This window comes from Ruminococcus sp. AF17-12 (assembly GCF_003479245.1).
Taxonomy (GTDB): domain Bacteria; phylum Bacillota; class Clostridia; order Lachnospirales; family Lachnospiraceae; genus Blautia_A; species Blautia_A fusiformis.
In genome coordinates, this window is the sequence record NZ_QUGY01000014.1 from 57,672 (window position 1) to 101,641 (window position 43,970).

The 43,970-nt window shown below is 42.0% G+C and carries 39 protein-coding genes (1 of these 39 only partly in view); 36 read left to right on the forward strand and 3 right to left on the reverse strand.

The window, feature by feature from the left end:
* The 16 genes from DWW77_RS14235 to DWW77_RS14305 all read left to right on the forward strand — a co-directional run.
* Positions 1-95: the 3' portion of a CHC2 zinc finger domain-containing protein gene (locus DWW77_RS14235; protein ID WP_008707134.1), read on the forward strand. The gene continues 610 nt to the left of window position 1, outside the view; 95 of the gene's 705 nt are visible here — the last part of the coding sequence; its start codon lies beyond the left edge, outside the window; the stop codon is at positions 93-95.
* Complete coding sequence (locus DWW77_RS14240) at positions 4-1,353, forward strand: virulence-associated E family protein (RefSeq protein ID WP_008707132.1); 1,350 nt, start codon at positions 4-6, stop codon at positions 1,351-1,353. Before DWW77_RS14235 ends, DWW77_RS14240 begins: the two co-directional genes overlap by 92 nt.
* A gap of 307 nt (positions 1,354-1,660) precedes the next feature.
* Positions 1,661-1,837: a hypothetical protein gene (locus tag DWW77_RS18125; RefSeq protein ID WP_015541716.1), complete on the forward strand. Its 177-nt coding sequence runs from the start codon at positions 1,661-1,663 to the stop codon at positions 1,835-1,837.
* Between the two features lie 128 nt (positions 1,838-1,965).
* Positions 1,966-3,639: a DUF8451 domain-containing protein gene (locus tag DWW77_RS14245; protein WP_022388874.1), complete on the forward strand. Its 1,674-nt coding sequence runs from the start codon at positions 1,966-1,968 to the stop codon at positions 3,637-3,639.
* Between the two features lie 31 nt (positions 3,640-3,670).
* Positions 3,671-5,395, forward strand: coding sequence for a hypothetical protein (locus DWW77_RS14250; protein WP_015541718.1), 1,725 nt, complete (start codon positions 3,671-3,673; stop codon positions 5,393-5,395).
* A gap of 119 nt (positions 5,396-5,514) precedes the next feature.
* Positions 5,515-7,050, forward strand: a complete 1,536-nt coding sequence (locus DWW77_RS14255) for a recombinase family protein (RefSeq protein WP_118137600.1) — start codon at positions 5,515-5,517, stop codon at positions 7,048-7,050.
* Between the two features lie 22 nt (positions 7,051-7,072).
* A complete protein-coding gene (locus DWW77_RS14260; RefSeq protein ID WP_502696234.1) occupies positions 7,073-7,192 on the forward strand; it encodes a sporulation transcriptional regulator SpoIIID in 120 nt (39 codons plus the stop codon).
* Positions 7,193-7,375: 183 nt separating this feature from the next.
* Complete coding sequence (locus DWW77_RS14265; protein WP_015526362.1) at positions 7,376-7,780, forward strand: ACT domain-containing protein; 405 nt, start codon at positions 7,376-7,378, stop codon at positions 7,778-7,780.
* A 484-nt stretch (positions 7,781-8,264) separates the two neighbouring features.
* On the forward strand, positions 8,265-10,787 hold the full coding sequence (locus DWW77_RS14270; protein WP_118608962.1) for a YfhO family protein: 2,523 nt from the start codon (positions 8,265-8,267) through the stop codon (positions 10,785-10,787).
* Positions 10,788-10,990: 203 nt separating this feature from the next.
* Entirely contained in the window at positions 10,991-11,410 is a 420-nt protein-coding gene (rpsL, locus tag DWW77_RS14275; RefSeq protein ID WP_015526360.1) for a 30S ribosomal protein S12, read from the forward strand.
* A 229-nt stretch (positions 11,411-11,639) separates the two neighbouring features.
* Positions 11,640-12,110 carry a 30S ribosomal protein S7 gene (gene rpsG, locus DWW77_RS14280; RefSeq protein ID WP_207664959.1) on the forward strand — a complete coding sequence of 157 codons (471 nt, stop codon included), beginning with the start codon at positions 11,640-11,642 and terminating at the stop codon, positions 12,108-12,110.
* Between the two features lie 18 nt (positions 12,111-12,128).
* Positions 12,129-14,252: an elongation factor G gene (fusA, locus tag DWW77_RS14285; RefSeq protein ID WP_256442543.1), complete on the forward strand. Its 2,124-nt coding sequence runs from the start codon at positions 12,129-12,131 to the stop codon at positions 14,250-14,252.
* A gap of 126 nt (positions 14,253-14,378) precedes the next feature.
* Positions 14,379-15,572 (forward strand): elongation factor Tu, encoded by a 1,194-nt coding sequence (tuf, locus tag DWW77_RS14290; RefSeq protein WP_015526359.1) that lies wholly within the window; start codon positions 14,379-14,381, stop codon positions 15,570-15,572.
* Between the two features lie 334 nt (positions 15,573-15,906).
* Entirely contained in the window at positions 15,907-16,605 is a 699-nt protein-coding gene (locus DWW77_RS14295; RefSeq protein ID WP_118608964.1) for a hypothetical protein, read from the forward strand.
* A 201-nt stretch (positions 16,606-16,806) separates the two neighbouring features.
* Positions 16,807-18,273 (forward strand): HEPN domain-containing protein, encoded by a 1,467-nt coding sequence (locus tag DWW77_RS14300; RefSeq protein ID WP_118608965.1) that lies wholly within the window; start codon positions 16,807-16,809, stop codon positions 18,271-18,273.
* Between the two features lie 263 nt (positions 18,274-18,536).
* Positions 18,537-19,982 carry an ATP-binding protein gene (locus DWW77_RS14305; protein ID WP_118608966.1) on the forward strand — a complete coding sequence of 482 codons (1,446 nt, stop codon included), beginning with the start codon at positions 18,537-18,539 and terminating at the stop codon, positions 19,980-19,982.
* Between the two features lie 44 nt (positions 19,983-20,026).
* Here the strand turns inward: DWW77_RS14305 and DWW77_RS14310 are convergent, their stop codons facing one another.
* Positions 20,027-21,415, reverse strand: coding sequence for a sensor histidine kinase (locus DWW77_RS14310; protein ID WP_118608967.1), 1,389 nt, complete (start codon positions 21,413-21,415; stop codon positions 20,027-20,029).
* Between the two features lies 1 nt (position 21,416).
* Positions 21,417-22,130: a response regulator transcription factor gene (locus tag DWW77_RS14315; protein WP_118608968.1), complete on the reverse strand. Its 714-nt coding sequence runs from the start codon at positions 22,128-22,130 to the stop codon at positions 21,417-21,419.
* Between the two features lie 334 nt (positions 22,131-22,464).
* Between DWW77_RS14315 and DWW77_RS14320 the strand changes: the two genes are divergently transcribed.
* The 18 genes from DWW77_RS14320 to DWW77_RS14405 all read left to right on the forward strand — a co-directional run bounded on the left by DWW77_RS14320 (position 22,465) and on the right by DWW77_RS14405 (position 41,123).
* The gene (locus tag DWW77_RS14320) at positions 22,465-23,394 is read left to right on the forward strand and encodes an ABC transporter ATP-binding protein (protein WP_118608969.1); all 930 of its coding nucleotides are present in this window, start codon (positions 22,465-22,467) and stop codon (positions 23,392-23,394) included.
* A gap of 1 nt (position 23,395) precedes the next feature.
* Complete coding sequence (locus tag DWW77_RS14325) at positions 23,396-24,148, forward strand: ABC transporter permease (RefSeq protein ID WP_118608970.1); 753 nt, start codon at positions 23,396-23,398, stop codon at positions 24,146-24,148.
* Between the two features lie 3 nt (positions 24,149-24,151).
* Positions 24,152-24,886, forward strand: a complete 735-nt coding sequence (locus DWW77_RS14330) for an ABC transporter permease (RefSeq protein ID WP_118608971.1) — start codon at positions 24,152-24,154, stop codon at positions 24,884-24,886.
* A 337-nt stretch (positions 24,887-25,223) separates the two neighbouring features.
* Complete coding sequence (locus DWW77_RS18575) at positions 25,224-25,517, forward strand: hypothetical protein (protein WP_330603442.1); 294 nt, start codon at positions 25,224-25,226, stop codon at positions 25,515-25,517.
* Positions 25,504-26,046, forward strand: a complete 543-nt coding sequence (locus DWW77_RS14335) for a hypothetical protein (protein ID WP_330603441.1) — start codon at positions 25,504-25,506, stop codon at positions 26,044-26,046. The genes DWW77_RS18575 and DWW77_RS14335 overlap by 14 nt, the downstream gene beginning before the upstream one ends.
* Before the next feature lie 156 nt (positions 26,047-26,202).
* Positions 26,203-26,898, forward strand: coding sequence for a DUF6198 family protein (locus DWW77_RS14340; RefSeq protein ID WP_118608972.1), 696 nt, complete (start codon positions 26,203-26,205; stop codon positions 26,896-26,898).
* Positions 26,899-27,237: 339 nt separating this feature from the next.
* Positions 27,238-28,026, forward strand: a complete 789-nt coding sequence (locus DWW77_RS14350) for an electron transfer flavoprotein subunit beta/FixA family protein (RefSeq protein WP_021976223.1) — start codon at positions 27,238-27,240, stop codon at positions 28,024-28,026.
* Positions 28,027-28,039: 13 nt separating this feature from the next.
* Complete coding sequence (locus DWW77_RS14355; protein WP_118608974.1) at positions 28,040-29,230, forward strand: electron transfer flavoprotein subunit alpha; 1,191 nt, start codon at positions 28,040-28,042, stop codon at positions 29,228-29,230.
* Positions 29,231-29,233: 3 nt separating this feature from the next.
* On the forward strand, positions 29,234-30,652 hold the full coding sequence (locus tag DWW77_RS14360) for an FAD-binding oxidoreductase (protein WP_021976221.1): 1,419 nt from the start codon (positions 29,234-29,236) through the stop codon (positions 30,650-30,652).
* Positions 30,653-30,670: 18 nt separating this feature from the next.
* Positions 30,671-31,840, forward strand: a complete 1,170-nt coding sequence (locus tag DWW77_RS14365) for a YkvI family membrane protein (protein WP_092072300.1) — start codon at positions 30,671-30,673, stop codon at positions 31,838-31,840.
* A gap of 290 nt (positions 31,841-32,130) precedes the next feature.
* On the forward strand, positions 32,131-32,982 hold the full coding sequence (gene licT, locus DWW77_RS14370) for a BglG family transcription antiterminator LicT (protein ID WP_059086637.1): 852 nt from the start codon (positions 32,131-32,133) through the stop codon (positions 32,980-32,982).
* Positions 32,983-33,106: 124 nt separating this feature from the next.
* Positions 33,107-34,993 carry a beta-glucoside-specific PTS transporter subunit IIABC gene (locus DWW77_RS14375; RefSeq protein ID WP_118070853.1) on the forward strand — a complete coding sequence of 629 codons (1,887 nt, stop codon included), beginning with the start codon at positions 33,107-33,109 and terminating at the stop codon, positions 34,991-34,993.
* 70 nt (positions 34,994-35,063) lie between these two features.
* Positions 35,064-36,491 (forward strand): glycoside hydrolase family 1 protein, encoded by a 1,428-nt coding sequence (locus DWW77_RS14380; RefSeq protein WP_118608975.1) that lies wholly within the window; start codon positions 35,064-35,066, stop codon positions 36,489-36,491.
* Positions 36,492-36,672: 181 nt separating this feature from the next.
* Positions 36,673-38,343, forward strand: coding sequence for a diguanylate cyclase (locus DWW77_RS14385; RefSeq protein ID WP_118608976.1), 1,671 nt, complete (start codon positions 36,673-36,675; stop codon positions 38,341-38,343).
* A gap of 197 nt (positions 38,344-38,540) precedes the next feature.
* The gene (locus DWW77_RS14390; RefSeq protein ID WP_118608977.1) at positions 38,541-39,038 is read left to right on the forward strand and encodes an RNA polymerase sigma factor; all 498 of its coding nucleotides are present in this window, start codon (positions 38,541-38,543) and stop codon (positions 39,036-39,038) included.
* Positions 39,022-39,810 (forward strand): zf-HC2 domain-containing protein, encoded by a 789-nt coding sequence (locus DWW77_RS14395; RefSeq protein ID WP_118608978.1) that lies wholly within the window; start codon positions 39,022-39,024, stop codon positions 39,808-39,810. Before DWW77_RS14390 ends, DWW77_RS14395 begins: the two co-directional genes overlap by 17 nt.
* 108 nt (positions 39,811-39,918) lie before the next feature.
* A complete protein-coding gene (locus DWW77_RS14400) occupies positions 39,919-40,272 on the forward strand; it encodes an arsenate reductase family protein (protein WP_015526336.1) in 354 nt (117 codons plus the stop codon).
* A complete protein-coding gene (locus DWW77_RS14405) occupies positions 40,269-41,123 on the forward strand; it encodes a YitT family protein (RefSeq protein WP_015526335.1) in 855 nt (284 codons plus the stop codon). Before DWW77_RS14400 ends, DWW77_RS14405 begins: the two co-directional genes overlap by 4 nt.
* Before the next feature lie 63 nt (positions 41,124-41,186).
* Here the strand turns inward: DWW77_RS14405 and DWW77_RS14410 are convergent, their stop codons facing one another.
* Positions 41,187-42,569: an NCS2 family permease gene (locus DWW77_RS14410; protein WP_015526334.1), complete on the reverse strand. Its 1,383-nt coding sequence runs from the start codon at positions 42,567-42,569 to the stop codon at positions 41,187-41,189.
* Positions 42,570-42,782: 213 nt separating this feature from the next.
* On the opposite strand from DWW77_RS14410, the gene DWW77_RS14415 reads away from it, so the two are divergent.
* Both DWW77_RS14415 and DWW77_RS14420 read left to right on the forward strand, forming a co-directional pair.
* Positions 42,783-43,271 (forward strand): DUF1648 domain-containing protein, encoded by a 489-nt coding sequence (locus tag DWW77_RS14415; RefSeq protein ID WP_173740140.1) that lies wholly within the window; start codon positions 42,783-42,785, stop codon positions 43,269-43,271.
* A gap of 145 nt (positions 43,272-43,416) precedes the next feature.
* Complete coding sequence (locus DWW77_RS14420; protein ID WP_059086966.1) at positions 43,417-43,689, forward strand: hypothetical protein; 273 nt, start codon at positions 43,417-43,419, stop codon at positions 43,687-43,689.
* Positions 43,690-43,970: the final 281 nt, after the last annotated feature.

Sequence of the window (43,970 nt, forward strand, 5' to 3'; positions counted from 1 at the left end):
GTAATGGATATAATGGAAACGGAGTTGACAGTAGAGGAAATCAGAGAACAACTGGAAATGACACAGAAGGGTGCTGTGAAAAACAATCGGCATAACTGTAAGCTAATTTTAGAACATGATCCTCTGTTAAAAGATGTATTCCGGCACAATATTTTGACTGAGCAGACAGACATTGTAAAACCCGTGTGGTGGGAACGGATAAGCCCGGCATTCACAGATATGGATTTGAACTATATTATGCTTTATTTGGAAGAGACTTACGGTTTGACGATGGATAAGATTGTGCAGAAAAGTATTGTCCATCAGGCAGATCGGAACAAATATCACCCTGTCCGGGATTATTTGAACAGTCTGCAATGGGATGGGCAGGAACGTATCCGCTATGTGCTGCATCATTTTCTTGGTGCACCTGTGGATGAGTTGACCTATGAAAGTATGAAAATGTTTTTGCTGGGAGCTATTGCCCGTGCGTTCCGCCCCGGAATTAAGTTTGAATATATGCTCTGTCTGGTCGGGGGTCAGGGCGTGGGAAAATCTACATTTTTTCGTTTCATGGCAGTAAAGGATGACTGGTTCACTGATGACATCGGCAAACTGGATTCGGAAAAAGTTTATTGTCAGCTTCGTGGTCATTGGATGATTGAAATGTCTGAAATGGTCGCAACGGCACGCTCTAAGAGTATTGAGGAAACAAAGAGCTTTCTGAGCAGGCAGAAAGAGACTTATCGGGATTCTTATGCAGTATATGCTCTTGATCGTCCGAGGCAATGTGTATTTGGAGGAACATCCAATATTAAGCGATTCCTGCCGTTTGACCGTACCGGAAATCGAAGATTCGTTCCGGTTCAGACGAACCGGGCAGAGATGGAGGTTCATATCCTCGAAAATGAGAAGGAATCCAGACAGTATATTGATCAGGTGTGGGCGGAAGCAATGATGTTGTACCGTAATGGAAATTTTAAACTGGCGTTTTCAAAGGAAACAGAAACACAGCTTGATAAACTGCGGCAGGAGTTCATGGCGGATGATACGGAAGCCGGAATGATACAGGCATGGCTGGATGAACATGAAGACAGAAAAGTCTGTTCATTGATGCTTTTTAAAGAGGCACTGGACAATCCTTATGTAAAGCCGAAGAAGGCGGAGACAGACCGCATCTGTGAAATCATGAATACAAGCATTGTGGGTTGGAAACAGGGGACGATGACAAGATTCAAGGATTACGGTACACAGCGTTCGTGGGTATGTGTAAACGAAAACTGTAAACGAGACGCAAAAGACTTAAAAAATGAAAATGACTGGCATCCGATTACTGAGAAGGAAGCCCGGCAGGTGGAGTTACCTTTCCAGTAAAATGCCAGTCAGGTTTACGGTAGTTGGCGTGTTGTTTACACTTTTTTCTATGGATATTGCTTTGACTTGTAGAATTTGTAAACAGTAAACAGATATATAAGAGTAATTTGGTATTGAGGAAAGAAAACTGAAAAAACAAAAAGAATTAGATTTTTTGGAGTTTGTTTACAGCGGTGGTTTACAACAGGGATGCCCCTTTGACCGGCATCTATTTAAGTTGAACAGGAATGGCATTTGGCAGGACTATTTCAAAAAACATTTTCATAGTTATGGACAAAGACATACGGGAGGAGGTGGAAATTCCGCTATGAAAAAGAGAAAACTTAATTATCGATTCCATAATCCAAACACTGCGGAAGTAACCGCCGACTATCTGTTAAAGATATTGATTGAAGCAAATGCAAGTAAGGTGGAACAGGCAATACAAGAAGCAGCGAATGAGCTTCCCAATGAACCAAAACATGATGGAGGGTGTCCTGCGTAGCGCGTGGGATGCCTTTTATTTTTTTGCTATTGCTTGTGTTCTGTCTGAAAATCAGTTAAAATTAGTTCTAGAAAGTCATAGATTAGTCATAGAATTTAGTCATAGAAAATTTTGAAAGGCGGAAGAATATGATATATACGGATAGCCAATTAAAAGAAAAGATTGTTCGCATGATAGAATCCTTTGAAAATGAAGTTGTAGAATTTAAAGAAGCACGCACAAATTATTCGTTTAATGACATTGGTAAATATTTTTCTGCACTTAGCAATGAAGCAAATCTTCGGGGATTACAGGAGGCGTGGCTGATTTTCGGAATTTCGGATGATAAACGATATGTAGGAACGGAATTTCGGAAACAGGGAAGTCTGCAAAGTTTGAAAAAGGAAATCGTAAATGGAACCAATGAACGATTGACATTTCTGGAGATATACGAACTGACAATGGAAAAATGTCGAGTGATAGCATTTCAAATTCCTCCAGCTATTAGGGGGATTCCGACAACATGGCAAGGGGCAGCGTATGCCAGAGAGCATGAATCTGTATCGCCGCTTCCGATGAATAAAGTAGATCTACTTAGAAATCAGATAGGAATGGATTGGTCAAAAGAAATTGTAGAAGATGCTACCATAGAAGATTTGGATGAAGAAGCGATTAAAAGAGCAAGAGAACTTTTCTCAAAACGTCAGAGTGATCGAAAAAAAGCACAGGAAGTTTTAAAGAAACTGTCTGATATTGAGGTTTTAAATAAAGCTGGTATTACAATAAAAGGAAAAATAACCAGAACGGCGTTATTGTTATTAGGAAAAAGTGAGGCTAAATATTTCTTTGATGGCTTTATTCCTAGAATTACCTGGACACTTTATAATGCAGATAATTCGGTAAAAGCTTATGAACATTTTGATATACCGATGTTAATGGCAGTGGATAAGGTATATTCCAGGATCAGAAATGTAAAGTATCGCTATATTGCCGGACAGCAGACTTTGTTTCCGGATGAAGTAGATCAATATGAACCAGAGCTGATCAAAGAGATTATTAATAACTGTATTGCTCATCAGGACTATCGCTTGCGTGGAAAAATCAACGTAGAGGAATTTGAGGACAGACTGGTATTTATCAATGAGGGGGCTTTTATACCAGAAACTATTGAACAAGCACTGGAACCGGGATATAAACCACCGTATTATCGAAATGTGTTTTTGTGTAACGCAATGGTAAATCTGTATATGATTGATACAAATTCAATGGGAATACCAATGATGTATCAGATACAGCGTGATAAATGCTTCCCATTGCCGACATATGATTTGAACACAATTAATAGAGTTACAGTGACTGTGTACGGAAAGATATTGGATAAGAATTATACTCAGCTTTTATATTCCAATGAAGATTTAGATATGAGAACTGTATTTTTGTTGGATAAAGTTCAGAAACAGGAAGTAGTTTCTAAAGAAAGCTTTAAGGATTTGAAGAAAAAAGGTCTTGTGGAAGGACGTTATCCTAATGTTTTTGTATCTTTCAAGGTGGCAGATATTGTCGGACAGAAAGCTGCTTATGTTCGAAATAAAGGGTTAGATGATGATATTTGCAAGCAGTTAATTATAAAAGCACTTCAGTCAATGGGAGAAGCCAGCAAAAGAGATTTAATGGAAGTACTGGAAAAAGCATTGCCAGAAGTACTTAGCGATGAACAGAAATCGAAGAAGGTTTCTAATTTGTTACAGGCAATGAAAAAGGATGGAATTGTTGTTACAACAGGAACTAATAGGTATGCAAAGTGGTACTTGATAAAAAAATGATTGATTTACAAAAATGCGAGGGGGATGAAAAATGAAATATATTACACAAGATTGGACATCTACTAAGGATGGATATTTATTTTTTGTTCAAAGACTACAAGAAATGTTGTTTCATTATTCAGATGATATTGTTAAAGCGCCTGTTCATAATACACAAACATTATTAGAAGAATATGTTGATACTGAAAAAGATGTGGTGAAAGGGAGTATTAAGCAATATCAATTAGATATAATTGCAAAAGAGATTAAGTCGAGTTTAATGACAGACGTTATTGTTCGAGAGTTGTATAAATATGAAGTTATTGAAGAGATGGCAAAATTTTTAGATAAAGATCAAAGAACAGCGGTACATTATATATTCAATAAGATACCAAAGAAAAAGTACTATGAAATATGTTGTAAATACTTGAAAGAAAATTTGTCGGAATCAAACCGTAAAACAGAAATTGAAAAAGGACTTCGTGCTTGGCTTGCTTTTTTGCTATGGCATGGATATTCATCGGAATATATATATAGATTCCTGAGAAATATATTTGAGGAAAGTATAAATGATCCAGAAAAAAAAGCACAGATTTTTTTGAATAGGTTTGATTTTGAAATTGGTAAATACAAAGTGTACTTTGTTTTTTATGAAAAATTAAAGCCATATCAAAAGTTGTTAAATGAAAGATTGCATATTTCGTTTGAAGATGATGGTTGCTTTAAACAGATTAAAAGAAAGCAAAAGTCCTTTATAGGGGTTATGGAAACAAAGGCATATGATAATTATTCAGCAATGAAACGAGCGTATTCTGCATTAGAAATTTTTTTGAGATATTTAGAAGTTTTTTTGAATGATAATATCAGTGTAATAGGTAAAAACGGATTGGTAATTCGACAAGATACCCAAGAGGGAATAATTCTTCCCGTAAAAGCGTTTGGGTATAAAAGTATCAAGCCTGAGCCACGAGAAAATTTTAAAACTGAAATAGATACAATTGTTTTGGGATGCCAAGAAAAAGGAAAGGAAACTTATTCTCAGCTTAATAAGATTGTTGATTTGCATAATGCGGCATTAAATCAACAAGACTTAAATGATGCATTTCTTAATTTGTGGTCAGCGTTGGAGGTTGCAAGTGTTACAGATAGTTCAAAATCCAAAATTGAAAGCGTTACTGATAATATAGTTTCCATTCTACAAAATGACTATTTCGAATGCATATTTTCTAATATACTTGACGATTTGAAAAATAATTTAGGTAATCGAAAAGTAAGTTTGTTGCTTAAAGATATAACAGAATTCGATAAAGAGATTTGTAAAATCGCAGGCTTTATATTTCTTGAAAAATATGAGAAATATCGAGAAGATTATTTTGCGAATGAGCTTAAGTATTATCCCAATATACGTTATAAAATATATAACTTATATGAGCAAAGAGAAAATCGCGAAAAATTATGGCATCTTTCCGAAAAGTATTGTCAAAGAATTGAATGGCATCTTTATCGCTTATATAGGCTTAGAAATGCTATTGTTCATGCAGGGGAAAGCCATAAACGAATACAAATGTTAGGAGAACATTTGCATATCTATGTGGATCGTGTAATTCTTGAGTTGATGGTTAAATTAGCAAAAGATAAATGCCTTGGGACGATACAAGATGTTTTTACAGATACATATTTGTTATTGAATAAAAAGAAAAAAAATTTAAAAGAACCAGGTAATGTTGATGAACAATCCATTATGCTATTGTTAGAAAATTTTTTTATCGAAGAGTAATGCATATAAGGAATATTCTGAAGAAAGGGTATTCCTTATTTTGCTATTTACAATTATATTTTAGATGGTACAATAAAGTTGTAACAGAACGACTTAAATATAACAGAAAGGTATTAGATATGAATATAGCTGCTTATTGTCGTGTCTCCACTGATAAAGCTGATCAGCTCAACAGTCTGGAAGCTCAAAAGCAATTTTTCTCTGAGTACACCCAGCGTACTGGTGACAACTTAGTTAGATTATATGCAGATGAGGGTATTTCAGGCACGAAAATAAAAAATCGAAAAGAATTTTTACGCATGATGGCTGATGCTGAACATGGACTATTTGATATGGTAGTAGTAAAGGACATCTCTCGCTTTGCCAGAAATACTGTAGACCTTCTGCAGAATGTCCGCAAACTGAAAGCATTAGGAATCGAGACACAGTTTTTGACGGCCAACATGACCAGCATGGGAAACAGTGAATTTGTTCTGACAATCTTCGGTGCATTGGCGCAGGAAGAAAGTGCCAATACTTCAAAGCGTGTGAAATTCGGCAAGAAAATGAATGCTGAAAAAGGACGAGTTCCGAATATTGTGTACGGATATGATAAAACCATTGGAGATTACTTTAATTTGGCAATCAACGAGGAAGAAGCAGCTGTTATCAGGCAGATTTATAAATGGTATATCGAAGAAGGATATGGTGCCGCCAAGATTGCAAACATGCTGAATGCGAAAGGTATCCGAACAAAGCGTAATTGTCAGTGGAGCCAGAATGCGACGTGCCGGATTTTAACGAATGAACTTTATACCGGAAAAATTATCAACGGCAAGCAGGAAGTAGCTGACTTCCTGACTGGACAGAGAACGGAAAAAGACGAGACGGAGTGGATGGTAACAGAACGTCCGGAACTGCGGATTATTGAGCCGGAAATGTATGAAAAGGCACAGGAGATTTTGGAGTGCAGAAGCAAGACTTTTAAATTAACAAAGGAACGGCAGAGCAATAAGTATTTGTTTTCTACTCTGATTAAATGTAAGGAATGTGGCTGGTCATTTCGACGAACTGTTCGTACTTATAAGAATACTTATATTCGCTGGGTATGTTCCGGTCATAATGGACGTGGGGCGGATAGCTGCCCGAATGCTCAGACAGTGGACGAGGAAGAGTTGATTGAAGTTCTGTCCGAATACTTTTCCGAGCTGCTGAAAGCAAAGAAAAATGTAATTCGTCACGTAACAGGCGAATTCCAGAGGGTTTACAAAGCCAAGGATGAGAACCTGAATTACGAAAAGGAATTGAACGCACAGCTTCACAAGCTTCAAAAAATGCGTCAGAAATACATGGATATGTACACCGATGACCTCATTACACGTGAGGAACTGAATGAAAAAATCGGCGGCACAAAACAGGAAATCGAGCGTCTGGAGAATGAGTTGAAAATGGTTGCTTATCACCTGACAAAAGGTGAACAACTGGAAATAATCTTGAATCGCACGTTTAAAGAGATTGAAGATATTTCCGATGTTCACCAGATGACCAATGCACAGCTTAAACGGATTATCCAGAAAATTGAAGTAGACAAGGATGGTAACGTAGATATTTACTTACGAATCTTCGGTGATTTAGGCTTAGATGAAACCGTTCTAATTAGTGACAACCAAACATAAGGATTGCGTAGAACGCCTGAAAATGATCAATCCGGCTCTGGCCATAGAAGTTCGCAAGGTACTGGATGTAAACAAGCAGGAGCGACATATCCGGGGAGGTATCGCTACCCGGGAAAAATATCTCCATGCTCACATGCGGTGAACAGGCGGGCCGGGTTAAATGCTGATCATAAAATATCAGTGTTTATGGAGCCGGGTAAACTAAAATATGAATGTCTGTGTTATTATCCGGCTTGCTCTGGTTGACATACCTGATAAGATGTGCGAAGATTTATCATACGATAGAACAGCAAAATAAAGCACATAGGAAAGAGAGGATTTTATCATGCTGAAACAGTTATCCATCTATGCAGAAAATAAAAAGGGTGTTATGCAGAACATTACCGGTATCCTGAAGAACGAGGATATCAACATTCTGGGCTCTGTGACTAATGACAGCGCAGAGTACGGAATCGTACGAATGGTAGTTTCGGAGCCGGATAAGGCAATGGAGGCTCTGATCGCTGCAGGATATCTCTGCCACGTGATCGAGGTGATCGGAGTGGAGGTTGAGGATAAGACTGGAAATCTGAATGATCTGCTTCTTACACTGAAGGACAGTAATGTGAGCGTGGATTATCTGTACCTTTCCTTTAACCGTGATTCCGGCAAGCCGATCATGGTATTCCATACCGAGGATATCATGGAAGTGAGATCCTGCCTGAAATCCAGAGGCTATACTGTTTTATAAAAACAGGATTTTACCGTGTGGTAGAGGCTTTTATCCGTTTGATAAATATTAAAATATTCTATATTATAAACACGAAATATCAATTTTACAAATGTATATGGCCATGCTATCATATATCTATAATAGTTCTTAACCTGTAAACAGCCACCTCAGGATATGTGAATATCCGTATCATACAGGCCAGGAACTAAAAACTCATCACATAAAGTTAATAATTACACCCATGAAGAGATCTGTGGATCAGCGTACACAGATTCCTTCAGAAAGAAGCTGTTACGTCGGCGGAGTTTTCTGTGTCTCCAATGATGTGACAGCTTTTTTCTTTTGCTCTGAAAAAATTCGCAGTAATTTCACAAAAACATGATACAGTAGGAAAAAACGACGGAAAAGAAATAACAGTATTTCAGAAAATAACAGCCGATAGATAATTCAGCTGTCCAGAACATAACGGACTGGAATTGTTGCAGACAGACGAGGAAATGAAATGAGACCAATAAGAATACAGAAAGCGGAAAAAAACAAAAAACAGGGAAACAGAGGGTGGATCTATCTCCTGGCGTTTCTGTTTCCGGTGCTGATCTTTACGCTGGGTTTTGCACTGAAGGGTGTTTATCCTTTTGGAGAAAATTCGGCGCTGGTGGTAGATGGAGTCCATCAGTATACAGCCTTTTACAGGGAACTTTCAGAGCAGCTTGGAAAGGGAACGGACTGGACCTGGTCCGCACATGCCATGGGATATAATTTTTACGGATTGTTTTGCTATTATCTTTGCAGTCCGTTCAGCTTCCTAATACTGCAGTTTATGAAATTCATGTATGTAAACGAGGCTGTCACTGCGGTGATTCTGATCAAGGCAGGGCTTTGCAGCGTATCCATGGCATGGTATTCCGGGAAAAAATATCCGGGCAGAAAAAGTATGGCAGTTTCTCTTGGCTGTATGTACGCACTGTCTAATTTTCTTATAGGCTATTACAGCAATGTGATGTGGCTGGACTGTATCATGCTTCTTCCGGTGCTTGCATATCTTATTGAACAGCTGGTGCATACCGGAAAATGGCGAGGGTATTGTCTGGTGCTGGGGTACTGTATTTTAACCAGCTATTATATGGGATTTATGTTATGCACATTTGCTGCTTTTTATTATCTGGCAGAGCTGGCTGCGGCAGAATCCGGTCGACGGCCGGAGAAAATCCGTTTTTCATTATTGAAATTTGCCGGGGCGTCTGTTGCCGGAGCCGGACTTGCAGGAATCACACTGATCCCCGGAATTGCTGCGGTATCCAGAACTGCAGCGGCGGAAGAGGCAGGCACCGGACTTTCGGGAGTGTACGGAGATATCTGGAAACAGCTGGGCGCATTATTCGAGGATTCCCTGTCCTTTGTAAAATCCGGCGACCAGGGAGATGTGAACCTTTACTGTGGCTGTGCAGTGCTGCTTTTTGCCGGAATTTATTTTCTGAATAAAGAAATCCGCACAGCAGAAAAAATCGTAACAGGTATATTGATCGTTTTGTATTTTGCGGGGATCCATATCACAGCGCTGAATCTGCTTTTTCACGGATTGCATAAACCTGTGGGAATCCCCAATCGTTTTGTGTTCATCCTGATATTTCTGCTGTTGAAAATGTCCTGTGATGCATGGGGAAATGTGGAAAATGAAAGCACAGGAAGAATTTTTGCCGGACTGATCGCTGCAGAGGGCTTCTGTATCGTTGTGGGGATCAAAAGCGGAAATATCTGGGGACTTCTGCTTACAGCAGGGGTTCTTGCAGTATTCTTTCTGGTTATGTGGACGGAACGGTGTATCTGTGGAAAACTGTCCGGTCATGCCTTCTGCTGTGTGGAGATCCGAAAGCTGGGATGTCTGGTGCTGGCAGTGCTGATCCTTGCAGAGACAGGAATTCACGGAATCGTCAGTATTACAGATAATGGAACCGCAAACCGTGATATTTATGTGGAAAGTGAGCAGGAGGTTTGTGGATTACTGGAGTCTGCCGGTGTGGATCAGGTGGATTACCGTGCCGCTATTGTAAATCCTCTTGTGAGAAATGAAGAGATGCTGTATCAGCTGAACGGGATATCTATGTATTCCTCTACTAATACAGAGGTAATGTGGGATTTTGTAAAAAACATGGGCTTTGAAAATCTGGAAAATCGTTTTCAGTATGCGGGATCCACGGAAGTGACGGATATGCTTCTGGGAATACGATATCTGTTTTGCAGGAATACAAGAAAGCTTCATACTGTTTATAAAAAAATCGGAGAAAGCCAGTCCTTTGATCTCTATGAGAATCCGAGAGCACTGAAAGCCGGATATATGGTCAGTGATTCCGTACTGGACTATGCAATGGAAGGAACAAATCCACTTGAGGTTCAGAACCGGCTGCTCAGCGGTATTGCGGGAAAAAGACTGTACAAAATGCAGACGGTGTCTTCAGAAGCAGTATGGGCCGGGACTGTGGATTTTGATATTTCGCTGAAAGAAGGAGAGCATGGGTATCTTTATATCCCGGGAACAGAGCCGGAAACTGTAACGATCAACGGCCAGGATCAGAAATCCGATTACTGGAATAATAATTTCCTGGATCTTGGCACTTATGATACGGATACGGTTGTGCATGTAACTGCGGAAACCGGAATGCAGGAAGCGGTTCTGGGAACTTACCGGGAATCGGACCTGGATGAGATCTATGAAATGCTTTCTTCCCGGCAGATGGATCTGAAGAATGGAAAGGGTACCATAGCTGCAGCAAAGGATGGAATGCTCCTTCTCAGCATATTTTATGATCCTGATATGCAGATTTATGTAGATGGGAAAAAGGTCGATGGGAAAAGCATCCAGGGGCTTACCGGTGTAAAGCTTTCGGCCGGGACACATACGGTTACTATGAAATATCGGACTCCGGGGCTGCAGGCGGGAGCAGTTCTTTCTATATTAATAGCAGGAATACTGGGAATACTCTGGTATATCAGCAGAAGAAAAATGGGTATTTCCGGCAGGTTGTGACATCTATGAAGAAAACTGTGTTAAACCCCTGTAAAATCAGCAAAAATTCTTCATAAAACACCTTGACAAGCCCTGTATTTACGGTCTATAATGAGCAAGCGTGCGAATGAAACGTTATATTTTCGCATGCCGTAATTTGTAAATAGCAACCGCAAGGCCCCATGGGAAAGCCCATGGAGAAATAAATCGGGAGGTGAAATGGAATGCCAACATTCAACCAGTTAGTAAGAAAGGGCCGTCAGACAGCTGTTAAGAAATCTACAGCACCGGCTCTGCAGAAAACATACAACTCTTTAAGAAAGAAAGCAGTTGATCAGGCTGCTCCACAGAAACGTGGTGTTTGTACTGCTGTTAAAACAGCTACTCCTAAAAAGCCTAACTCAGCTCTTAGAAAGATCGCCAGAGTTCGTCTTTCCAACGGTATCGAGGTAACAAGTTATATTCCAGGAGAGGGTCACAACCTTCAGGAGCATAGCGTTGTTCTTATCCGTGGAGGAAGAGTTAAGGACTTACCTGGTACAAGATACCACATCATCAGAGGTACTCTTGATACCGCAGGTGTCGCTAACAGAAAACAGGCTCGTTCCAAATACGGAGCTAAGAGACCTAAAGTTAAAAAATAATTTAAGTAGATCAGAAATCTACGCCGCTTCCTGATTGCAGATAATCAGGAGGATTACAAAGATATTATTCATCTAATGTATTACAGCGGAAGACTATAAGGATTTGTACGGTATTCCATATACCCTGTCGGTTGCGGGTTAAATATAGGACCTTACCAGTGCGAACATGCAATAGTTTTACTGCGTGAGTACCGATGATATAATCAATATGATTAAGGAGGGAAGTAACGTGCCACGTAAAGGACATACTCAGAAAAGAGACGTTCTGGCTGACCCGATGTACAATAACAAAGTGGTTACCAAACTTATCAATAACATCATGTTAGACGGTAAGAAAGGTGTTGCTCAGAAAATTGTATACGGCGCATTTGCCAGAGTAGAGGAAAAAGCTGGTAAACCAGCAATTGAAGTATTTGAAGAGGCTATGAACAACATCATGCCAGTTCTCGAGGTAAAAGCAAGACGTATCGGTGGTGCTACTTATCAGGTTCCGATCGAGGTAAGAGCAGACAGACGTCAGGCACTTGCTCTTCGTTGGCTTACAATGTTCTCACGTAAGAGAGGCGAGAAGACAATGGAAGAAAAACTGGCTAATGAGCTTCTGGACGCAATGAACAACACAGGTGCATCCGTTAAGAGAAAAGAAGACATGCACAAGATGGCTGAGGCAAATAAAGCATTTGCTCACTATCGCTTCTAATTCGAGGAGGAAAATTCATTGGCTGGAAAAGAAGGAAGAGAATATCCATTAGAGAGAACCAGAAATATCGGTATCATGGCGCATATCGATGCTGGTAAAACAACTCTTACAGAGCGTATTCTTTATTATACAGGAGTTAACTACAAGATCGGTGATACTCATGAAGGTACAGCGACAATGGACTGGATGGAGCAGGAGCAGGAGCGTGGTATCACAATCACATCCGCTGCTACAACATGTCACTGGACTCTTGAGGAGAACTGCAAGCCAAAGCCAGGTGCTCTTGAGCATCGTATCAACATCATTGATACACCAGGACATGTAGACTTCACTGTTGAGGTTGAGCGTTCCCTTCGTGTGCTTGATGGTGCTGTCGGCGTTTTCTGTGCTAAGGGTGGTGTTGAGCCGCAGTCAGAGAACGTATGGCGTCAGGCTGATACCTACAATGTACCTCGTATGGCATTCATCAACAAGATGGATATCCTTGGTGCAAACTTCTACGGTGCAGTAGAGCAGATCAAGACTCGTCTTGGTAAAAACGCTATCTGCCTTCAGCTTCCGATCGGAAAAGAGGATGACTTCAAAGGAATCATCGATCTTTTCGAGATGAAAGCATACATCTACAATGATGAGAAGGGTGATGACATCTCTATTACTGATATCCCGGAGGATATGCAGGAAGATGCAGAGCTTTATCATACAGAGCTGATCGAGAAGATCTGCGAGCTGGATGATGACCTCATGATGGAGTATCTTGAGGGAGATGAGCCTTCTGTAGACAGACTGAAAGCTGTCCTCAGAAAAGCTACATGTGAGTGTACAGCAGTACCGGTTTGCTGCGGTTCCGCTTACAGAAACAAAGGTGTTCAGAAACTTCTGGACGCAATCCTTGAGTACATGCCGGCGCCTACAGATATCCCGGCTATCAAGGGTGTTGACCTTGACGGCAACGAAGTTGAGAGACATTCATCTGATGATGAGCCGTTCTCCGCTCTTGCATTCAAGATCATGACTGACCCATTCGTAGGAAAGCTTGCTTATTTCCGTGTTTATTCAGGAACAATGAACTCCGGTTCTTATGTACTGAATGCCACAAAAGATAAAAAAGAGCGTGTTGGACGTATCCTTCAGATGCACGCTAATAAACGTATGGAGCTGGATAAGGTTTACTCCGGTGATATCGCTGCAGCAATCGGATTCAAATTCACTACAACAGGTGATACAATCTGTGATGAGCAGCATCCGGTAATCCTTGAGTCCATGGAGTTCCCAGAGCCAGTTATCGAGCTCGCTATCGAGCCTAAGACAAAAGCTGGACAGGGCAAACTTGGTGAGGCACTTGCTAAGCTTGCTGAGGAGGACCCGACATTCCGTGCTCATACAGATCAGGAAACAGGACAGACCATCATCGCTGGTATGGGTGAGCTTCACCTTGATATCATCGTTGACCGTCTTCTTCGTGAGTTCAAGGTTGAGGCAAACGTTGGTGCACCTCAGGTTGCTTACAAAGAGACAATCACCAAACCTGTTGATGTAGACAGCAAGTATGCAAAACAGTCTGGTGGTCGTGGACAGTATGGTCACTGTAAAGTTAAATTCGAGCCTATGGATGCCAACGGAGAAGAGCTGTACAAGTTCGAGTCTACAGTTGTTGGTGGTGCTATTCCGAAGGAATACATCCCGGCAGTTGGCGAAGGTATCGAGGAAGCTATGAAAGCTGGTATCCTCGGAGGATTCCCGGTAGTTGGTGTACATGCGAATGTATACGATGGTTCTTACCATGAAGTCGATTCTTCTGAGATGGCATTCCACATTGCAGGTTCTCTTGCATTCAAGGATGCTATGCAGAAAGCAGCTCCGGTTCTTCTTGAGCCAATCATGAAGGTCGAAGTTACTACACCAGAGGATTACATGGGTGACGTTATCGGTGATATCAACTCCCGTCGTGGACGTATCGAAGGTATGGAAGATATCGGTGGCGGTAAGATGATCCGTGGATATGTTCCGCTTTCCGAGATGTTCGGATATGCTACAGACCTTCGTTCCAGAACACAGGGACGTGGTAACTACTCTATGTTCTTCGAGAAATATGAGCAGGTTCCGAAGTCTGTACAGGAGAAGATCCTTTCCAAAAAGGACTGATCTGATATAAAATAATAAAATGCTTGCAAATAACCTTGGTTTGCAATATAATCAAGGTTAGCAAGTTTAAATCTGAAAAAATGCTCTAATTTTGATAGAGCCAAGTTTTAAGGAGGACATTTTAAAATGGCAAAGGCTAAGTTTGAGAGAACAAAACCGCATTGTAACATTGGTACCATCGGACACGTTGACCATGGTAAAACAACATTAACAGCAGCTATCACTAAAGTTCTTGCAGAGAGAGTTCCAGGAAACGTAGTAGAGAACTTTGAGGATATCGATAAAGCTCCAGAGGAAAGAGAGCGTGGTATCACAATTTCTACAGCTCACGTTGAGTATCAGACAGAGCGTAGACATTACGCACACGTTGACTGCCCAGGACATGCTGACTACGTTAAGAACATGATCACAGGTGCAGCTCAGATGGATGGTGCTATCCTTGTTGTTGCTGCTACAGACGGTGTTATGGCTCAGACTAAAGAGCATATCCTTCTTTCCCGTCAGGTAGGTGTTCCTTACATCGTTGTATTCATGAACAAATGTGATATGGTAGACGATGAGGAGCTTCTTGAGCTCGTTGAGATGGAGATCCGTGATCTTCTTTCCGAGTATGACTTCCCAGGAGATGACATTCCGGTTATCCAGGGTTCTGCTCTTAAAGCTCTTGAGGATCCGGCTGGCCCATGGGGAGACAAGATCATGGAGCTTATGGATGCTGTTGATGAGTACATTCCGGACCCACAGCGTGACACAGATAAACCGTTCGTAATGCCTGTAGAGGACGTATTCTCCATCACAGGACGTGGTACAGTTGCAACTGGTAGAGTTGAGGCTGGTGTTCTTCACGTATCTGAGGAAGTTGAGATCGTTGGTATCAAAGAGGAGACTCGTAAAGTTGTTGTAACTGGTATCGAGATGTTCCGTAAACTTCTTGATGAGGCTCAGGCTGGTGATAACATCGGAGCACTTCTTCGTGGTGTTCAGAGAAACGAGATCGAGCGTGGACAGGTTCTTGCTAAACCAGGAACACTTACATGCCATACAAAATTCACAGCTCAGGTTTACGTTCTGACTAAAGACGAGGGTGGCCGTCATACACCATTCTTCAACAACTATCGTCCGCAGTTCTATTTCAGAACAACAGACGTAACAGGTGTTTGCAACCTTCCAGAGGGAACAGAGATGTGCATGCCTGGAGATAACATCGAGATGACAATCGAGCTGATTCATCCGATCGCTATGAGCCAGGGTCTTACATTCGCTATCCGTGAAGGTGGACGTACTGTAGGATCAGGACGTGTTGCTACAATCATCGAGTAATCGTTAATTAGTATAACATCCTTATTTAATATATATTGCGTACCGTTAGGTACATTGTGTCCAAGCGTAAGATGCCCGTAGAACTTCGGTTCTACGGGTTTTTCTGTTGGAAGGATAAATATTTTTCGCAAATCCAATAATAGAGAGAGTAGATTTACCTATGAAGCAGAAATGTGATTAAGGATTATGTCAGATTATACGTTTTAATGACATTATCTCAAGTTTCATGTCCTGCATTTGTCAAGGTATTTTGATTCCTATCATTTACATAAAATAAAGCTTTCTTTTACGAAAAGACAGATGATATAATGAAGATTGTTGAGGGAGAGAAAATATGAAAAAGCTAGAGTTTAGAGGTGGCGGAAGAGATGATTATATGGTGAAAAGACCACAGGAAAATATTCTGATATATTTTGGAAAAATGTATCGAAAGGTTTTTATTGTTGGAGTAGTAGCCATATTATATTGCGTGATATATTTAATATTCAAATGCAGCTCAATAATTAGTGCTTTCAATGTTGTAAATTGGTTGTGGGATGTGGGAGAATTTCTTTTTAATATAGCTATTTCTTTAATTGCTGCAGAAATATTTTTTATTTTTCAGGTTATCATACCAGAGTATAAAAAGGCTCCAGCAGTGAATGAGGCACTATGCCAGGAACTTTACCGATATGTTATAACACCATGTTTTAAACTAAGGGAAAATTATAATAATGATTTGGCTAAGGATTATGAGATAAGAGAAGAAATAATAAATTCTATTCAAAAAATTTTAGTTGTATATACAATTCAAGTTGACTTGTTTGATACATTAATGAATTTAAAAGGCTGTGGATATTTGGAAAGAGCAGCAATAGAAAATACAGAGGATTACATTATTGAATATCATAGAACAGGAAAGGAACTGTTAGAAGAATTTGATTCATATTGCATGATAATTTCTCAATATTGTAGAGAGCAGCAGGAATGGATACGTGTTAGTTCGATAGAGTATAAAAAATTGATCAGTAGAAGAGTTGGGCGTAAAAAATGAAGAATAAAAAGATGATTATTAAGAAGACCCTCGGAACCGTAAGATTTCCGGGGTTTTTCTGTTCTATAAAATATGCTAAAATAAAAAAGTATATTTAAAAATCTAGGTAAAGAAGAGAATATTTATAATATTTAATATTGTTTGGAGAGAATGCTGTTAAATATATTTGGTGCTAGAGAGTTTATATAACAGAGGGGTAATATGAGTATAAAATCAAAAACTGGCTTTTCAGGAAAGCTTCTTTATATAAATAAAGTAGAAATGGATAGTAGGGCAGAAATAAGTATTAATAAATTTTATCAAGGTATGATTACGCTTTACAGAGTTTCAAGAGATATTGTAAATTTGGTGAGAGAAGAAATAAACCAATATTTGGTAATTGAATTAGAAGAAGGAGAAATGATAACGGCAGTTGGATTGAATTTCAAATCAGCGTCAGGAGGAATGGATAATTATTTTAAACTTGAACTGCAGGCAGATATATTGTTTAAGGGTGAAAGGGCTTATACAAATACATCTAAATTTCAAGAGATTCGCTTTGAAATAACGGAGGGAAATGAGTTAATTGGTTTATGCCCGTATGACATGAATAAAAATTATATGGATATTTTATTTTATCATAAAATTGATATACCAATTAATATAGAAAATAAAGTTGTGCAGTTAGAAAACGGGGAATTAACATTTTGTGTTTATCCGAGATATCAATATAGAAAAGAATCTTTTTCCATTGGATTTGCACATTATATTATATGGAAGTTTAATTCAGCTATAGATATGGAGGAGATAAAAAGAAATTTATATATAATAGTGGACTTTTTTTCGGTATTGGCAGGAGAAAATGTTACTGTTAATTCTTTAAATTGTACTGAAAGTAATAAAATGGTAGAAGTTATAGGAATTTGTAATTTTCCGAAAGAAAAGCTAAATGTATTGAAAAATGATACGATGGATTCTATATCTTTTAAAAGGAGTAGTTTATATAAGATAACAGATTTTCAAAATTTAGAGCAAGCAATGAAGTATTGGTTCTCTAATTATAGAAAAATATATAATGCACAGCAAGCGTATGGAAGAATTCTACTTGATGAAGATGTGAAAATTGTAACAATAAACAAATTTTTAGCTGCAATGCAATTGATTGAAGGGTATACTCAGGCATATACAGATGAGGAAAAAGAAATTAAAGAATTTGAAGAAAAGAAGAAAGAATTAATGAGTAAACTTGAAAATGAAGACGAAAAAGAATTGGTTGAAAAGGGGCTTGGATATTCAGGTATATCATTTAGAAAAGCGGTGAAAGATTATTTATATAAAGGTTGCAATTGTTTTATAGAAATATCTAAAACTAAATTTGTAGGGGAAAAGGAAAAACTTATAAATGATATTGTGAATGATAGGAATTTTTATACTCATTCTTCTAATAGAGTACCGGTGACAATGAAATTTGATGATTTATTGAATGTTGCCAGTCTGTGTAAGGAATTGTATAGAATCATAAGCTTAAGGGATATGGGACTCGATACAGAGAAAATTAAACAAAGATCACAAACTAATAGGATGTGTTCTTGGTTGATGAAAAGTATAATGAAAGTTGAGATTGAAAAAGATACTTTACAATGCGGAGAGTTTGATAATGCGATGCGTCTTTTTTCAGAAAGTAAATAGCATGAGAACAGGAAAAGAACTATGTGCATACCATACAATACATTAGTCTGGTTTTGCAAGGCAGGGGAAGTAGTATTATGAAATCCTAGTAGATAAGAAAAATTTGGCATGGATATATTATGCAATTCGAAAATAAATGCAGATAAGTATATAATAGGAACCTAAATGATTTGAGTTCCTATTTTAGTTTCTTGAATAATATTTGAGTTCCTTGAATAAACTTAAATATAATGTTAGAATATGAAAAAAATGGAGGAACTAAAATGACAAACGAAGAATTAATTGAAAAATTAGAATTGATTCAGAAATTTAAGTGTGAAACTCCTACATTAGAGATAAAAAGTGCAGAACAAGGGTGCCCCAAACATTTGTATGATTCATTGTCTAGTTTTTCCAATCAGGATGATGGAGGAATTATTATTTTTGGTGTGGATGAAAAGCAAAATTTTAAAGAAGTGGGAGTATATGATCCGCAAGATATCCAGAAGAAAATAAATGAGCAATGTTTGCAGATGGAACCAGTTGTTAGACCACAGCTTACAGTTGCAGAAAAAAATGGAAAATATTTTGTTTCTGCTGAAATACCTGGTGCAGATATTTCAGATAGACCGGTTTTTTATCGTGGAAGGGGAAGAGTAAAGGGCTCGTTTATACGTGTAGGAGACAGTGACGAGCCTATGACAGAATATGAAGTATATAGTTATGAGGCTTATAGAAAAAAATATCAGGATGATATAAGGGTAATTGAGAGGGCTTCATTTGCTTCATTGGATCAGGTGCTATTAGCAGAATATATTGGATTATTGAAGAAAGGAAAAGCACGCTTGGCAGTTATACCAGACAATGAGATTTATGAGTTGATGAGTATAAAACGGAATGATGGGATTACATTAAGTTCTGTAATGAATTTTAGCCCATATCCCCAAGCTTATTTTCCTCAATTATGTATTATTGCAACAGTTATTCCAGGAAAAGAGATGGGAGAAATCGGTGAGCAAGGAGAGAGATTTTTAGATAATCAAAGAATAGAAGGAAATATATCGGACATGCTTGAGGGAGCAATGAAGTTTGTAAGTAGAAATATGCGAATGAAGACCATTATTAATCCTTTGACAGGAAAACGTGAGGATCGAACGGACTACCCAATTACAGCAATTAGAGAAGCAATATTAAATGCTTTAGTACACCGTGATTATAGTATTCATACAGAGGGCATGCCGATACAATTAATAATGTATGAGGATAGAATTGAAATCAAAAATCCAGGTGGATTGTATGGAAGAATACGAATTGATCAGTTGGGAAAAGTGCAACCAGATACCAGAAATCCAGTAATTGCCTCGGAATTAGAGGTGATGAAAATTACAGAAAATCGATATTCTGGAATTCCAACAATTCGCAGAACGATGCAGGAGTACAATTTACCACAACCTGAATTTTTAGATGAAAGAGGTTGTTTTATTGTAAAACTGTATAAATATGGAGAAGAAAAAAATATTCCTGAATCAGTAGAAAATAGGGAATTAATTCTTTTTTGTAAAACGCCGCGAACAAGAAAAGAAATATGTAATTATTTAGGTTTAAGTTCTGTTACTTATGCAATTCAAACGCATATAATGCCTTTAGTTGATAAAGGAATAATAAAAATGAGTATACCAGATAAACCTAAAAGTCCTAAGCAGCTGTTTTATACGGAGCTGTTTGATTGAAAAATATATAGAAATAATGTTGGTATTGGTGGCGGCAACGGATGTTATTCCACCGGCAGCCACACAACCGCTTTCGCACCAGCAGGGACATTCTGGCAGAAGAGGGTCTTTCCACCGTGGGCTGTGGCAATCTGTTCTACGACGTGGAGCCCCAGAATGTGCGGTGTATTATCGGGTGTTTCGTCAGAATGAAGAGTTGCGAGAACTTCCGGAGGATAGCCTTTTCCGTTATCTGTTACTGTCAGGCGGAAAAGATTCTCTGCTATTTCTATCTCTGTGTGAACAGAAATTTCCACAAGACCAGAAATTTCTATAAGATCAGTATTATGCCGGATGCTGTTATTCAGAAGATTTTCCAGCAGGCGACTGAGAAGGGCGCGGTCTGCGGAAAGTTGTGCGTGTTCAGCAGCATCGGACTGTACCAGAGAAATTTCGCAGTTTTCAGCCAGAGGGGTGTCATAAAACTGTGCGATCAGATTACGGAATAATGGACCGGCAGCAAAAGCTTCTTTTCTGAGAGGCTGTGCGCCGTATTCCAGCTTGCTGGTCAGGTTCAGATCATCAATCAGGCTGCGTAATTTTTCGCACTGGGTGCGGATATCGGCAGCTTTCTGACGGGCGGCATCAGGGAGCGCAACATCATGCTCCAGCTGTTCTCCACATCCAAGGATCAGGGCCAGAGGTGTGCGGATATCGTGACTGACACCTGCGATCCACTGTGTTCTTGTATTATCACGTCTTGTAAGCATTTCATTTCTTTTTTGCAGCTGCGCACTGGTCTGGTTTAATTTTTCAGCCAGTTCTCCGGTGAAGCCGTTCGTTGGCAGTTGTACTGTCTGTCCTTCTGCAAGGGAATCTAATCCCGTTGCCACAATTTTCAAGCGTTTTGTCCCGCGCCATCCAAGCCAGAGACAGAAGATCAGTCCCAAAAGCAGCAAGCTCAGAAACATCATAGGAACGTTATGGGCTATATCGCGTAGGACTTCCGGAGAATTATAAAGACTGTATTTCCAGAGACTTCCTTTTGGAAGACCGATCACAAACAGTCCATAACTTTCCTTCCAGCAGAATACGGGATAATCATCCAGGTACCAGCGGGCGAAACTTGCAATATCACCGGAAGTATAGTGGTGGTTTAATTTGTCAGGCAGCAGATAATTCCATTTCACATAACCATAATCATCAATTACCATAGCCCAGGAGTAACCATCCATCCACTCTTGAGGAGTATGAGCAGAACCAAAGCTAAGCCCGTTCTTGTTTTCCGCCATGGAATCAGCGATTTTGCTGGCGGTATATTCCTGTTGTGGCAGACGGCTACCTTCCCGCCAGCTGATCCAGACGATCATCCCGGTTCCAAGAAATAAAAACAGTAGAACAACAGCTATAGCAGTCAGTACATAGCGCCGGATCAGGCGGATAAAAGTTTTCATGTCAGACCTCCTTTGCCAGTTTGTAGCCAATGCCACGTACTGTGATGAGATAATGAGGCTGGCTGGGGTTTTCTTCCAGCTTCTGGCGCAGGTGTCGGATATGTACGCCAAGGCTGTTTTCATAGCCATAATAATCGGCGCCCCAGACAGCGGAGCAAAGCGCGTCGTAAGTTACAATATGGCCGCGGTTTTCTGTCAGTTTACGCAGCAGAGAAAGCTCCGTGGCGGTCAACGCAGTGCGGCTTCCGTCCGGTAAAAAAACAAGAGCATCATTGAGATTTACACTTCGGTCGCCAAGTTTCAGCGTTATCATTTGGGCGGAAGAGAGTTCTGTGCGGTAAGAACGCTGAAGAATATGCTGGACACGAAGGAGGAGCTCCTGTATCAGAAATGGTTTGGTAAGGTAATCGTCTGCACCCAGACCAAGTCCGAATAAACGGTCTGCGTCTGCATCACGGGCGGAAAGAAATAATGCCGGAGTATCAGCTTTAGCCCGCAAAGTTCGAAATAAGGAAAAGCCATCGCCGTCCGGCAGGTTGATATCCAGGATCATCAGCTGAGGCTGTTCATTCAGGAAAGCAGCTTTTGCGGTTGCACAATTTGTGGCAGTTTGGATATGCTGGTAGCCTGCGCCGGATAGCTGTTCACAGAGCAGATGGAGAAGGTCTTGGTTGTCATCTACGATTAAAATTTGAGTTTCATATATAGTGTTCATTGTTGTGGTCCTCGTCTTTCCTGGTGGAATAAAATGCAAGTTAAAGAAAAACTGCGTATTGGCAAGCGGATATACCAGGAGGAGTACAAAATCTTCCTGATAAGCTCAAAATGGTTGTCTGATAAGAACTACGTAGTGAATGTAGATTGAGAATATCCAGTCATGTTGCTTTAATATGTACTGGTTTTACTATAACATACTTTATGATTAATACTATCTATCCCACAAAAACTTAAGCCAAATTTAAGCTAAGCAACAACTGAGATTAAGGCAACAGATATAAACTAAATTCATTCCAAAAAACAAAAACAATCAAAAAACAGGAGTGAACATTATGAAATCTGTTATTGAAACTCACAATCTCTGTAAAAGTTACAATGGCCGAATAGTCGTAGACCATCTGAATCTCTCAGTTCCACAGGGCTGTGTGTATGGCTTTCTGGGACCGAACGGTGCAGGGAAATCTACCACTATGAAGATGCTTCTTGGTCTGGCGCATCCTACCAGTGGAAGCGTTCAGTTGCTTGGAAAAACCATGGATCAGGAAAATCGTATAACATTATTGAAACAGACAGGAAGCCTGATCGAGTCTCCATCCGGATATCTGCATCTCACAGCACGGGAAAATCTCTCTATTATTGCAGACCTGAAAGGAATCACCCACAAAGACATTGACCGGGTATTGGAAGTGGTTGATCTGACTTCTGATGCAAACCGGAAAGTCGGTCAGTATTCTCTTGGCATGAAACAGCGTCTTGGTATTGCAATGGCACTACTTGGAAAGCCAAAACTTCTGATCCTGGATGAACCAACCAACGGTCTTGATCCGGCAGGAATTCAGGAAATGCGAAGTCTGATTGCTTCCATGTCGGAGAGAACGGGAGCGACTGTCATGATCTCCAGTCATCTATTGGGGGAGATCGAGCAGATGGTCACACAGATCGGAATCTTAAATCATCATGGAAAAATGCTCTTTGAAGGCTCTCTGAAGGAACTTCAGAAGCACAGCCGGGGTGGTATTCTGCTTCGTGTTCTTGACGTCCAAAGAAGCATCACTATTTTGCAGAAGCAGGGAATCAAGGCAGTTACAGCAGAGCACCAGCCAGACGTTTTACAACTGCCACCTCTTTCTGACCAGGTTCTGGCAGCCCTTGTCAGCGTTCTGGCGCAAAGTGGCGCGGGAGTTGTGGGAGTAACTTCCCAGACAAAAAATCTGGAGGAAATTTTCCTCAGTCTGACGCAGGATCGTGGGGAGGTGGCGTGACATGACCAAAGCATTTCAGGTAGAACTTAAGAAAGCCCGCCACAGGCACGACCTTCTGCTTTGTCTGTTGGTGCCGGTGCTTATGATAATCTGGGTAGGCGGCCTGTCACCGTCCAGTCCGGAGGAACTGGCTAATGGATACAGCGCATTATTTTACAGCGTTCCTGTTATCAATACGATCATTTTGCCCGTCATGATGTCATTGCTGTCCAGCCGGTTGTGGGATATGGAGGTTAAGGGAAATACCACGAAACTGCTTTATACGCTGCAAAGCCGCAGAAATTTATTTATGGGGAAAGCATTGTTCGGAATCCTGGAGATTCTGTTGATAACAACTCTGGAAATGGGAAGCGTAGTTTTTCTTGGAAAAATCCATGGATATACGGAAGTATTTCCTGTAGACCAGTTTCTTTATATGACAGTGTGTATCCTGGCAGTGAACCTGATGCTTTTTTTCTTGGAATTTCTTCTTATATTAATATCTGGGAATCCGGTGCTGGCGCTTTGCGTTGGAATTGTGGGTGCATTGGTGGGACTGTTTTCTGCATTTATGCCGCAGATTGTTAGTTACTTTGTGCCGTGGGGATATTTTGTTCCGCTGGGGGCTTACGAAGTGGCAAACTGGGATAAAATTACTCATATGGTTACTTATGGTACACGGCCATTTAACTGGGGCCTGCTGATCTTTACCGTTGTGCTGGGAGCCGTGTTGTTTTATGTGGCATGGCGAAAAGTGCAGAAACAGGAGGTGTAGAAGATGTTAAAACGATGCATTGCAGCAGAAAACCGGAAACTTCACGCGTCCCCGATCTGGGCGATGTTTTTTCTCCTGCCGGTGATCTCTGCCGGATATGGAACTTTCAATTATTTGCAGAATCTGGAAATCCTCAAGGACGGATGGTACAGTCTGTGGACACAGCATACGTTGTTTTATTCCATGTTTTTCTTTCCAGCCATGGTTGCGGCCTATGCAGCATATCTGTGGCGGCTGGAACATCTTGGGCATAATTGGAATCTGATCATGGCAAGTCCGGTAAAGCCGCTGGACCTGTTCATAGCGAAATTTGCGGTGGTGGCAAAACTGGCTCTGCTTACACATATATTTGTATTTGTACTGTATGTATTTTGTGGAAAAATCTTCGCACATCTGTCAGGCTGGCCATCAATGAGACTGCCATTTTTTCTTCTGAGAGGAGCTGTGGGAGCGCTGGCTGTTATTGCTGCACAGTTGGTTCTTGCTATGATGATCCGAAGCTTCGCAGTGCCGATCTTTCTGGGATTGGTGGGAGGTGTTACCGGCATGTTTGCAGGATCGAAAGGTTTTGCACTGGCCTGGCCGTATTGTCTGATGCAGGCTGGGATGAATGCGAATAAAAAAGAGGATGTGCTAAGCGGCGGTTATGGACTGTTTGTTCTGAGCTGTGTTTTGTGGCTGATGGTGTTGTTTGTACTGGCCGGGTGGATCTTGAAGAAGAAGGATGTACGGGCGTGAGGATGTGCGTCAGGATTGCAAAAAGTCTCGAGATTATAAAAATTTCGGGGCTTTTTGTTTTTTCTGATGCACCGGCTATGCAACCATGTTACAATTATAGAAATCTGGGAAATTAACCGAACTAGGAAGGGTTACTGCTACAATTGTGAAGAAATATAAGCAATGGCTTAGGCGTACATATTTTTTATATAAACTGCGGAAAAGTTATTCGGTTATGAGCAAGCAGCGAATGCGGATGATTTTATCCGCTTATTGGAAAAATATGTTAAAAGAGTTATTAACAGATATAAAGAAAGCAGGTGAACCATGAACACAAAAGCAAAGAAAAATCCTGAAAGTGATCGGCATTATCATTCTTGCGATCGTGCTGATCCTGGCGGTGTACATTATCTATCTTTATGCCAGCTACCACCGCATCGAGGACAACCAGGAACTGCAGGTTGAGACAATTTCAGACAACACATCATTAGGTGATGCCATTACAACCGGGGAAAAATACTCCGCACTTACATATAATATCGGTTTTGGTGCCTACACCCCGGATTTCAGCTTCTTTATGGATGGCGAAAAATCCTCCTGGGCGAAAAGCAAGGACAGTGTAAAGGAAACGATCAAGGGTGCCGGTGGATAACGGAAAAGAACTGGTGATCTTTGAACTGCATATGTCTGCTTACGGAAACAGCGATGCTATCCGGGAAGGCCAGATCCGGATGCTCAGTGAAGATATGCAGAAAGAGTATGAGGCTGGGAATTATGTGATCTGCGGTGGGGATTTCAACCATGATCTGAAGGCTGCGGATACGCAATCTGCAGAATCGAAAGAATCAGATGAAGCCAACGAAAGCAGCGATACGCAGGCAGATACTGACGATTCAGAGGAAGCAGAACCTGAATCCTGGGCCTACCCATTTCCGCGGTCAGAACTCCCGGAGCATTTTTCCTTTTGTCTGGATCAGCTGTCCGAAGATGAAAAAAAAGATCTCTGGAACAGTGCCCGCAACGCAGATATGGAATATGTACCCGGTGAGACGTATACCGTGACGCTGGACGGATTTATTATTTCAGATAATGTGGAATGTACAAAATATGAAAATGTAAATACCGGATATTCCTATTCCGATCACGATCCTGTATACATGGAATTTTATCTGAAGAAATAAAAAATATTTTTTATGCAAAATAATATATGAGCCGGTGGCGAATGTAGATATTTTATCCGCATTTGTTGCCGGCTCATTGACTTTCCTGAAAAAAAGTCTTAAATTATATGAGAAAAATAATCAAATATTTCACATAAAGAATGGAGGCTTTTTAAAATGTCTGGAGCAGCGGAGGACAGTCATTTACAAAGTAACAGAAAATTACCGGTGATCAGAGGAGAACTGGCGCTGGTAATCGTGATCCTGATCAACAGCCTGGGAGTAGTGCTTATGCTTTATTCCGGGTCGGGCATTTCAGCGATATCAAGTGTGCCTTATGCTTTTTCGGAAGTATTTCCACATGTTACACTTGGAACCTGGACGTATATTTTTCAGGGACTTCTGATCTTATCACTGATGATCATGCGGAAAAAATTTGTGGTACCATATTTGTTCAGTTTTGTTGTGGGATTTGCATTCAGCGAGATGCTGGATCTCTATGAATCGGAGATCAATATACTGCCGACGGCAATGGGATTCAGAGTGCTTTATTTTGTGATCAGCTATCTTCTGATCTGTTTTGGAATTGCTCTTTCCAACCGGTGCGGTCTGCCGATCATCCCAACCGATCTGTTTCCGAGAGAACTTTCGGATATCACGAAATTCAAATATTCCCAAATTAAGGTCAGCTTTGATGTTACCTGTCTTGCAGTAACCGGACTTATGACAGGCATTATCTTTGGTCATCTGGACGGACTTGGGATCGGTACGATCCTTGCGGCTTTTACTATGGGAAAAGTGATCGGATTAATAGGGGATGAGCTGGATCGTCATGTGAGATTTGTATCTTTTCTGACAAAGAAAACAGCCTGATAAGCGGGATGCTTATGTTAATAGAAAAATAAAACCGAAAAAAAGTCTGAACTTCAGCTTACGTAAAAGAAACGTAAGATGGAATTCAGACTTTTTTTATATATAAGCATCTCATTATTGAGCGCAAATAAACACCCATTTCAGATATTTCAATGTTTTATGGCCCAAAATCCGCTGGATTTAGCTATATCCGCCCACAAAATTGCTCGAATTATATATTTTTTTGTGAAAATCACCAAAACCCTCTCGACTTTACACCACGTTAATGCTATACTTATACAGATGTTTAACGTTTTAAAGCAAAAAATAAAAGTGAAAATACAGGAAAGAAGATAGAAAATGAAGATCGTTGTATGTATGAAGCAGGTACCGGCAACTTCCAAGGTTGATATCGATCCGGAAACCGGTGCCATGAAACGAATGTCCGGTGAGACAAGGACTAATCCATATGATCTGTTTGCACTGGAAACAGCCCTTGCGATCCGGGAAAAAACAGGCGGAACTGTAACCGTTCTTACTATGGGACCGCCTCAGGCGGAAGAGATGATCCGGGATGCTTATACCATGGGTGCTGATGAGGGCGTAATCCTTTCAGACCGAAAATTTGCGGGAGCGGATGTTCTGGCAACCTCTTATGCGTTAGCACAGGGAATCCAGGTGATCGGCGGTGCAGATCTGATCATCTGCGGAAGACAGACCACAGATGGTGACACAGCCCAGGTTGGTCCGGCCATTGCAGAGCATCTGACCATCCCACATGCTGCATGGGTAGCTGAGATCATGGACGTCAATGAAAAAAGCATTCAGGTCCGTCAGGATCTTGTCAGTGTTTCTCAGGTTTCTGAGATCCCGTATCCATGTCTTTTAACCATTGACAAGGATACCTGCGTGCCACGTCTGCCATCCTATTTATTAAAGAAGGCAACTGCAGACCGTCCGGTACGGATCTTAAGCTTTGAAGATATGCCGGATCAGGATCTGAGCCGTTACGGACTGATCGGTTCCCCCACCTCTGTGGAAAAAATGTTTGCGCCGGAGGAAAGTGAAAAACAGGTTTATCTGGAAGGAACTGCAAAGGAAAAGGCAGACAAGCTTGTGGCTCTCCTGACCGGAAAGAAGATCATATAGGGGGAAGCGGAACATGGAATTTTTAAAATTTGATATAAACAAATGCGTACTCTGCGGAGTATGCGTGGAGAAATGTCCTTTTGGGGCCCTCACCATAGAGGGAAATGGAATTGTTGTAGGCGATGCCTGTCGTATGTGTGGGCTTTGCGTTCGTAACTGCCCGGAGAAAGCCATCCGGTTTGAGCAGAAGGCAAAATCCTTTGACAAGGATAAATGGAAAAACTTTCTTATCTATGTGGAGCAGGAGAGAGGAGAGATCCATCCGGTTACCTTTGAGTTGATTGGAGAAGCGAGAAAGATGGCGGTCAAAGTCGGTTATCAGGTTAACTGTGTGATCGTCGGAGGAAAAGGAACAAAAGAAAATGCGGAAAAGCTTCTTCCATATGGCGTAGACAATGTGTACGTATATGAGCATGAAGGCTTTGAAGGCTTCCGCGCAGATTGTTACACAGATGCAGTTGCAGACTGTATCGCAGCAAACAAGCCAAGCTCTGTGCTGATCGGAGCTACTGCGTTGGGACGTTCCCTTGCGCCGAGGCTTTCCACCAGATTCCATACGGGACTGACTGCAGACTGTACTACATTGGATATCCGTTCCAACACCGATATGATCCAGATCAGACCGGCTTTCGGCGGAAATATCATGGCTCAGATCGGCATCACCAAATCAAGACCACAGTTTGCCACGGTCCGTTATAAGGTTATGGACAAGGCAGAAAAAGTAAAAAATCCGCATGGTCAGGTGGTTGTATGTCCGGTAAATGAAAAAATGGCAGATTCCAGGATCAAGATTCTGTCATCCAGGATCATTGATAAGGTAAAGAGCCTTGAGGAAGAGGATGTTCTGGTAGTAGCAGGCCGTGGTGTCCGAAATGAAAAGGATGTGGAAATGTGCCGGGAACTGGCAGATGCCCTTGGCGGACAGCTTGCCTTCACCCGTCCTATGGTAGAAAACGGATTCGGAGATGTTGCACATCAGATCGGACTTTCCGGAAGAACTGTCCGTCCGAAGCTGATCATCACCTGCGGCGTATCCGGTGCCATCCAGTTTACTTCCTGCATGACAGGATCTGACTGTATCGTAGCGATCAACAATGATCCGGAGGCACAGATCTTTAATGTTGCAGATTACTGCATCGTGGATGATCTGTATCAGGTTGTACCGGAGCTGACAGAGCTGATAAAGAATCGGAAGGAGGATTAAGTCATGGCATATCCCTATAAAAAAATGACTTCAGAAGATTTTGACTACATCCGTTCTGTGACTGCTTCAGATCGTGTATGGGTCGGCGATGAGATCGCAAAAGAATATTATCGTGATGAGATGCCGGAGTACGGAGTTTTTCCTCCGGAGCTTTATGTGGAGGTTTTAAATAAAGAAGAGATCTCAGCCATCATGGCTTACGCATATAAAGAAAATATCCCGGTGGTATGCCGTGGCGCAGGAACCGGACTTGCAGGCGGAGCAACCTGTAAATATGGTGGGATCATGCTTTCTGTGATGCGCATGAACAAGATCTTTCCGATCGACAGAAAGAATCAGACCATCACAGCGGAGCCGGGAGCACTGCTCATTGATATCCAGGCAGCCGCTGCAGCAGGAGGACTTTTTTATCCGCCGGATCCGGGCGAAAAAACAGCTTCCATCGGCGGTAATGTTATCACAAATGCCGGTGGTATGAAGGCGGTACGATATGGACTGACCAGGGATTTTGTCCGCTGTATCGAGGCAGTTATGCCGGATGGTTCCATCATGAATTTTTCATCCAACGTTGTGAAGAACACAACGGGATATGATGTAAAAGATCTGGTGATCGGCTCGGAGGGAACTTTATGTATTCTGACTCAGGTAACGCTGAAGCTTCTTCCCGCACCGACCTGTACCTGTACCCTTGTAATGCCGTTCAGGAGTCTTGAGGAATGTGCAGACATGGTTCCGAAGGTTCTGGAGCTGCCGTTTGTGCCAACAGCCATCGAGTTTCTGGAAAGAGAACTGATCGATATCGTAGAACGCAATCTGAACAAAATGTTCCCGGTAAAACAGGGAGAAGCAGTGCTGATCGTTATGTATGATGCTTCCAGTAAGCAGGAACTTGACAGCGCAGTAGAGGCAGCAGCGGAAGCAGCTCTGGCAAACGGAGCTCTGGACTGCTGTATCGCAGGAACGCCGGAGCGTGCAGGTGCTGTATGGAGTGTCCGAGGCGGAATCCTGGAAGGAATGAAAGCCGATTCTGTCGCACAGGAAGAGTGTGACGTAGTTGTTCCACGAGCAAGGATCGCAGAGTATGTAAAAGCAGCCAAAAAGATTGCAAGCGCACACGGAATCCGTGTAGAGCCTTGCGGACACTGCGGAGACGGTAACATCCATACAGAGATGCTCCGTGGACCGGAAATGAGCGACCAGGAGTGGAAAGAAGCCACCCACGCAAGCCTGGTAGAGCTGTATGCACTGTCCAAAGAACTGGGCGGCCAGCTTTCCGGTGAGCATGGTATCGGAAACGGACGTCTGGAATTCCTGGAAGAGTTTGCTGGCCCGAGAATGATCGCTCTTTATAAAGCCATCAAGCTGGCTTTCGATGATAAACTGATCCTGAATCCGGGAAAAGTCATCGAATATAATAAATAAAAAATGGGGGAAAGAGAGATGAGTCAGAATAAATCATTACAAAGTAAAATGCCTCTGGCTATGGGACTTGCGTTCGTCGCATTTACCACACAGTTCGGAGGCGGATTCGCATCAGGAGCGCAGATTTATCAGTACTTTATCAACTACGGTATCTGGTGTCTGATCCTGCCGGCAGTGACACAGGGATTGTATGCACTGTTTTTCTGGTATGGAATGCGCTATGCTTATAAACACAAAACCTACGATTACAGAAGCTTTTCCGACAGTCTTTACGGAAAAACGAAACCGGTTATGTCCAATCTCTATGAGATCTGTTACCTGATCATGATCGGAACTGCATCAGCAGCAGCCTTTGCAACCGGCGGTTCCACACTGCAGACACTGTTCGGGATCCCATACTGGCTCTGTACACTGATCATTGCAGCATTTATCTTTGTGATCGCGCTTTTCGGAACCAATGTCGTAAGAAAATGTGCTTCTACATTAAGTGTGCTGATCATCATCGGTCTTGTACTGGTACTTGTTCCGAATATCATTGCACAGTGGGGAGATATCACAGCTTCCATCCATACTATGTCCTCCGGAGAAATGACTGTACTTTCCTCCGAGAGCGGAGCCTTTGGACCGGCTCTCTATTCAGCAGTCCTTTATTTCTTCTTCCAGCTGGCATCTGTTTCTGTTATGTACCAGCACATGGAGGATGTAACGGACGAAAAACAGATCAACAAAGCAGCGATCTGGATGTTTGTATGCAACTTCTGTGCAATGGAGCTTTCCATCCTCGGACTTCTTGCCATTGCATATGTAAGTGAACTGGCATCTGCATCGGTACCGATGCTGGTACTGGTCCAGAACGGTGTAGGCGCCGGAATTCTGACACCGATCATTTCTCTGCTGATCATCCTTGGAGCTATTTCCACAGCAGTAAATATGATCTCCGGTATTGTGACCCGCTGCGTAAATGCAGTGGAGCGTCGTATGGACAGCCCGGCAAAAAAAGCGCAGGGACACCTTGGAAGAAATGCAGTTTTTACAGCAATCTTTACATTCCTGGCATTTGCCATCGCACAGTTTGGTCTGATGACAGTTGTTAAGAAGGGATATGCATACCTTGGATATGCGGCGTTTATTACATTGTTTGTACCGTTTGTTGTACATGCCGTTGCGACAAAGGGAAAAGAGATTTGAAGAATAAAAAGCTGAACAGAAAATCCCCCGTTGATCCGTATGGCAGGATCATCAGGGGATTTTGTCAAAGTTCACAAAAATATTATAAATATTTTATTAAATATTCCAGATAGACAACATATACTTTTTCTGATACTATTACGTACAGTTATTAAATAGTTACGAATCAGAAGGATTGTTACTGAAATATTTATTTATCGTCAGGCAAGACCTTATAGTAGTATAGGAATAGGTTTTCTATATACTGTAATGGTCTTTTTTTATTTGTTTGGCAGCGGGGGAACAGGACTATGGTTATCCATAAGATTTTGAATAATAATCTGATACTGTCCAGGGATGGACAGGGACATGAAGTTATTGTAAAGGGCTGCGGAATTGCCTTTCAGAAAAAGAAAGGACAGCAAGTGGAGGAGTCCAGGATCGAGAAGATCTTTACTGCGGAAAATGCCCAGATCAGCAAGGAGATACAGGGTTATCTGACTGCTATTCCGGAAAAATATCTGGATTTTGTGGAAGCTTTTGTAAATGAAGTGAAGGAAAAAGAGGGGATGAAATTAAATGACAGTATTTATTTTTCCCTTAGCGACCATATCATGGGTGCGATCTCCAGACTTGAAAACGGGATCCGCCTTCAGAATATGCTGCTTCTGGATATCAAGCAGCTTTATCATAAGGAATATGAGATCGGCTTGGAATTACTGAAAAAGGTAAATGAGATGTTCGAGGTAGATCTTTCTGCAGATGAAGCAGGATTTTTTGCATTGCATTTTGTGAATGCGGAAGATGGCGGCAAGACGGACAGCTATCAGATTTCCATTATCGTACATCAGATCCTGGACATCGTGGAGAAGTATTATGACAATATGGAATTTCAGGAGGATAATCTGTATTATCAGCGGTTTCTCACGCATCTGAAATATTTTGCCCAGAGATTCCTTCATAAAGAGCTTCACTATGATGAGAATCAGGAGCTTTTCAAGATCATCAAGGAGCAGTACAGAGAAGCTTACGGCTGTGTAAAAATGATCTATCTTATGATGGAAGAGGAATATAAATACGCTATGACTGAGGACGAAATGCTGTATCTGACGATTCATATCCAGAAGATCACAGAAGACCATAAACGTTTGAAAAATCTGTGAAAAGAAATTGTTTTATAAAGTTAGGTGTTAATGGATTGTTACTGAAATACGTGCCATGTGCGTATCTTTTCAGGCAAGACCTTTAATATAAATTTCAATATTTATTATTAAAGGAGGTCCCCAAATGAAAAAGGACTATGCAAAAACTGCAGACACACTGATTGCAGCACTGGGCGGAAAAGAGAATATCACCCGTCTGTTCCACTGCATGACAAGGCTTCGTTTCTATGTGAAAGACAGATCGAAGATCAACGAGAAAGAGATCTTAAAGCTTTCTGAGATCTCCGGCGTTAACTGGCATGAAGATCAGTTCCAGGTTATCGCAGGAAATGAAGTGAACGCTGTTTACAAGGCATTGGAGGACAAAGGTGTTCCTACCGATGATGCACCGGCAGCGAACTCTGACAGCTCAAAGAGTGTTGTTTCAAAAGTTATCGATGCCATCACCGGATGTATGACCCCGATGATCCCTGCCCTGACTGCAGCCGGTATGATCAAAGTTGTACTTACTCTGCTGACAACTTTTCATCTGGTATCAGAAACAAGCAGTACCTACCAGGTGATCAGTTTTATCGGAGATGTTACTTTCTACTTCATGCCGTTCCTGATCGCAGCAAATGCTGCCAAGGTTTTCCGCGTGAACCAGTCACTGGCGCTGTTTATTGCCGGTGTTTACTTAAGCCCTACCTTTGTAACTATGGTAGCTGGTGATGCGGCCATCACACTGTTTGGTCTGCCGATCACAAAAGCAACTTATTCTTATTCCGTTATTCCGGTTATCCTGATGGTATGGATCACACATTATATTGAGATTCTGGTTGATAAGATCACACCGAAAATGGTAAAACTGATCCTGAACCCGACACTGGTAATTCTGATCAGTGCACCGATCGCCCTGATCGTAGTTGGACCGCTCGGAACAATTATTGGTAACGGACTTGCGGTAGCCATCAACTTCCTGTCCGTAAAACTTGGTTTCATTATTGTAGGTATCCTTGCAGCAACCTTCCCGTTCATCGTTATGACCGGTATGCACCATGCGCTGACACCAATCGGACTGAATGCCATTGCAACCGGTGGTACCGATACACTGATCTTTGTATCTCAGGTATGCTCTAACCTTGCACAGTCCGGAGCTTCTCTTGCAGTAGCTGTAAGATCCAAGGACAGCAACATGAAACAGCTGGCAAGTGCAGCCGGTGTCTCCGCTCTTATGGGTATCACAGAGCCTGCTCTGTATGGTGTTACACTGAAACTGAAAAGACCGGTTGTAGCAGCTTCCATAGCAGCCGGAATCGGTGGTATCGTAGGAGGACTTCTTCAGGTTTCTCTTTACATTGCACAGAATTGTATCATGGCGATCCCGGCGTTTATCGGTGAGAAGGGATTAAGCAATCTGCTTTATGGAATCATTATGATCGTGGTATCTTTTGTAGCTGCTTTTGTTCTTACGCTTATCTTCGGATTTGAGGATGTAAAGGCTGAGACAGAGGATGAAGTACAGAACACAGATACAGAAAAACAGCCGGCACAGCAGAACGCTCCGCTTGTAGAGAAGATCGAGCTTTGTGCACCGGTAGCAGGAACTGTAAAAGCACTTTCCGATGTTCCGGATAAAACTTTTGCTGATAAGGTTTTAGGTGACGGAGCAGCAATCGTTCCATCAGAAGGAAAGGTTTATGCACCGGCAGATGGTACGGTGGCAAATATCATGGACAGCAAACATGGAATCATGTTTGTGACAGAAAGTGGAGCAGAAATTCTGATCCACATCGGACTTGATACTGTAAATTTAAATGGTAAATATTTTAAATCCCATGTTTCTGATGGAGATAAGGTAAAAAAAGGAAAGCTTCTTGTGGAATTCGATATGGATGCCATTAAGAAAGAAGGATATGATCTGATCACACCGGTTGTTGTGACCAATATTTCTGATTATATCAAAGCAGTATGCATGGAAAAAGAAGATGCAGCTGTAAATGCAGGAGATAAATTCCTGACTATTGTATAAGAATAACAACGAAACATCAGGCGGAGATAACAGATCCGCCTGATGTTTATAAAAAGGAGAAAATTAAAATATGAAAAATTATAACCGTATGCCGGAAAACTTTCTCTGGGGCGGAGCAACCGCTGCAAACCAGTATGAAGGCGGTTGGGATGAGGATGGCAGAGGCCCGTCCATTGCAGATGTCCTGACAGGAGGAAGTGTGGATAAGGAACGTCGTCTTACACCGCCGGCACCGTTACCGGAAGAATTTTATCCCAATCACCAGGCGACTGATTTTTATCATCACTGGAAAGAGGATATTGCTCTTTTTGCAGAGATGGGATTTAAGGTATATCGTTTTTCTATTTCTTGGTCCAGAGTGTTCCCAAATGGGGATGAGGAAACTCCAAATGAGGAAGGCCTTAAGTTCTACGACAATGTGATCGACGAACTGAGAAAATATAACATTGAGCCGCTGATAACGATCTCTCATTATGAGAATCCCCTTCATCTTTCTCTGGAGTATGGCGGATGGAAAAATCGTAAGATGATCGATTTCTATCTTCGATTTGCAAAGGTTTTATTTGAGAGATATAAAGGTAAGGTAAAATACTGGCTGACTTTTAATGAGATCAATATGCTGACGCAGGACTTTGGTGCGGTATTCTGTGCAGGAATGCTGGACCCGAAGGATGTATGTGAGCAGAGCCGTTATCAGGCAATGCATCACCAGCTGGTAGCAAGTGCACTTGCAGTTTCCATGGCTCATGAGATCGATCCGGAGTTTATGCTTGGCTGTATGCTTGCTTATCACAATGGTTATCCATATACTTGCCATCCGGATGATATCTTATATGCACAGCAGTTTGGGCAGATCCACAATTCCATTGCCGGTGATGTTCATGTAAGAGGATATTATCCGGGATTTGCAGCGAGATACTTTGAGGAGCACGGAATCCAGCTGGAGATTCTTCAGGAGGATAAAGAGATCCTCAAGAAGGGTACGGTGGACTTTTTCACCATCAGCTATTATTCCAGTAGCTGTGTCAGCGTGACAAAGGACGGAGAGAAAACGGCCGGAAATGGAAGTGACAATCTGAAAAATCCATATCTGAAAGCTTCCGACTGGGGCTGGCAGATTGATGCAACTGGTCTTCGCTATGTTCTGAACCAGATCTATGACCGCTATCAGATTCCGATCATGATCGTGGAAAATGGTCTTGGGGCGGTGGATCAGCTGACAGAGGATGGAAAGATTCACGATGATTACCGTATTGAATATATGCGCCGCCATATAGAGCAGATGAAGGAAGCAATCCATGACGGAGTAGATCTGATCGGCTACACCTGCTGGGGCTGTACAGATCTTGTCAGTGCCTCCACTGGAGAATTCAAGAAGCGTTATGGGCTTATCTATGTAAATAAAAATGATGACGGGACCGGAGACTTTTCCAGAATCCGCAAAGATTCTTTTTACTGGTACAAAAAAGTGATTGAATCTTGCGGGGAAGAGCTTTAACTGAATCAACTGCGAAGCAGTTATCTGGTGTAGAATTATGTAGCGAATGCGGTTGCTTTTATCCGGTTGACGACAAAATCCTGGAGTATGACAATGTACTCCGGGATTTTTTTGGAAGGTTGACTTTTACACGGTAAAGTGTAATACTTATTGTAAGTGACGAATGTGAGGAGTGTTTTTTATGCCGGATGAAAAAGTACTGCAGGTAGCGATACTTATATGGGGATGTGTATTTTGTGCCATAGCTGCATTATGTATATTTCTGAGCAGTAATTATGACAGGGAAAAGCGTTGGTATCTTATCCTGATGGAGAGTTTTGCTTCCCTGTTATTGCTGATGGATGCCATGGCGCATATTTTCAGCGGATATCCCGGAGTTCCGGGCAGTGTGATGGTCCGTATCTCGAGTTTTCTCGTATTCCTTTTAAGTGACGTAGTCCTGCTGTGTTTTCACATTTATGTGTGTGTTTATCTGTTTTCGAAGAGGGAGCGGAGAACATTAAAAAGAGTAAAAGCCGGATATGTTATTGCTGCCGCAGAGGTTGCTTTTGTGGTGATCTCGCAGTTTACTCACTGGTATTATTACATAGATGGGGATAATTGTTATCATCGGGCACCGTTATATATTATGTCAATTCTTCTTTCGGCAGCAGGCTTGCTCATTGATCTTACGCTTCTGCTCCAGTACAAAAAGAGAGTCAGCAGGAAGCTCCTGTTCTCTATGCTGTCATGCATTGTACTTCCGGCAGTGGCGGCAGCTGTGCAGGCATTCAGGTATGGAATGTCGCTGATCGATTTTTCTGTTGGTATTTCCATGATCATTATGTTTATCGTGACGATGACGGAGCTGAATCAGGAAATGTATCAGCTGATAAGCAGAGAGGGCAAGATAAAGGAAAGACTTGAGATCGCAACGATACTGAATAAATGCATTGCTGAGTTGATATCAGGAGAAGATGAAGATGCGGCGATCTCCAATCTGCTGCGTATTATCAGTGGGTATTTTGACGGAGATCGCAGTTATATTGTTCAGATCGATGAAAAGAGGAATGTCTGTACAAATACCTATGAGTATGCCATGAACGGAGTGACTGCTGAGAAGGATAATCTTCAGGAGGTTCCCATGGAAATGCTGGATATCTGGATGGACAGCTTTCGGAAAAATGGCCTGTATTATATTCCGGATATTGAGGAGGAGCAGGGGCAGCCGTATTATGAGACTCTGAAGATGCAGGACATTACCAGGCTGCTGGCCGTTCCTTTAAACAGTGACGGAAAGATCATAGGATTTCTCGGGGTAGATAATCCGAGACTGCATTATGAGGATCATACGCTGCTGTCATCCATACAGTACTTTTTAACGGACAGCCTGAAAGCCAAGGAGCGTAAGGCGTGTCTGCAGTACATGAGCTACCGTGATATGCTGACGACCTTGTATAACAGGAACAGGTATATTCAGGTTTTGGAAGGCATGCAGGCAAAAACAGTGATAAAAACAGGCGTAGCATATATTGATATCAATGGTCTGAAACGGGTGAATGATCTTTACGGACATGAGGCCGGAGACAGGCTGATCATAAATACAGCGCGTTCCATGCTTGCGATTCTGCCGGAAAATGCTTACCGGGTAGGTGGCGATGAATTTGTACTCATCTGTTTTGATATGGATGAGAAGATTTTTCGGAGTAAGGTTCGGGATATCTGTGACAGCATTGCTGCTAAAAGGATCAGTGTTTCTGTTGGCGTTGTCTGGGAGGAAAGCTCTTCGGAGCTTGAGACAATGCTGAGAAGAGCAGATGATCTTATGTATGCGGAAAAAAAGAAATATTATGAAAAGCATGGAACGATGTGAAGGTATGCAGCAGAGTGTAAGAGGAGGTCAGAAGAAAATTCTGATAATGCTGTGCCCGGTATTTTTATACCGGGCATTTCGTTTGTGCTAAAAGAAACGCCGGAATAAAAATATCGGACGAAATTTTGAAAAATTTTCTGTAACATTTTTGAGATCAGTGCGTCTTATAAGTGAGAAGGGAGGAAAGAGAAAAACCGATGAACATAGAGGAACTTTACCGGACATATTTTGACATTGTATATCGGTATATCCGTTCTATCTCACAGGATGGATCGCTGGCTGAGGAAGTGACACAGGAGACATTTTTTAAAGCTCTGGAAAAGATAGATCAGTTCCGGGGTGACTGTGATGTGCGTGTGTGGCTTTGCCAGATTGCAAAGAATACGTTGTACGATCATCTGAAAAAACAGAAGAAGCAACTTCTCGGGGATGAGAAGCTGGAAAAAATAGAAAGCGCTGGCGGAGAGCTTCTGGAGGAAAAGCTGGCACAGCGGAGTCAGGCTATGGAGATCCACAAAGTTTTGCATGGCCTTTCGGAACCGTATAAAGAAGTTTTTTCCCTGCGGACATTCGGAGAGCTTAAGTTTAGTGAGATCGGAATGCTTTTTGGAAAAAGTGAAAACTGGGCGCGGGTGACTTATTACCGTGCAAGAGTAAAGATCAGAGAGGAGCTGGAATATGAAGATTACATGTGACGTAATACAGGATCTGATGCCATCTTATATAGATGGGATATTAAGCGAAGACAGTCGGGCGCTGGTGGAAGAACATATGGGAACCTGTCAGGAATGCAGAAAAATGTTGGAGATCATGAAAGAAGAGCAGGGAAAAGAGCAGGCCCGGATAAGATCATCTGTAGCTTCTGTAGCAGGATGTGGAACTGGTGGGACGGAAAATACTGAAAGTAATGCAAATACCGGAAGCGTAGCCGCACTGAAAAAAATCCGGAGAAAATTAATAATACGCAGAGTGCTGACAGCAGCAGTGGCAGTTATCCTGACACTCATCGCTGCGGCAGCAGGCTACAATCACTGGTATTTCAACGAAAAATACATGACCCTGGAAAATAGCGGAATGTACGTAAAAAATAATAGATTGTATTCTTCCAATAATCTCATCAACCGAATGAAAGTACAGTACACGGAAGATGGAAAAACAGAGTTCGTCTACGCCATTGACGCGCCATATGCAGGAACTCTGGAACTGAAAGGCGATGACATGCTGCTTCAGGATTTTTCCAAAAAGACAGAGGAAGTATCACCGGAAGATGATAGCATCCCGGAAACGGTAACAGAGGTTTATTATATGAGTGAGGAGGCCGGAAAGAAGAGTCTGGAATTAACAGAGCTGGAAGCAAAGGGAGATCTGGATGCAGCGGAGAAAATTGTGGATGAGATGAAACAGGAATCGAAGCTGATATGGTCGGAACAAGAGGATAGAAATACCGCATCGTCTATGTTAAAATAAAACCTGGACAGTACAGTGAAAAAGTTCTATAAAAATTCTGTGCTGTAGGCAAAAAAAAAGACAGCAGTGAATTTACGTATTTACTGCCGAAGAACAGGGGGACATAAGATGTTATTTGTATGCTATCCAAAATGCAGTACCTGCAAAAAGGCTCAGAAATGGCTGGATGAGAGTGGCGCAGAATATACTTTGCGTGATATTAAGACGGACAATCCAACTGCAGAGGAACTGAAAGCCTGGTGGGAAAAAAGCGGTCTTCCGCTGAAGCGTTTCTTCAATACCAGTGGAAATATTTATAAAGAGATGAAACTGAAAGATAAACTTCCGGAGATGAGTGAGGAAGAGCAGCTTGCGCTTCTTGCAACAGACGGGATGCTTGTGAAACGACCAATCCTTGTTGGGAAAGACAAGGTGCTGGTGGGCGCTAAAGAAAAAGAATGGGAAGAGTATCTGAAATCATGAAAAAGAAACTGAATTATGCGGATATCGTTAAGGAAACCGTGATTCTCACCGTAGCAGTGGCGATCATCGCAGCAGCGGTATATTTTTTCCTGGTGCCAAGCCATACGTCGGTCAGCAGTATTTCCGGTCTTGGAATCGTGCTTTCCAACTTTGTGCCGCTGCAGCTGTCGGCGATTACCATGATCCTGAATGTGGTATTGCTGATCATTGGATTTTTTACCTGTGGAAGAGAGTTTGGAGTTAAGACGGTTTATACCAGTGTAATGCTGCCGTTGTTTCTGGGATTGTTTGAGATCATTTTTCCAAATTTCGGTTCCATGACAGATAGCCAGGAACTGGATGTTCTGTGTTATATTCTGGTAGTGAGTGTGGGACTTAGCATTCTTTTTAACCGGAATGCATCCTCAGGCGGACTGGATATCGTGGCGAAGATCATGAATAAGTATCTCCACATGGAACTTGGAAAAGCCATGTCTCTTTCCGGTATGTGCGTGGCACTTTCCGCGGCGCTTGTGTATGATAAAAAGACGGTGGTCTTAAGTATTCTGGGAACGTATTTTAACGGAATCGTTCTGGATCATTTTATTTTTGACAATAATATCAAGCGGCGTGTCTGCATCATCACGAAAAAGGAAGAGGAGCTGAGGCAGTTTATCATTCATGACCTGCACAGCGGAGCCACGATCTATGAGGCCATCGGAGCCTACAACATGGAAAAACGCCGTGAGATCATCACCATCGTAGATAAAGGTGAATATCAGAAGCTGATGAAGTTTATAAACCAGGAGGACCCGAAAGCGTTTATTACGGTTTATAATGTATCGAATATGCGGTATCAGCCGAAGAAATAAGAATATTTTGCTGGAATAAAAAAACTCCCGGGACAAAACTCCCGGGAATTTTTTTGCCATATTTTACAGGAAAATATATTTCAGGATAAACAGCACTGCCAGTACATACATCAGAGCGCTGATCTTCTTTTCTTTTGCCTTACCTGTGATCAGGTTGATGGCTACGTATGTGATAATTCCCATGGAGATACCTTCGGAAATGCTGTAGAAGAACGGCATTGCGATGATACATACATAACATGGGATCGCCTCGGACATATCGCTGAAATCAATGCTGATAACATTGCTGAGCATGTACAGACCGACGATCACCAGAGCCGGAGCTGTGGCAAAGGACGGGATTGCCAGGAAGATCGGAGACAGGAACAGGGACAGGCCAAATAAGATGGCAGTTGTCACTGCGGTAAGTCCGGTTCTTCCGCCTTCGGATACACCGGAAGCACTTTCTACGAAGGTAGTGGTTGTGGATGTACCAAGAACTGCACCGGCAGTTGTTGCAACTGCATCTGCAAGAAGTGCGCCCTTGATGTTAGGAAGCTTGCCATTTTCATCCAGCATGCCTGCTTTAGAAGAGACACCAACGAGAGTTCCAAGAGTATCAAAAAGATCTACAAATAAAAATGCAAACAGGATAACAAGGAAATCCAGTGAGAAAACTCCGTCAAACTGCAGCTTCGCAAAGATCGGAGCAAGACTCGGGATAGAGAGTCCGTTGCTGAAATCCGGGAGCAGGCTGTAGAAGCCGATCTCCGGGTTCGGAACATAAAGTCCGGCGAACTGACAGATGATTCCAAGTCCCCATGTGATCAGGATACCCCAGAGGATGTTTCCCTTTACATTCTTAACAACCAGGATTCCAGTTACGATGATACCGATCAGAGCCAGGATAACGGTGATCCCAACGTTGTTGAAGGAAGCCTCCACACCCTTGGCTGCGTTGTAGCCATCTACAGAGAAAAGCTGCAGCAGAGTGGAGCCGCCGATCACGATATTGGCATTCTGTAATCCTACAAATGCGATGAAAAGACCGATACCAACGCTGACTGCGGATTTCAGGTTCAGAGGGATCGCATTGAAGATCGCTTCACGTACATTGGTAAGTGAAAGAACGATAAATACGATACCTTCTGCAAAAACTGCGGTCAGTGCATACTGCCAGCTGTATCCCATACCGATAACAACTGTATAGGCAAAGTATGCGTTCAGACCCATTCCGGGTGCCAGTGCGAACGGGTAGTTGGCGAAGATCGCCATCAGCAACGTTCCCAGGAAGGCTGCCAGTGCGGTAGCTGTGAATACAGCTCCGGAATCCATGCCGGTTGCGGACAGGATGTTCGGGTTAACTGCCAGGATATAGGCCATTGTCATGAAGGTGGTGATACCTGCCAGAACCTCTGTTTTGGCGTCCGTTTTATTTGCGGACAGCTTGAAGATTTTTTCTAACATATTTCTTTCCCTTTCTTAAATATGTTTTTGGACAACATGTCTATTTTATCATATAAAAATTTCGTATGCAATCGTTAGTGCTTAACAGATATTGTTATGTAAGGTAATTTTTTGCAAAATACTTTTACAAGCAGGTAATTTGTGTGTAAAATACAGAAAAGAGAGTATTCGATTTACAGACGGGTTTATTTTGCAATGAAAGGGGGATGGATAATGTCTGAGAAAAAACTGCGGAATATTACAGATGTGCTCTGCTTTTTGATGATCCTTGGGTACGTGATGTATCTTGTGGCCACCTGGGGAAATCTGCCGGAGAGGGTGCCGATCCATTTTAATGCGCATGGGATCCCGGACCGGTATGGAAAGAAGGGCAGCCTTCTTCTGGAGCCGATTTTGGGGCTGCTGATCCTGGCACTTCTGATGTTCTGTCAGAGATTTCCACAGTGGTGGAACTATCCAGTTGAGGTGACAGAGGAAAACAGAGAGCATATCTTTGAGATTGCGTCAAAAATGATGTCTGTGATCAAGCTGTTATCCATTGGAGTATGTCTTTATGCCGGGATCAGCGGGAATCTGGGAACGGCACCTATGTGGCCGGTGTGGATACTGATCACAGGGATTTTCGTGACATTGATCCTGGGGATCCGGGGGATATATAAGGCTGGTAAAGAAACTGGCATGGATGAGGATGATAAATCGTGAAGCGGTTGCGTTTGTGATCATGCAGAAGAGTGGAAGGGAAATGTTCGATTTATTGTACTGAATATGGATGGAACCAGCGAAAGCGGATCGCGAATATCCGCTTGGCGAAATTATAATAAAAACAGGAAAGGAATCTCAGGAGCATATGGCAGATACAAGAACAGATGAGCTTTACAGAGCGCTTCAGGATAAGGGCTATCCCGATGAGCTGTGCCGGGAAATCGCCTATAAACATATGAATACCGATTACACAGCTACACGGATGCTGGGGTATTTATACAGGGTGACAAGTCCCAGAGTGGAGGATGTGATCGATGAGATGCTGGCGATCTTAAGTGACAGGGAAGCCATCGTCCGGAAGAAAGAGCTGGAGCACGCCCAGGCTACGATCAACAGCGTGTATCGGGAGGGTTTGTAACGGAAATCCCGGAGCTTTGCCAGTGCTGGCGGATCAGAAGCTTCATCCTTTAAGGAAAATCAGGAGATCATGGCTCTGGAGCATCATCTCCTTCCGCAGAAATTCATCATTGATAACTACATCAATATGAACGCACACTTTAATTTTATCCGTTTCTTTTAAACAGTATTGTTATTACGGTAGTGATTACTCTGATCGTAATTTATGCAAGTAATTGAAGATGGACAAAATAGTAATTGTATTAACTGATAAACCATAGTATAATACAAATATGAACACAA

What these genes read in the sequence shown, in the direction of transcription:
- DWW77_RS14240 (WP_008707132.1), top strand. Translation starts at nt 4, where the DNA reads ATGGATATAATGGAAACGGAGTTGACAGTAGAGGAAATCAGAGAACAA.
- DWW77_RS18125 (WP_015541716.1), top strand. Translation starts at nt 1,661, where the DNA reads ATGAAAAAGAGAAAACTTAATTATCGATTCCATAATCCAAACACTGCG.
- DWW77_RS14245 (WP_022388874.1), top strand. Translation starts at nt 1,966, where the DNA reads ATGATATATACGGATAGCCAATTAAAAGAAAAGATTGTTCGCATGATA.
- DWW77_RS14250 (WP_015541718.1), top strand. Translation starts at nt 3,671, where the DNA reads ATGAAATATATTACACAAGATTGGACATCTACTAAGGATGGATATTTA.
- DWW77_RS14255 (WP_118137600.1), top strand. Translation starts at nt 5,515, where the DNA reads ATGAATATAGCTGCTTATTGTCGTGTCTCCACTGATAAAGCTGATCAG.
- DWW77_RS14260 (WP_502696234.1), top strand. Translation starts at nt 7,073, where the DNA reads ATGATCAATCCGGCTCTGGCCATAGAAGTTCGCAAGGTACTGGATGTA.
- DWW77_RS14265 (WP_015526362.1), top strand. Translation starts at nt 7,376, where the DNA reads ATGCTGAAACAGTTATCCATCTATGCAGAAAATAAAAAGGGTGTTATG.
- DWW77_RS14270 (WP_118608962.1), top strand. Translation starts at nt 8,265, where the DNA reads ATGAGACCAATAAGAATACAGAAAGCGGAAAAAAACAAAAAACAGGGA.
- rpsL (WP_015526360.1), top strand. Translation starts at nt 10,991, where the DNA reads ATGCCAACATTCAACCAGTTAGTAAGAAAGGGCCGTCAGACAGCTGTT.
- tuf (WP_015526359.1), top strand. Translation starts at nt 14,379, where the DNA reads ATGGCAAAGGCTAAGTTTGAGAGAACAAAACCGCATTGTAACATTGGT.
- DWW77_RS14295 (WP_118608964.1), top strand. Translation starts at nt 15,907, where the DNA reads ATGAAAAAGCTAGAGTTTAGAGGTGGCGGAAGAGATGATTATATGGTG.
- DWW77_RS14300 (WP_118608965.1), top strand. Translation starts at nt 16,807, where the DNA reads ATGAGTATAAAATCAAAAACTGGCTTTTCAGGAAAGCTTCTTTATATA.
- DWW77_RS14305 (WP_118608966.1), top strand. Translation starts at nt 18,537, where the DNA reads ATGACAAACGAAGAATTAATTGAAAAATTAGAATTGATTCAGAAATTT.
- DWW77_RS14310 (WP_118608967.1), bottom strand. Translation starts at nt 21,415, where the DNA reads ATGAAAACTTTTATCCGCCTGATCCGGCGCTATGTACTGACTGCTATA.
- DWW77_RS14315 (WP_118608968.1), bottom strand. Translation starts at nt 22,130, where the DNA reads ATGAACACTATATATGAAACTCAAATTTTAATCGTAGATGACAACCAA.
- DWW77_RS14320 (WP_118608969.1), top strand. Translation starts at nt 22,465, where the DNA reads ATGAAATCTGTTATTGAAACTCACAATCTCTGTAAAAGTTACAATGGC.
- DWW77_RS14325 (WP_118608970.1), top strand. Translation starts at nt 23,396, where the DNA reads ATGACCAAAGCATTTCAGGTAGAACTTAAGAAAGCCCGCCACAGGCAC.
- DWW77_RS14330 (WP_118608971.1), top strand. Translation starts at nt 24,152, where the DNA reads ATGTTAAAACGATGCATTGCAGCAGAAAACCGGAAACTTCACGCGTCC.
- DWW77_RS14340 (WP_118608972.1), top strand. Translation starts at nt 26,203, where the DNA reads ATGTCTGGAGCAGCGGAGGACAGTCATTTACAAAGTAACAGAAAATTA.
- DWW77_RS14350 (WP_021976223.1), top strand. Translation starts at nt 27,238, where the DNA reads ATGAAGATCGTTGTATGTATGAAGCAGGTACCGGCAACTTCCAAGGTT.
- DWW77_RS14355 (WP_118608974.1), top strand. Translation starts at nt 28,040, where the DNA reads ATGGAATTTTTAAAATTTGATATAAACAAATGCGTACTCTGCGGAGTA.
- DWW77_RS14360 (WP_021976221.1), top strand. Translation starts at nt 29,234, where the DNA reads ATGGCATATCCCTATAAAAAAATGACTTCAGAAGATTTTGACTACATC.
- DWW77_RS14365 (WP_092072300.1), top strand. Translation starts at nt 30,671, where the DNA reads ATGAGTCAGAATAAATCATTACAAAGTAAAATGCCTCTGGCTATGGGA.
- licT (WP_059086637.1), top strand. Translation starts at nt 32,131, where the DNA reads ATGGTTATCCATAAGATTTTGAATAATAATCTGATACTGTCCAGGGAT.
- DWW77_RS14375 (WP_118070853.1), top strand. Translation starts at nt 33,107, where the DNA reads ATGAAAAAGGACTATGCAAAAACTGCAGACACACTGATTGCAGCACTG.
- DWW77_RS14380 (WP_118608975.1), top strand. Translation starts at nt 35,064, where the DNA reads ATGAAAAATTATAACCGTATGCCGGAAAACTTTCTCTGGGGCGGAGCA.
- DWW77_RS14385 (WP_118608976.1), top strand. Translation starts at nt 36,673, where the DNA reads ATGCCGGATGAAAAAGTACTGCAGGTAGCGATACTTATATGGGGATGT.
- DWW77_RS14390 (WP_118608977.1), top strand. Translation starts at nt 38,541, where the DNA reads ATGAACATAGAGGAACTTTACCGGACATATTTTGACATTGTATATCGG.
- DWW77_RS14395 (WP_118608978.1), top strand. Translation starts at nt 39,022, where the DNA reads ATGAAGATTACATGTGACGTAATACAGGATCTGATGCCATCTTATATA.
- DWW77_RS14400 (WP_015526336.1), top strand. Translation starts at nt 39,919, where the DNA reads ATGTTATTTGTATGCTATCCAAAATGCAGTACCTGCAAAAAGGCTCAG.
- DWW77_RS14405 (WP_015526335.1), top strand. Translation starts at nt 40,269, where the DNA reads ATGAAAAAGAAACTGAATTATGCGGATATCGTTAAGGAAACCGTGATT.
- DWW77_RS14410 (WP_015526334.1), bottom strand. Translation starts at nt 42,569, where the DNA reads ATGTTAGAAAAAATCTTCAAGCTGTCCGCAAATAAAACGGACGCCAAA.
- DWW77_RS14415 (WP_173740140.1), top strand. Translation starts at nt 42,783, where the DNA reads ATGTCTGAGAAAAAACTGCGGAATATTACAGATGTGCTCTGCTTTTTG.
- DWW77_RS14420 (WP_059086966.1), top strand. Translation starts at nt 43,417, where the DNA reads ATGGCAGATACAAGAACAGATGAGCTTTACAGAGCGCTTCAGGATAAG.